General features: G+C 37.5%; 66 protein-coding genes and 1 riboswitch (2 of these 67 running past the window's edge). Of the genes, 57 read left to right on the top strand and 9 right to left on the bottom strand.

Annotation, left to right across the window (positions count from 1 at the left end):
• Positions 1-198: the 5' portion of a hydroxymethylglutaryl-CoA lyase gene (locus EPL02_RS16700; protein ID WP_094910717.1), read on the bottom strand. It extends 714 nt beyond the left edge of the window; only the first 198 of its 912 coding nucleotides appear in the window; it begins with the start codon at positions 196-198; its stop codon lies beyond the left edge, outside the window.
• A 178-nt stretch (positions 199-376) separates the two neighbouring features.
• Between EPL02_RS16700 and EPL02_RS16695 the strand changes: the two genes are divergently transcribed.
• The 4 genes from EPL02_RS16695 to EPL02_RS16680 all read left to right on the top strand — a co-directional run bounded on the left by EPL02_RS16695 (position 377) and on the right by EPL02_RS16680 (position 3,488).
• A complete protein-coding gene (locus EPL02_RS16695; RefSeq protein ID WP_094910716.1) occupies positions 377-1,564 on the top strand; it encodes an acetyl-CoA C-acetyltransferase in 1,188 nt (395 codons plus the stop codon).
• A gap of 234 nt (positions 1,565-1,798) precedes the next feature.
• Complete coding sequence (locus EPL02_RS16690) at positions 1,799-2,488, top strand: CoA transferase subunit A (protein ID WP_094910715.1); 690 nt, start codon at positions 1,799-1,801, stop codon at positions 2,486-2,488.
• Positions 2,489-2,505: 17 nt separating this feature from the next.
• Positions 2,506-3,174, top strand: coding sequence for a CoA transferase subunit B (locus EPL02_RS16685; protein WP_094910714.1), 669 nt, complete (start codon positions 2,506-2,508; stop codon positions 3,172-3,174).
• Between the two features lie 68 nt (positions 3,175-3,242).
• Positions 3,243-3,488, top strand: coding sequence for a YqkE family protein (locus tag EPL02_RS16680; protein ID WP_094910713.1), 246 nt, complete (start codon positions 3,243-3,245; stop codon positions 3,486-3,488).
• Between the two features lie 31 nt (positions 3,489-3,519).
• On the opposite strand, the gene EPL02_RS16675 is transcribed toward EPL02_RS16680, so the two are convergent.
• Together EPL02_RS16675 and mciZ are read right to left on the bottom strand one after the other, a co-directional pair.
• Positions 3,520-4,428, bottom strand: coding sequence for an aldo/keto reductase (locus EPL02_RS16675; protein ID WP_094910712.1), 909 nt, complete (start codon positions 4,426-4,428; stop codon positions 3,520-3,522).
• Positions 4,429-4,543: 115 nt separating this feature from the next.
• Positions 4,544-4,696 (bottom strand): Z-ring formation inhibitor MciZ, encoded by a 153-nt coding sequence (gene mciZ, locus EPL02_RS16670; protein ID WP_094910711.1) that lies wholly within the window; start codon positions 4,694-4,696, stop codon positions 4,544-4,546.
• Positions 4,697-4,767: 71 nt separating this feature from the next.
• On the opposite strand from mciZ, the gene EPL02_RS16665 reads away from it, so the two are divergent.
• From EPL02_RS16665 to lysA, 20 genes are all read left to right on the top strand, one after another.
• Entirely contained in the window at positions 4,768-5,319 is a 552-nt protein-coding gene (locus tag EPL02_RS16665) for an NUDIX domain-containing protein (protein WP_094910710.1), read from the top strand.
• Between the two features lie 97 nt (positions 5,320-5,416).
• Positions 5,417-6,061: a stage II sporulation protein M gene (gene spoIIM, locus EPL02_RS16660; protein ID WP_094910709.1), complete on the top strand. Its 645-nt coding sequence runs from the start codon at positions 5,417-5,419 to the stop codon at positions 6,059-6,061.
• Positions 6,062-6,172: 111 nt separating this feature from the next.
• Positions 6,173-6,631: a ferric iron uptake transcriptional regulator gene (fur, locus tag EPL02_RS16655; RefSeq protein ID WP_094910708.1), complete on the top strand. Its 459-nt coding sequence runs from the start codon at positions 6,173-6,175 to the stop codon at positions 6,629-6,631.
• A 423-nt stretch (positions 6,632-7,054) separates the two neighbouring features.
• The gene (locus EPL02_RS16650) at positions 7,055-7,282 is read left to right on the top strand and encodes a YqzK family protein (RefSeq protein WP_025909098.1); all 228 of its coding nucleotides are present in this window, start codon (positions 7,055-7,057) and stop codon (positions 7,280-7,282) included.
• Between the two features lie 6 nt (positions 7,283-7,288).
• Positions 7,289-8,182, top strand: a complete 894-nt coding sequence (xerD, locus tag EPL02_RS16645; RefSeq protein WP_131888262.1) for a site-specific tyrosine recombinase XerD — start codon at positions 7,289-7,291, stop codon at positions 8,180-8,182.
• 246 nt (positions 8,183-8,428) lie between these two features.
• Positions 8,429-9,613, top strand: a complete 1,185-nt coding sequence (gene deoB / locus EPL02_RS16640; protein WP_131888261.1) for a phosphopentomutase — start codon at positions 8,429-8,431, stop codon at positions 9,611-9,613.
• A 17-nt stretch (positions 9,614-9,630) separates the two neighbouring features.
• Entirely contained in the window at positions 9,631-10,458 is an 828-nt protein-coding gene (locus EPL02_RS16635) for a purine-nucleoside phosphorylase (protein ID WP_131888260.1), read from the top strand.
• Between the two features lie 92 nt (positions 10,459-10,550).
• Positions 10,551-11,855 carry a pyrimidine-nucleoside phosphorylase gene (locus EPL02_RS16630; RefSeq protein WP_094910703.1) on the top strand — a complete coding sequence of 435 codons (1,305 nt, stop codon included), beginning with the start codon at positions 10,551-10,553 and terminating at the stop codon, positions 11,853-11,855.
• 113 nt (positions 11,856-11,968) lie between these two features.
• Positions 11,969-13,135, top strand: coding sequence for a D-alanyl-D-alanine carboxypeptidase family protein (locus EPL02_RS16625; protein ID WP_131888259.1), 1,167 nt, complete (start codon positions 11,969-11,971; stop codon positions 13,133-13,135).
• A gap of 106 nt (positions 13,136-13,241) precedes the next feature.
• Positions 13,242-13,592 carry an anti-sigma F factor antagonist gene (gene spoIIAA, locus EPL02_RS16620; protein ID WP_094910701.1) on the top strand — a complete coding sequence of 117 codons (351 nt, stop codon included), beginning with the start codon at positions 13,242-13,244 and terminating at the stop codon, positions 13,590-13,592.
• Positions 13,592-14,035: an anti-sigma F factor gene (spoIIAB, locus tag EPL02_RS16615; protein ID WP_094910700.1), complete on the top strand. Its 444-nt coding sequence runs from the start codon at positions 13,592-13,594 to the stop codon at positions 14,033-14,035. Before spoIIAA ends, spoIIAB begins: the two co-directional genes overlap by 1 nt.
• Before the next feature lie 12 nt (positions 14,036-14,047).
• Complete coding sequence (gene sigF / locus EPL02_RS16610) at positions 14,048-14,806, top strand: RNA polymerase sporulation sigma factor SigF (RefSeq protein ID WP_094910699.1); 759 nt, start codon at positions 14,048-14,050, stop codon at positions 14,804-14,806.
• A 135-nt stretch (positions 14,807-14,941) separates the two neighbouring features.
• Positions 14,942-15,562, top strand: a complete 621-nt coding sequence (locus EPL02_RS16605) for a stage V sporulation protein AA (protein WP_131888258.1) — start codon at positions 14,942-14,944, stop codon at positions 15,560-15,562.
• Positions 15,552-15,974 (top strand): stage V sporulation protein AB, encoded by a 423-nt coding sequence (locus EPL02_RS16600; RefSeq protein WP_094910698.1) that lies wholly within the window; start codon positions 15,552-15,554, stop codon positions 15,972-15,974. Before EPL02_RS16605 ends, EPL02_RS16600 begins: the two co-directional genes overlap by 11 nt.
• A gap of 17 nt (positions 15,975-15,991) precedes the next feature.
• Complete coding sequence (gene spoVAC / locus EPL02_RS16595) at positions 15,992-16,450, top strand: stage V sporulation protein AC (protein ID WP_094910697.1); 459 nt, start codon at positions 15,992-15,994, stop codon at positions 16,448-16,450.
• 18 nt (positions 16,451-16,468) lie between these two features.
• Positions 16,469-17,482, top strand: coding sequence for a stage V sporulation protein AD (gene spoVAD / locus EPL02_RS16590; RefSeq protein ID WP_131888257.1), 1,014 nt, complete (start codon positions 16,469-16,471; stop codon positions 17,480-17,482).
• A 2-nt stretch (positions 17,483-17,484) separates the two neighbouring features.
• Positions 17,485-17,835, top strand: a complete 351-nt coding sequence (gene spoVAE / locus EPL02_RS16585) for a stage V sporulation protein AE (RefSeq protein WP_025909085.1) — start codon at positions 17,485-17,487, stop codon at positions 17,833-17,835.
• A 10-nt stretch (positions 17,836-17,845) separates the two neighbouring features.
• Complete coding sequence (spoVAEA, locus tag EPL02_RS16580) at positions 17,846-18,427, top strand: stage V sporulation protein SpoVABEA (RefSeq protein ID WP_094910695.1); 582 nt, start codon at positions 17,846-17,848, stop codon at positions 18,425-18,427.
• Positions 18,405-19,886: a spore germination protein gene (locus EPL02_RS16575; RefSeq protein WP_286175477.1), complete on the top strand. Its 1,482-nt coding sequence runs from the start codon at positions 18,405-18,407 to the stop codon at positions 19,884-19,886. The genes spoVAEA and EPL02_RS16575 overlap by 23 nt, the downstream gene beginning before the upstream one ends.
• A 165-nt stretch (positions 19,887-20,051) precedes the next feature.
• Positions 20,052-21,371, top strand: a complete 1,320-nt coding sequence (gene lysA, locus EPL02_RS16570) for a diaminopimelate decarboxylase (RefSeq protein WP_131888256.1) — start codon at positions 20,052-20,054, stop codon at positions 21,369-21,371.
• 31 nt (positions 21,372-21,402) lie between these two features.
• Here the strand turns inward: lysA and EPL02_RS16565 are convergent, their stop codons facing one another.
• Positions 21,403-22,278: a DUF1002 domain-containing protein gene (locus tag EPL02_RS16565; protein ID WP_094910693.1), complete on the bottom strand. Its 876-nt coding sequence runs from the start codon at positions 22,276-22,278 to the stop codon at positions 21,403-21,405.
• Positions 22,279-22,536: 258 nt separating this feature from the next.
• Between EPL02_RS16565 and EPL02_RS16560 the strand changes: the two genes are divergently transcribed.
• Positions 22,537-22,971 (top strand): peptidylprolyl isomerase, encoded by a 435-nt coding sequence (locus EPL02_RS16560; RefSeq protein ID WP_131888255.1) that lies wholly within the window; start codon positions 22,537-22,539, stop codon positions 22,969-22,971.
• A gap of 201 nt (positions 22,972-23,172) precedes the next feature.
• A complete protein-coding gene (locus tag EPL02_RS16555; protein WP_025908338.1) occupies positions 23,173-23,526 on the top strand; it encodes a GNAT family N-acetyltransferase in 354 nt (117 codons plus the stop codon).
• Positions 23,527-23,546: 20 nt separating this feature from the next.
• Here EPL02_RS16555 and EPL02_RS16550 read toward each other — a convergent pair whose 3' ends face one another.
• The gene (locus EPL02_RS16550) at positions 23,547-24,071 is read right to left on the bottom strand and encodes a DUF309 domain-containing protein (protein ID WP_131888254.1); all 525 of its coding nucleotides are present in this window, start codon (positions 24,069-24,071) and stop codon (positions 23,547-23,549) included.
• Between the two features lie 74 nt (positions 24,072-24,145).
• Positions 24,146-24,241: a YjcZ family sporulation protein gene (locus tag EPL02_RS16545; RefSeq protein ID WP_076512182.1), complete on the bottom strand. Its 96-nt coding sequence runs from the start codon at positions 24,239-24,241 to the stop codon at positions 24,146-24,148.
• Positions 24,242-24,419: 178 nt separating this feature from the next.
• On the opposite strand from EPL02_RS16545, the gene EPL02_RS16540 reads away from it, so the two are divergent.
• From EPL02_RS16540 to EPL02_RS16485, 12 genes are all read left to right on the top strand, one after another.
• Entirely contained in the window at positions 24,420-25,181 is a 762-nt protein-coding gene (locus tag EPL02_RS16540) for a segregation/condensation protein A (RefSeq protein ID WP_131888253.1), read from the top strand.
• On the top strand, positions 25,178-25,750 hold the full coding sequence (scpB, locus tag EPL02_RS16535; RefSeq protein WP_131888252.1) for an SMC-Scp complex subunit ScpB: 573 nt from the start codon (positions 25,178-25,180) through the stop codon (positions 25,748-25,750). Before EPL02_RS16540 ends, scpB begins: the two co-directional genes overlap by 4 nt.
• A 166-nt stretch (positions 25,751-25,916) precedes the next feature.
• The gene (locus tag EPL02_RS16530) at positions 25,917-27,053 is read left to right on the top strand and encodes a D-alanyl-D-alanine carboxypeptidase family protein (protein ID WP_094910688.1); all 1,137 of its coding nucleotides are present in this window, start codon (positions 25,917-25,919) and stop codon (positions 27,051-27,053) included.
• Between the two features lies 1 nt (position 27,054).
• Positions 27,055-27,654, top strand: coding sequence for a nucleoside recognition domain-containing protein (locus tag EPL02_RS16525; protein WP_094910687.1), 600 nt, complete (start codon positions 27,055-27,057; stop codon positions 27,652-27,654).
• Entirely contained in the window at positions 27,651-28,184 is a 534-nt protein-coding gene (locus tag EPL02_RS16520; RefSeq protein ID WP_094910686.1) for a spore maturation protein, read from the top strand. Before EPL02_RS16525 ends, EPL02_RS16520 begins: the two co-directional genes overlap by 4 nt.
• 126 nt (positions 28,185-28,310) lie before the next feature.
• On the top strand, positions 28,311-29,036 hold the full coding sequence (locus EPL02_RS16515) for a pseudouridine synthase (RefSeq protein WP_094910685.1): 726 nt from the start codon (positions 28,311-28,313) through the stop codon (positions 29,034-29,036).
• Positions 29,037-29,261: 225 nt separating this feature from the next.
• Positions 29,262-29,783: a thiol-disulfide oxidoreductase ResA gene (resA, locus tag EPL02_RS16510; RefSeq protein ID WP_131888251.1), complete on the top strand. Its 522-nt coding sequence runs from the start codon at positions 29,262-29,264 to the stop codon at positions 29,781-29,783.
• A gap of 12 nt (positions 29,784-29,795) precedes the next feature.
• Positions 29,796-31,418, top strand: a complete 1,623-nt coding sequence (gene resB, locus EPL02_RS16505) for a cytochrome c biogenesis protein ResB (protein WP_131888250.1) — start codon at positions 29,796-29,798, stop codon at positions 31,416-31,418.
• 11 nt (positions 31,419-31,429) lie between these two features.
• Positions 31,430-32,608: a c-type cytochrome biogenesis protein CcsB gene (ccsB, locus tag EPL02_RS16500; RefSeq protein ID WP_131888249.1), complete on the top strand. Its 1,179-nt coding sequence runs from the start codon at positions 31,430-31,432 to the stop codon at positions 32,606-32,608.
• A gap of 221 nt (positions 32,609-32,829) precedes the next feature.
• Positions 32,830-33,546, top strand: a complete 717-nt coding sequence (locus EPL02_RS16495) for a response regulator transcription factor (protein WP_094910682.1) — start codon at positions 32,830-32,832, stop codon at positions 33,544-33,546.
• Positions 33,546-35,327: an ATP-binding protein gene (locus EPL02_RS16490; protein WP_094910681.1), complete on the top strand. Its 1,782-nt coding sequence runs from the start codon at positions 33,546-33,548 to the stop codon at positions 35,325-35,327. Before EPL02_RS16495 ends, EPL02_RS16490 begins: the two co-directional genes overlap by 1 nt.
• A 157-nt stretch (positions 35,328-35,484) precedes the next feature.
• Positions 35,485-36,168 (top strand): peptidoglycan DD-metalloendopeptidase family protein, encoded by a 684-nt coding sequence (locus EPL02_RS16485; RefSeq protein WP_131888248.1) that lies wholly within the window; start codon positions 35,485-35,487, stop codon positions 36,166-36,168.
• A gap of 34 nt (positions 36,169-36,202) precedes the next feature.
• Here the strand turns inward: EPL02_RS16485 and serA are convergent, their stop codons facing one another.
• Positions 36,203-37,777 (bottom strand): phosphoglycerate dehydrogenase, encoded by a 1,575-nt coding sequence (gene serA / locus EPL02_RS16480; RefSeq protein ID WP_094910679.1) that lies wholly within the window; start codon positions 37,775-37,777, stop codon positions 36,203-36,205.
• A gap of 375 nt (positions 37,778-38,152) precedes the next feature.
• Positions 38,153-38,291: riboswitch (FMN riboswitch) on the top strand.
• A 147-nt stretch (positions 38,292-38,438) separates the two neighbouring features.
• On the opposite strand from serA, the gene EPL02_RS16475 reads away from it, so the two are divergent.
• Complete coding sequence (locus EPL02_RS16475; RefSeq protein WP_094910909.1) at positions 38,439-39,014, top strand: ECF transporter S component; 576 nt, start codon at positions 38,439-38,441, stop codon at positions 39,012-39,014.
• Positions 39,015-39,063: 49 nt separating this feature from the next.
• Here EPL02_RS16475 and EPL02_RS16470 read toward each other — a convergent pair whose 3' ends face one another.
• On the bottom strand, positions 39,064-39,312 hold the full coding sequence (locus EPL02_RS16470; RefSeq protein WP_061784720.1) for a ferredoxin: 249 nt from the start codon (positions 39,310-39,312) through the stop codon (positions 39,064-39,066).
• Positions 39,313-39,570: 258 nt separating this feature from the next.
• Here EPL02_RS16470 and EPL02_RS16465 point away from each other — a divergent pair, with 258 nt between their 5' ends.
• The 9 genes from EPL02_RS16465 to EPL02_RS16425 all read left to right on the top strand — a co-directional run bounded on the left by EPL02_RS16465 (position 39,571) and on the right by EPL02_RS16425 (position 48,369).
• Positions 39,571-40,623, top strand: coding sequence for a YpbB family protein (locus EPL02_RS16465; protein WP_131888247.1), 1,053 nt, complete (start codon positions 39,571-39,573; stop codon positions 40,621-40,623).
• Between the two features lie 15 nt (positions 40,624-40,638).
• On the top strand, positions 40,639-42,156 hold the full coding sequence (locus EPL02_RS16460; protein ID WP_131888246.1) for a RecQ family ATP-dependent DNA helicase: 1,518 nt from the start codon (positions 40,639-40,641) through the stop codon (positions 42,154-42,156).
• 84 nt (positions 42,157-42,240) lie between these two features.
• On the top strand, positions 42,241-42,690 hold the full coding sequence (locus EPL02_RS16455) for a DUF2663 family protein (RefSeq protein ID WP_165932591.1): 450 nt from the start codon (positions 42,241-42,243) through the stop codon (positions 42,688-42,690).
• A gap of 62 nt (positions 42,691-42,752) precedes the next feature.
• Positions 42,753-43,121 (top strand): hypothetical protein, encoded by a 369-nt coding sequence (locus EPL02_RS16450; RefSeq protein ID WP_131888245.1) that lies wholly within the window; start codon positions 42,753-42,755, stop codon positions 43,119-43,121.
• A gap of 18 nt (positions 43,122-43,139) precedes the next feature.
• Positions 43,140-43,907, top strand: coding sequence for a metallophosphoesterase (locus EPL02_RS16445; RefSeq protein ID WP_286175476.1), 768 nt, complete (start codon positions 43,140-43,142; stop codon positions 43,905-43,907).
• A 108-nt stretch (positions 43,908-44,015) separates the two neighbouring features.
• Positions 44,016-44,936, top strand: a complete 921-nt coding sequence (locus tag EPL02_RS16440) for a MerR family transcriptional regulator (protein ID WP_131888244.1) — start codon at positions 44,016-44,018, stop codon at positions 44,934-44,936.
• A 122-nt stretch (positions 44,937-45,058) separates the two neighbouring features.
• Positions 45,059-45,664, top strand: a complete 606-nt coding sequence (locus EPL02_RS16435; protein ID WP_094910674.1) for a genetic competence negative regulator — start codon at positions 45,059-45,061, stop codon at positions 45,662-45,664.
• 313 nt (positions 45,665-45,977) lie between these two features.
• Positions 45,978-47,246: a Glu/Leu/Phe/Val family dehydrogenase gene (locus tag EPL02_RS16430; protein WP_179289222.1), complete on the top strand. Its 1,269-nt coding sequence runs from the start codon at positions 45,978-45,980 to the stop codon at positions 47,244-47,246.
• 154 nt (positions 47,247-47,400) lie between these two features.
• The gene (locus tag EPL02_RS16425) at positions 47,401-48,369 is read left to right on the top strand and encodes a YpdA family putative bacillithiol disulfide reductase (protein ID WP_131888498.1); all 969 of its coding nucleotides are present in this window, start codon (positions 47,401-47,403) and stop codon (positions 48,367-48,369) included.
• A gap of 32 nt (positions 48,370-48,401) precedes the next feature.
• Here EPL02_RS16425 and EPL02_RS16420 read toward each other — a convergent pair whose 3' ends face one another.
• Positions 48,402-49,373, bottom strand: a complete 972-nt coding sequence (locus tag EPL02_RS16420; RefSeq protein WP_094910672.1) for an asparaginase — start codon at positions 49,371-49,373, stop codon at positions 48,402-48,404.
• 129 nt (positions 49,374-49,502) lie between these two features.
• Between EPL02_RS16420 and prsW the strand changes: the two genes are divergently transcribed.
• From prsW to fni, 9 genes are all read left to right on the top strand, one after another.
• Positions 49,503-50,153: a glutamic-type intramembrane protease PrsW gene (prsW, locus tag EPL02_RS16415; RefSeq protein ID WP_094910671.1), complete on the top strand. Its 651-nt coding sequence runs from the start codon at positions 49,503-49,505 to the stop codon at positions 50,151-50,153.
• Between the two features lie 143 nt (positions 50,154-50,296).
• Complete coding sequence (gene sleB, locus EPL02_RS16410) at positions 50,297-51,346, top strand: spore cortex-lytic enzyme (RefSeq protein ID WP_131888243.1); 1,050 nt, start codon at positions 50,297-50,299, stop codon at positions 51,344-51,346.
• Positions 51,347-51,360: 14 nt separating this feature from the next.
• Positions 51,361-52,710, top strand: coding sequence for a germination protein YpeB (gene ypeB / locus EPL02_RS16405; protein WP_094910669.1), 1,350 nt, complete (start codon positions 51,361-51,363; stop codon positions 52,708-52,710).
• A 169-nt stretch (positions 52,711-52,879) separates the two neighbouring features.
• Positions 52,880-53,530: a flagellar brake protein gene (locus tag EPL02_RS16400; RefSeq protein WP_094910668.1), complete on the top strand. Its 651-nt coding sequence runs from the start codon at positions 52,880-52,882 to the stop codon at positions 53,528-53,530.
• A gap of 69 nt (positions 53,531-53,599) precedes the next feature.
• Positions 53,600-53,776 carry a YpfB family protein gene (locus EPL02_RS20985; RefSeq protein WP_165932590.1) on the top strand — a complete coding sequence of 59 codons (177 nt, stop codon included), beginning with the start codon at positions 53,600-53,602 and terminating at the stop codon, positions 53,774-53,776.
• 120 nt (positions 53,777-53,896) lie between these two features.
• Positions 53,897-54,577 (top strand): (d)CMP kinase, encoded by a 681-nt coding sequence (gene cmk, locus EPL02_RS16395; protein ID WP_094910667.1) that lies wholly within the window; start codon positions 53,897-53,899, stop codon positions 54,575-54,577.
• Positions 54,574-55,155, top strand: a complete 582-nt coding sequence (locus tag EPL02_RS16390; protein ID WP_094910666.1) for a lysophospholipid acyltransferase family protein — start codon at positions 54,574-54,576, stop codon at positions 55,153-55,155. Before cmk ends, EPL02_RS16390 begins: the two co-directional genes overlap by 4 nt.
• Positions 55,156-55,317: 162 nt before the next feature.
• Positions 55,318-56,454 (top strand): 30S ribosomal protein S1, encoded by a 1,137-nt coding sequence (gene rpsA, locus EPL02_RS16385; protein WP_094910665.1) that lies wholly within the window; start codon positions 55,318-55,320, stop codon positions 56,452-56,454.
• A gap of 12 nt (positions 56,455-56,466) precedes the next feature.
• On the top strand, positions 56,467-57,207 hold the 5' portion of the coding sequence (gene fni / locus EPL02_RS16380; protein ID WP_131888241.1) for a type 2 isopentenyl-diphosphate Delta-isomerase. Its footprint extends 309 nt past the window's final position; only the first 741 of its 1,050 coding nucleotides appear in the window; the start codon lies at positions 56,467-56,469; the stop codon falls past the right edge of the window.

The following is a 57,207-nucleotide window of genomic DNA, read 5'->3' as shown; positions in this document are numbered from 1 at the left end:
CATAATTCGATTTGCATCTTTCATTTGAGGTACCCATTTTGGCGACACAAAAGAAGTTAATTCAATCTCCGATAGGCCAGCTTCTTTTAGTAAAGAAATAAACTGAATTTTTACAGGAGTTGGTACAAACGCTTTTTCATTTTGGAGCCCATCTCGCGGCCCCACTTCAATGATGGTTGCTTTAGAAGGTAATGACATAATTCTCCTCCTTTTTTTTGATAACGCTTTCAATTACTTATTTTAAAGGATGGAAGTTTAAATTCAATAAAAATTATAAATCTTTACAAAATAATCGAAATTACAACAGGAAAATTAAGTTGGTTGTCGAATAAGCATATATGTGACAGTAATCAAACAGTAAGGAGAGGTTAACGACATGAGTCAAACAGAAGTGGTCATTGTAAGCGCTGTTAGAACGGCAATCGGCAGCTTTGGGGGAAGCTTACAAAATGTTTCTGCGCCAACTTTAGGTGGAGTAGTCATTAAAGAAGCACTAAATAAAGCAGGAATCGCAGCAAATGATGTAGATGAAGTAATTATGGGGAACGTCTTGCAAGCTGGATTAGGTCAAAACCCGGCTAGACAAGCAGCTCTTGCAGCTGGATTACCAGAAACAGTTTCTTCATTAACAATCAACAAAGTGTGTGGATCAGGACTAAAAGCAGTTCATCTTGCAACTCAAGCGATCCTTGCTGGTGATGCTGAAGTTATCGTAGCGGGTGGAATGGAAAATATGAGCCAAGCGCCATATTTGTTAAAGAATGCTCGCAATGGATTTAAAATGGGAGATCAAAAAGTCGTTGATAGCATGATTCAAGATGGATTATGGTGTGCTTTTAATGATTATCATATGGGAATTACAGCTGAAAATTTATGTGATAAATATAGCATTACGCGTGAAGAACAGGACTCTTTTGCAGCTGCTAGCCAGCAAAAAGCAGAGGCTGCTATTGAATCAGGACGATTCCAAGATGAGATTGTGCCTGTAGAAGTACCAGGACGCAAAGGTCAAGTAACCATTTTTGATCGTGATGAGTTTCCACGTGCTGGTACAACAGCAGAAAGCTTAGGCAAGTTACGTCCTGCATTTAAAAAGGATGGTTCTGTAACTGCTGGAAATGCTTCTGGTATTAATGATGGTGCTGCAGCTGTTGTTGTAATGAGCCGTCAAAAAGCAGATGAGCTAGGTTTAACACCTTTAGTAACAATTAAATCTAATGCAAGTGCTGGTGTTGACCCAAGTATTATGGGAATCGGCCCAGTAAGCGCTGTAAAAAAAGCATTGGAAAAAGCAGCAGTATCTTTAGAGGATGTTGAGCTAGTAGAAGCAAACGAAGCGTTTGCAGCACAGTCAATTGCTGTTGATCGTGAGCTTAAATTTAACCAAGAAACATTAAACGTTAACGGTGGAGCAATTGCACTAGGACATCCAATAGGAGCTAGTGGAACTCGCGTGTTGGTTTCTCTTATTCATGAAATGCAAAAACGTGAAGCGAAGCTAGGCCTTGCAACGCTATGTATTGGTGGCGGACAAGGTGTGGCTACATTAGTAGAACGTCCATAATAAAACAAAAAGCCATGAAGCTATTTTAGCCATTCATGGCTTTTTTTTATGATATATATTCTTAAACGAAGTGAACGTTCTTAAATAGTGGGCATATAGTATAGAAAATACCTATAACTTTTTCGAACGAAAAAATAATTACTTATAATTGCTAGTTATATATTTAAAAAAAGTTCTAAATATTCTATAATAAAAAAGTAAGCGTTTTCAAAAAATCAAAGGGGTGGGTTATGTATGAAACCGGTACATACATCATTTATTGAAGCAGTTAAGCCAGTAAAAGATGGTTCGACAATTATGGTTGGAGGATTTGGTCTTTGTGGCATTCCGGAAAATCTCATTTTAGCGTTAGTCGAAAAAGGGGTGAAAGACTTAACGGTTATCTCCAATAACTGTGGAGTTGATGAGTGGGGACTAGGGTTATTATTAAAAAACAAGCAAATTAAAAAGATGATAGGTTCCTATGTTGGTGAAAATAAAGAATTTGAGCGTCAAGTTCTATCAGGAGAGATTGAAGTAGAGCTCTTACCACAAGGGACGCTTGCAGAAAAGATTCGTGCTGGAGGAGCAGGGATTCCAGCTTTTTATACACCAGCAGGAGTTGGCACGCCAATTGCGATGGGAAAAGAAACGAGAATATTTGATGGCAAAGAATATTTATTAGAAGAAGCATTAGTGGCAGATGTCAGCTTGGTAAGAGCTTGGAAAGCTGATTACATGGGAAATCTTATATACAATAAAACAGCTCGCAACTTTAGTCCAATGATTGCAGCTGCAGGTAAAGTGACAATCGCTGAAGTAGAAGAACTTCACGAAACCGGTACATTAAATCCAAATATGATTCATACACCGAGTGTTTATGTTCAGTCTTTAATTGTTGGTGAACAGCAAAAACGTATTGAACGCTTAACGGTTCAAAAATAACGAGAGGAGCGGTTATGATGATTGAAAATGGTGTAAATGTAAGAGAGCGAATTGCAAAGCGAGCAGAAAAAGAAATTCAGGATGGATTTTATGTAAACTTAGGTATTGGTATTCCAACACTTGTTGCCAATTATATTTCAGACAATAAAACGGTGGTACTGCAGTCAGAAAATGGATTATTAGGTATTGGACCGTATCCAAAAGAAGAAGACGTAGACCCAGATTTAATTAATGCCGGTAAAGAAACCGTAACAGCCATTGATGGAGCAGCATATTTCGATAGCGCTGAGTCGTTTGGAATGATTCGTGGTGGTCATATTAACATTGCGATTTTAGGCGGTATGGAAGTTTCTGAAACTGGTGATTTAGCAAACTGGATGATTCCAGGAAAGATGATTAAAGGCATGGGTGGGGCCATGGATCTTGTCCACGGAGCTCAGCGCATTATTGTTATTATGGAACATGTGACTAGAAAAGGCGAGCCTAAGATTTTAAAAGAATGCACGCTTCCTTTAACAGGTCAAGGCGTTGTGAACCGCATTATTACGGATCGTGCTGTGATTGATGTAACCGATAGCGGACTAAAGCTTATAGAAGTAGCATCAGGCTATACGGTCGATGATATTATTCAATCAACCGCTCCAGATTTAGCAGTAGACGAAAATGTAAAGCTAGATGCATTTTAATTAATTGTTGTAGGTATTTGCTTATGGTAAAATGTCTATCATAATTTAATTGCAGTGGGTGAATAATGATGGCAAAACAAAAGCAAAAGAACAGCCAAAAGAAGAAAGATGATCAAATTAGCTTAAAAGATCAACTGAATAGCGATTTAGTAAAGCAGCTTCAGGCAAAAAAACATGCGCTTGCGAAGCGTGAAGAGCAGAGAATTGAGGAAGAGCAAAAAGAGAAAGAGCGCGCTCGAAAAGAAAGAGAAAAAAATAAATCATTTGAAGAATTATTTAATGAAAGTAATTTGAAATGGAATGAATTTAAATAAAAGCTCTTGCCTTATTGGCAAGAGCTTTTATTTAGCGGTGCGCTTCGTACTTATTTGCTTGAGTTAATGATTGAAGCTTTTCATAGTGCAGTTCACTTAATGGAAGCTTTTCAACAGCTTGTACATTTTCACGAAGCTGAGCTGGACTACTTGCTCCAGCTACTACTGACGCAACAGCAGGATGATAAAGGCAGTAACTTAACGCTGCGTGATTTAAGTCTGGTTCCACTGTCTGTAGAGCAGGTATAAGCTGTTCTAAATCTTTTTTCGTATAAGTTAAATAACCTGAGTTATTTAAAGAAAGCTTTTGGTAAGCTTGATTGGTTAGCAATCCTTTTGCAACGGGACCTCTTGCTACCACGCTGATAGTATGTTCGTTTAAAAGGGGAAGCACGCTTTCTTCAGGTCGACGGTCTAATAGGCTATACTGCATCATTACGCTCACAATTGAAGATTTTTTTACGAATTCGCGAATAACGTTTGGGCGTATAGACGAAATTCCGTATTCACGAATGAGTCCTTCTTTTTTTAGCTCTTCGAACGTTTCAATTGTTTCGTCAATGTTGTCTTCAATTGTGCCTCCATGCAGCTGATATAAATCAATATAATCAGTTTTTAGTCGGTGTAAACTCTCTTTTACAGCATCTTTTATGTATGCTTTTGATGGATCCCAGCGCCAACCATCCTCAACATCATTCCAGCGGTTTCCTACTTTTGTAGCCAAAATAATATCTTGTCGTTTATGTTGTAACGCTTGACCAACAATCTCTTCATTAATACCAAAATCATATAAATCAGCCGTGTCAAAATAATTGATACCAAGATCAACGGCTTCATCTATAATGCGCTCAGCATTTTTCATATCTGTTCCTAGAGACATACATCCCAAGCTAACTTCACTAACCAATAGATTGGAAGAACCTAGCTGCCTTTTTTTCATCCTATCCACTCCTTTAAATCCGTTTTATCTATTATATTGTAGCCTGGATATTTTTATAAACTCAACTAATTCACTCAACGATGCATAAAAAAAAGCAGCGCTTAGCTAGCACTGCTTAACTGTTTATTACCTTTTTTGATTCATTTGAAATAGAAGAGACCCATTCGTGAACGTATTGAAAATGTGCACCATATTCTTTTAGCTTTTGACGGATTTCCCATGCTTTGCCTACTAGAATTACTTGCTTACCTTCTACATAAACTTTCATTTCTTCTACCTCCTAAAAGTCATATGATAGAATATATGTAAAGGATTTAAATTTAGAACGAGGTGGATAAAATGGATCATTTAATTGAAAAAACGCTTGCGAAAAAAGAGATTTTTAAAGGAAGAGTGATTGATTTACAGGTAGAAGAGGTAGAGCTCCCGAACGGGAAAACGAGCACAAGAGAAGTTGTTAAGCATCCTGGAGCAGTTGCTGTTATTGCATTAACGGCTGACCATAAGCTAGTAATGGTCAAGCAATATCGTAAAGCGATGGATCGAGTTTTAGTGGAGATTCCAGCAGGTAAACTTGAAAAAGGAGAAGAACCTATCGCCACAGCAAAACGTGAGCTAGAAGAGGAAACGGGTTATACATGTAAAGAACTGAAACATATTATTTCTTTCTATACGTCCCCTGGCTTTGCCGATGAACTTGTACATCTCTATACAGCTGAGAAGTTAGAAGTTATGGAAACAAAAGCAAGCCTAGATGAGGATGAATTTGTTGAAGTGGTGGAAGTAAGCATCGAAGAAGCGCTTCACATGATTCAAGTAAATGAAATTTACGATGCCAAAACAGCGTATGCCGTTCAATATTTACAGCTTCGAAGTGCCCTAGGAGAGTAACTAACATTCAATTCTACTATAAAAAGCAGAGTAATCTCTGTCATAGTTGCGCTGAATCTATCATATACTCTATCAAGTGATTGATAGGGGGAAGACGATGAGAAAAATGTGGGTGAAGCGTGCTTATACACAGCACTTACGTGATAATAGTTCAATTTATTTATTTGTAACAGTGTTGTTTTTAATGGGGATTATCTTTGGAGCTATCGTAGTCAATAGCTTAACTGTCGATCAAAAAGAAGATCTTTATTTTTATCTAAACCGTTTCTTTGGCCTAGTGAAAACTGGAGAAGTCGCCACAAGTACTGAAATGTTTCAACAAAGCTTTTTTCATAACGTAAAATATCTAGGACTTATTTGGATTTTGGGTATAGCCATCATCGGCCTACCAGTCGTGTTAATCTTACTTTTTATTAAAGGAATGGTTATTGGGTTTACGGTTGGATTTTTAGTGAATCGTATGGGGCTTTCCGGCTTTGCGCTATCTTTTGTTTCGGTAATGCCACAAAACATTTTCTTAATACCTGCATTTTTAATCTTAACAACAGCTTCCGTAGCATTTTCTCTAAAGCTTATTCGTCAGCAGTTCTTTAAGGGAGCAAAGGAACAGGTGGCTGCTTCTTTCTTTCGTTACAGTGGTATCCTAGTAGGAGTATTTGTTCTAATTGCGTGTGCATCCTTAATTGAAGGTTATGTTTCTCCTACATTAATGAAAACGATGATGAGCTTAGTAAATAAATAATAGTTATTCTTATTTTAAAAACATTCTTTTATTTACGTTATAATAATTTTATTTTGACACCCCTTCCACATTTGATATAATAAATGAGTGAATGGCGAGGGAGGGAATGTTATGGAAAATCGAGTTGAGCGAATAAAGCAACAGTTGCACTCAGCAAGCTACAAATTGACACCTCAACGTGAGGCGACTGTAAGAGTACTCCTTGAACACGAAGAGGATCATTTGAGTGCCGAAGATGTGTATCTCCTCGTCAAGGAAAAGTCTCCGGAAATTGGTTTAGCAACTGTTTATCGAACTTTAGAATTACTAACAGAATTAAAAATTGTTGATAAGATAAACTTTGGTGATGGCGTGTCTCGCTACGACCTTCGTCAAGAAGGGGCTGCACACTTTCATCATCACTTAGTTTGTATCGAATGTGGATCAGTGGACGAAATTCAAGAGGACTTGCTTGAAGATGTAGAAGAGATTGTTGAAAAGCAGTGGCGTTTTAAAATTAAAGATCACCGCTTGACGTTTCATGGCATTTGTCATCGTTGTCAAGACGAAGATGAAAACAAAGACGAGTGAAATAAGCCTTTTCCTTTTGGGAGAAGGTTTTTGTTTTTTTTTGAAAACAACTAAGCTCAGTGCTGTATTTATAAGCGCTTAGCTTAGTCGTAGAAAGTTAATAGAATGGAAGGTTTTGAAAAAGTGAAACCGTTAATGGTACGGCTAGTAGAGTACCCGCAGATAGTAGCGTAATAAGCTTGTAGTTATTTATTTCTTTAGATGGTTTCATTGTTTCTCGAGAGACTTCATACCATATTGCGGTTGATACTAAAGCAATTAAAAATAAGTAGTGGTCATTGTTTTACCTCCTTTAAATGTATTTTAACATATTTGTAATTTATTTACATTAATTAATCCTGAATTAGGTAGGGTAAAGTAGGTATAAAACATGTCCAGATTGGCATATCTTTTAATAGTGTTGAAAATTGGAGGATATGTCTAATGAAATCATGGGTTGAGCTAGTATATAATAGTTGTAAAGTATTTATTTTATTTACAGGCTGCACGCTACTATTCTATTTCGGCATGGTATGGGTGTCAGGAGAATACCAAGACTATAAGCGCTATGATGAGCCGAGCGGATCAGCAGTGAAAGTAATGCAAATGAATGTATATGAAGATCAAACGTGGATTGAAAGATTATTTATGTTTTATCAAAACGGGGAGTAGAGGCAATTGAAGGATCAAGTTCAAGATTTTATTCACTATTTAATAGTAGAAAGAGGTTTAGCTAAAAATACAATCGATTCGTATGAGCGGGATTTAAAGAAATATAGTCAGTATTTAGAACATGTCGAGCAGTTGAATCACCTGAATGCTGTAACGAGAGCACATATTGTGAGTTTTCTTAAGCATTTAACAGATCAGCAAAAATCATCAAAAACAATTGCCAGGCATATCGCATCGATTCGTTCGTTTCACCAATTTTTACTTCGAGAGAAAGTGACTGAACAAGATCCATCCGTTCATATTGAAACGCCGCAGCTTGAACGAAAACTACCGAAAGTATTAAATGCAGAGGAAGTAGAAGCACTTCTGTCAGTCTTTGATACGTCTACGCCGTTTGGATTGCGAGATAAAGCGATGCTGGAGCTTCTCTACGCAACGGGCATGCGTGTGTCAGAGCTTGTGAACTTAAACATAGAAGATGCACATTTAACAATGGGCTTTGTTCGTTGTTTTGGAAAAGGTAGCAAAGAGCGAATTGTGCCACTTGGACGAATGGCAACGGAAGCAATTGAAGCGTACCTAGCACAGGCTCGTCCTGTTTTAACGAAAAAGCAGCAGGGAGAACATGCTTTGTTTGTGAATCATCACGGCAAACGACTAACAAGGCAAGGGTTCTGGAAGATTTTAAAAGGATTAGCGAAAGATGCGCGTATTGAAAAAGAATTAACGCCTCATACCTTGCGACATTCTTTTGCTACACATTTGCTTGAAAATGGAGCGGATCTTCGAGCAGTTCAAGAAATGTTGGGGCATGCAGATATTTCGACGACTCAAATTTATACGCACGTAACAAAAACAAGGTTGAAAGATGTCTATAATCAGTTTCATCCGCGTGCTTAAAGGTAGAGGGTTAACGGCATTGTTTCTAGCAATGTCGTTCTTTAATTGAAAACACTTTCATTTTCTGTGTACAAATTAGAAAAAACCTTTTATACTATAGAGGTCAGACTTCTGACCAATAAAGATTATGGTTAAACTTTTCTTTAAAGGGAATTTTATAATATATTGGAAACTATACGATTACAGTATGGTTTATTATAGCTTCATGAGTGAAGTGAAATTTACAACAAATATGGAGGAATGAAGATGTCATCATCTACATACAAGCGCGTATTCCTAGTTGTTATGGACTCTGTAGGAATTGGCGAATCACCAGACGCAGAAAAATACAATGACTTGGGAGCAGATACACTTGGGCATATTGCAGAGCATCGCAACGGCTTAAAGATGCCGAACATGAGCAAGCTCGGTTTAAGTAACATCCGTCCAATTAAAGGAATTGAACCAGCAGAACAGCCGTTAGCGGTTTACACAAAGATGCAAGAAGCTTCAGCAGGGAAAGATACGATGACGGGGCATTGGGAGATCATGGGACTTAATATTGATACACCATTTAACGTATTTCCTGATGGATTCCCAGATGAGCTTATTAAAAAGCTAGAGGAGAAAACAGGACGTAAAATTATTGGTAACAAGCCTGCGTCAGGAACAGAAATTTTAGATGAGCTTGGCGAAGAACATGTTAAAACAGGTGCGTTAATTGTATATACTTCAGCAGATTCTGTGCTACAGATTGCAGCTCATGAAGAAGTAGTGCCGCTTGAAGAACTATATGAGATTTGTGAGTATGCTCGCAAGATTACACTAGACGATCCATATATGATTGGGCGTATTATCGCTCGTCCATTCCTTGGAGAGGCAGGCAATTTTACACGTACAGCAAATCGACATGACTACGCACTAAAGCCGTTTGGTCGCACAGTCATGAATGAATTAAAAGATAGCAATCTTGATGTCATTGCCATTGGGAAAATTTCTGATATCTATGATGGGGAAGGCGTGACAAAGTCACTTCGTACAAAGTCCAACATGGATGGAATGGATAAGCTAATTGACACATTAAAAATGGACTTTAACGGATTAAGTTTCTTAAACTTAGTTGATTTTGATGCGTTGTTTGGTCATCGTCGTGACCCAGAAGGATATGGAAAAGCTCTTGAAGAATTCGATGATCGTTTAGCAGAGGTATTTCCATTATTAAACGATGATGATTTATTAATTATTACAGCTGATCATGGAAATGACCCGGTTCATCATGGTACAGATCATACACGTGAATATGTTCCAATGCTAGCTTATAGCCCGAGTATGAAAACTGGTAAAGAGATTGACGTGCGCTCAACGTTTGCTGATATTGGCGCGACTGTAGCTGAGAACTTCGGTGTGAAGATGCCACAGTTTGGAAAAAGTTTTTTACGTGAATTAAATTAAGAGAGCGGGGAAAAAAGATGAAGCGAGACGTAATTCATACAGCAGCAACATACATTCAAGGTAAAACGACAATTCAACCAACAATTGGATTAATTTTAGGATCAGGTTTAGGCGTATTAGCGGATGAAATTCAGGACGCTGTAAAGATTCCGTACAATGATATTCCAGAGTTTCCGGTATCTACAGTTGAAGGACATGCAGGTCAACTTGTAATTGGTACTATTCATGATGTACCGGTTATTGCAATGCAAGGACGCTTTCACTTTTATGAAGGGTACTCTTTAGAAAAAGTAACATTTCCGGTCCGTGTTATGAAAGAGCTTGGAATTGAAACAATTATTGTTACGAACGCAGCGGGAGGCATTAACGAATCTTACAATCCTGGAGATTTAATGCTTATCTCAGATCATATTAACAATTTTGGAACGAACCCTTTAATTGGCCCAAATGATAGTGAACTAGGCGTTCGTTTTCCGGATATGTCAACTGCTTATTGTCCAAAGCTACGTGCATTAGCAAAAGACGTAGCTGGTGAGTTAAATATTACTGTTCAAGAGGGTGTATATGTAGGAAATACTGGTCCTACTTACGAAACGCCAGCTGAAGTTCGTATGCTACGCGTTGTAGGAGGAGACGCAGTAGGAATGTCAACTGTGCCTGAAGTAATTGTTGCTCGTCATGCGAGTTTACGCGTCCTAGGAATTTCATGTATTTCAAATATGGCTGCAGGAATTTTAGATCAGCCTCTTCATCATGATGAAGTAATTGAAACAACAGAAAAAGTAAAAAAACAATTTCTAGCACTAGTAAAGGAAATTGTAAAACAAATTCCACAACACTCATAAGAAGAGAGGAGCTGTTACACACCGTGTAACAGCTGCTTTTCACCTAATAATGAATCCGTTTTCAAATACTATTTTAAAGGGGAGTTACGAATATGAGGATGGTAGATTTAATTGAAAAAAAGCGTGATTGCAAAGAACTTACAACAGAAGAGATTCAATTCATTGTAAAAGGTTTTACAGATGGAGATATTCCAGACTACCAAATGAGCGCTCTTTCTATGGCTATTTTCTTCAATGGTATGACAGAGCAAGAGCGTGCAGATTTAACAATGTCAATGGTGAACTCAGGTGATGTCATTGATTTATCAGCAATTGAAGGTATTAAAGTTGATAAACATAGCACAGGAGGAGTGGGAGATACAACAACTCTAGTGCTTGCGCCTTTAGTGGCAGCTGTAGGTGTACCGGTAGCGAAAATGTCAGGACGTGGTTTAGGACATACAGGTGGGACAATTGATAAACTAGAAGCTATTTCAGGCTTTGACGTAGAAATTAGTAAGCAAGAATTTATTGATTTAGTTAATAAAAATAAGGTTGCTGTTGTAGGACAAACTGGAAACTTAACGCCTGCTGACAAGAAGCTATACGCGCTTCGCGATGTAACGGCGACCGTTAACAGCATTCCTCTTATTGCAAGTTCAATTATGAGTAAGAAAATTGCTGCGGGGGCAGATGCAATCGTATTGGATGTAAAAACAGGTGCCGGTGCTTTTATGAAGAGCTTGGATGAAGCAAAAGAATTGGCTCAAGCGATGGTGAACATTGGTAATAACGTGGGGCGTAATACAATGGCTGTGATTTCAGATATGAGCCAACCACTTGGCTATGCAATTGGAAATGCGCTTGAAGTAAAAGAAGCAATCGATACTCTACAGGGAAAAGGGCCAAAGGATTTAGAAGAGCTATGCTTAACGCTAGGAAGTTACATGGTACTATTAGCTGAAAAAGCAGAATCATTAACAGAAGCACGTCAAAAGCTAGAAGAGGTAATCAATAATGGCAAAGCACTTGAAGCATTCAAAGTCTTTTTAGAATCACAAGGTGGAGATGGCTCTCTTGTAGATGACCCGACAAAATTACCACAAGCGAAGCATATCGTGGAAGTTGAAGCAAAAACAGATGGTTATGTATCTGAAATTATTGCTGATTCTATTGGGACAGCGGCGATGTGGTTAGGTGCTGGTCGAGCAACAAAAGAATCGGAAATTGACCTTGCGGTAGGGTTGGTTCTTCAAAAGAAAATCGGAGACTACGTGAAGGCTGGAGAATCACTTGTAACCATTCATAGTAATACAGAAGATGTTGTCAAAGTAAAAGAAAGAATTTATGAAAGCATCAAGCTAAGTGAAGAAGCGGTGGAAGCACCACCACTTGTATACGATACAATTCCTAAATAAATCATTAAAAAAGCATTGAGGTTAACCTCAATGCTTTTTTATTTGGCAGCGTAGTATAAAGTCTTACAACGGTGGAAAAAATAGGTTTGTATAAAGAATGGAGGTTTGTGTAGATGAAGCGTAATATTATGAAACTACTCGTTGTCATCTTTTTATTCTCACTTATGACACAGCCTGTTTTAGCTAGTGAAAAAAAATCTACAGAGCTAGCGGCACAAGCTAAATCGGCAATTTTAATTGAACGAGATACGGGAAAAATTTTATACGAAAAAAATAGTAATCAACCACTCCCACCTGCAAGTATGACTAAAATTATGACAATGATTTTAATTATGGAAGCGCTTGATGAAGGTAAAATTACGTTCAAAGACAAAGTTAGAGCAAGTGAATATGCAGCTTCTATGGGAGGTTCACAAATCTTCTTAGAGCCTGGTGAAGAGATGACGGTCAATGAGTTATTAAAAGGGATTGCAATTGGATCTGGAAATGATGCTTCAATGGCAATGGCTGAGCATTTAGCCGGTTCAGAGGATAAGTTCGTTGAAATGATGAACAAAAAAGCCAAAGAAATTGGCTTAAAACATACAAAGTTTCAAAATCCAACGGGACTGCCTGTGGATGACCATTATAGTACTGCCCATGATATGGCTATGATGGGAAAAGAGCTGCTGAAATATGAAGACATTATTAATTATACAAGTAAATATGAAGACTATTTAAGAGAAGACACAGATAAGAAATTTTGGCTCGTAAACACAAATCGTCTGGTGAAATTCTATCCGGGTGTGGACGGTTTAAAAACAGGGTTCACAGGACAAGCCAAATACTGCTTAACAGCTACTGCTAAAAAGGGAAATATGCGCGTCATTGCAGTTGTATTTGGAGCAAATACGCCTAAAGAGCGAAATAATGAAGTAACAAAAATGCTAGATTATGCATTTAGTCAGTATACAACCACTCCTTTATATAAAAAAGACGCACCAATTAAGAAGGTAGAAGTTAATAAAGGAGAGCAAAAATATGTAAATGCTGTAACGTCAGAGCCATTATCTGCTCTTACGAAAAAAGGAACAACAGCTAAGGACATGAAGACAGAAGTGAAGCTTGATAAAAATTTGAATGCTCCTGTAAAAAAGGGTGATGAGATTGGTACCATTACTATCAAGAAAGATGGCAAAGTTATGAGTACATCTCCACTTGTTGCGGAAGACGACGTTGAAATTGCTTCATATTGGCAGCTGTTTAAGCGTACGTTTTCACTATTTTCACAAACATCTTGAGAAAAACGACTAACATTGACGAAATGCTACTAGTTTTGTCACTTAGAAGGAATCCGTCTTTGCTATAGCGAAAGATTGACTATACGACTGATAGGAGGTTTGTATAGTGAGTCTTTCTATAGAACTTGAATTAAAACAGGATGTGCTGTTAGTTCGATTGGGTGGAGAATTAGATCATCATGCTGCAGAGCATTTAAGAGCACGCATTACAGAAGAGTTAGAACAAAATGCGATTCAGCACTTAATTTTAAACCTTGAGAACTTAACGTTTATGGATAGCTCAGGTCTTGGGGTTATCTTAGGAAGGTACAAGCAGGTTCGAAACAATGGAGGAGAAATGGTTGTATGTGCAATCTCTCCGCCGGTCGAACGCCTCTTCAATATGTCTGGTTTATTTAAGATTATTCGCTTTGAGCCAAGTGAACAAAATGCGCTACAGAAGCTGGGGGTGGCATGATGAAAAATGAAATGCACCTTCAATTCTCAGCTCTTAGTCAAAATGAATCATTTGCACGGGTGACGGTGGCAGCTTTTATTACGCAGCTTGATCCTACAATGGATGAATTAACGGAAATTAAAACGGTTGTTTCAGAAGCCGTAACGAATGCCATTATTCATGGTTATAACAATAACGCAGAAGGTATCGTACACATTGACGTTACGCTTCATGATAATGGAATGGTTGAACTTACTATTAAGGATGACGGTGTGGGAATTGATGATGTTGATGAAGCTACGCAGCCTCTTTACACAACAAAACCTGAACTTGAGCGTTCTGGAATGGGTTTTACAATCATGGAGAATTTCATGGATGAAATTAACGTCGTATCTGCGCCTTTAGCGGGAACAACTGTCTACTTAAAAAAACAATTAACAAATAGTAAAGCGCTATGTAATTAAGGAGACTTGCCGATGGATGTGGAGGTCAAAAAGGAAAAAAATGAGCCGTATTTAAAAGATCATGAAGTGAAAGACCTCATCAAGCGCAGTCAAAAAGGTGATCAGAATGCTAGGGATACAATTGTTCAGAAAAATATGAGGTTGGTTTGGTCAGTGGTACAGCGATTTATTAATCGAGGGTATGAACCTGATGATTTATTTCAAATTGGCTGTATTGGCTTACTTAAATCAGTCGATAAGTTCGATTTATCCTATGATGTAAAATTTTCAACCTATGCAGTTCCAATGATTATTGGTGAAATACAACGTTTTATTCGAGACGATGGAACAGTGAAAGTAAGCCGTTCATTAAAAGAAATGAGTAATAAAATTCGAAAAGCAAAAGATGAATTATCCAAAATGCTTGGGCGCGTTCCCACTGTGGCAGAAGTTGCTGAACATTTGGATTTTACACCTGAAGAAGTTGTTATGGCACAAGAAGCAAATCGAGCACCTTCTTCTATACACGAAACTGTTTATGAAAACGATGGTGATCCAATTACGCTTCTTGATCAAATTGCTGACCATAGTGAAGCAAAATGGTTTGATAAAATTGCGTTAAAAGAAGCTATTGAAGAGCTAGAAGAACGTGAAAAGCTCATTGTATACTTGCGTTATTATAAAGATCAAACGCAATCAGAAGTTGCGTCTCGTCTGGGAATTTCGCAGGTGCAGGTATCAAGGCTCGAAAAGAAAATTTTAAAACAAATGAAAAGTCAAATGAACGAATAAAGAGTGGTAGGTTATCTATAACCTGCCGCTCTTTTTTTGGTAATTAATGGTCTGTTGTGAAACTCTGAATTAGAAAATTTAAGTAAATACATACTACACGTACAAGGAGGATAACGAATTGTAGGTGTGATGTAAATGGATAATACTTTATATATCAAAATGAGGCATCGCGTGCAGGTCGAACCAAATGCAATGGTTAAACTTGGACAGCTAGCTCTCTTGATAGGTGAAGAATCAATCGAGAAAGAATTTGCTCAGCTCAGCGTGTATAAGGTGAAAAAGAGTGATCGTAACATTATCATCATTGATTTAATGAAAGTAATTGCATTATTGAAGAAGACTTATCCTCACCTTGATGTTCAGACAATTGGTCCTGCTCAAACGATTGTTGAAGTAGTTTATAAAAAAAAGCAATCGTCTTTTATCGCGTTTATAGCTGTTTGGTTTCTATTGTTTATCGGTGCGGCCATGGCCGTCATGAACTTTCATGAAGATGTTAGCATGCAGCAAGTGCATCAAAAATTGTTTTATATGCTGACTGGAATAAAGGATAAGCAGCCTTTAGTCATTCAGATCCCCTATTCATTTGGCCTTGGTTTAGGCATGATTCTCTTTTTTAACCATGTGTTTCGTAAGCGAATTAATGAAGAGCCTAGTCCTCTAGAAGTTGAAATGTTCAATTATCAGCAGGATTTAGATCAGTATGTCATTATGCATGAGAATAAAGAAAGTATGAAGAATTTAGATGATCGCTAACATTGTATTTACCATAATTGTAGGATTTGCTAGTGGGCTAGCTGTAGGTGGAGGATTCGTTGCTTTTTTAACAGTACTAGGTATCATTCCAAGGTTGATGCAGCTTACAAAAACAATGAAATATATTCAGTTTTATGAGTGGGCTGTTGTTGGAGGAGCAGTAGCTGGGGGTTGGTGTAGTTTACATCAATATACATGGAGCATTCCTTCACTATTTATTGGCGTTATTGGGTTAGCGAGTGGTATTTTCTTTGGCATGCTCGCAGCTGCCCTAACGGAAATGCTAAATGTATTACCCATCTTAACAAAGAGAATAGGAATGGATGGAAAGCTTATTCTATTATTAATGGCCATTGTAATGGGGAAAGTTTTTGGATCGCTTTTTCACTGGGTTTATTTTGTTAATCAATAAAAAGGAGTGGATACTAAGTGGCAGATAATCAAAAGCTAAAAGATAACTATCAAGAGAATATAAAATCGTTTCAACCAAAGCCTCCTTATGCGTTGAATTGTCTAAAAGCTTTTATCGTTGGAGGGTTGATATGTGGGTTTGGGCAAGCTGTCCAAAACTTTTATATCACGTTTTTTGATTTTACGACAAAAACAGCAGGGAATCCAACAGCAGCAACGCTCGTGTTAATTTCAGCCATCTTAACAGGTATTGGTGTTTACGATCGAATTGGTCAGTTTGCGGGTGCTGGATCTGCTGTACCAATTACTGGGTTTGCAAATTCAATGACGAGTGCAGCCTTAGAACATAGAAGTGAAGGAATTGTTTTGGGAGTTGCCACCAATATGTTTAAGTTAGCTGGGAACGTTATCGTTTTTGGAGTTGTAGGTGCTTATATCGTCGGAATGATTCGATATGCGTTTAAAACATTTCTATAAAAGGAGAGGGGAAAGCACATGAGAAAGGCTGGAAAACAAACATGGGTATATGAAAATCCTGTTTATATTAATGCAGCTGGTACAGCTGTTGGGCCTAAAGAAGCGGATGGTCCATTAGGGAGTACCTTTGATATTACGCATAAAGATTTACATTGTGAAGAATCGAATTGGGAGTTAGCTGAGCGTAAGCTTATGCGTGAATCCATTGACTCATGTTTGGGAAAGGTGAATTTATCGTATGAGGACGTAGATTTGTTTTTAGCTGGGGATCTTTTAAATCAGAACGTAACGGCTAATTTTGTAGCAAGAGATCATCAAATTCCATTTCTTTGTATGTTCGGAGCCTGTTCTACTTCGATGGAAACGTTAGCAACCGGAGCAGCACTTGTTGATGCAGGGTTCGCTAACCGTATTATAGCCTCTGCTAGTAGTCATAACGCCACGGCAGAAAGACAGTTTCGATATCCGACTGAATATGGAGGACAAAAGCCTGATACTGCGACCGCAACGATTACAGGAGCAGGAAGCGCGCTCGTTTCTAAACAAAAGAGTTCTGTTCGCTTAACATCCGCTACTATAGGGCGAGTAATGGATTATGGAATTAAAAATCCTTTTGATATGGGTTCAGCTATGGCTCCAGCAGCTGCAGATACGATTCAAAAACATTTTGAAGATTTACAGGTGTCTCCCGATCACTACGATTTAATCGTTACGGGAGATTTATCAGGCGTTGGTAGTCCAATTTTAAAACAGTTATTAAAAGATGAAGGATATGATGTTTCAGAGAACCATAATGATTGTGGGTTAATGGTTTATCGTCCAAATCAAAACGTGTTTGCTGGAGGAAGTGGATGTGGTTGTTCGGCTGTTGTCACATATGGACATCTGCTTAATGAATTAAAGTCCGGAAACTTAAAACGAATCTTTGTTGTTGCAACGGGAGCATTACTTAGCCCAACGATGACGCAGCAAAAAGAATCAATACCAACCATTGCACACGGTGTCGTAATGGAACATGTTGAGGAGGGATAATTGTGGATTATGTTATTGCTTTTGTGGTAGGAGGAGCAATCTGTGTAATCGGTCAGCTGTTGCTGGATTTTGCCAAGCTTACCCCTGCTCACGTTATGAGTTCCTTTGTAGTAATTGGGGCTATTTTAGATGGATTTGGGATTTATGATAAATTTATTGAATTTGCTGGAGCAGGCGCCACGGTTCCAATTACAAGCTTTGGTCACTCGCTATTACACGGAGCTATGCACCAAGCAGATGAACACGGCTTTATTGGAATTGGAATTGGTATGTTTGAGCTAACATCCGCAGGTATTTCAGCAGCTATTTTATTTGCTTTTATCATCGCGCTAATCTTTAAACCAAAAGGATAAGAGGTGTGACATGAAAAAAAGGCAAGTTATTTTAGTTACCGATGGAGATGAATACGCACGGAAAAATATTGAGTACATTGCGAAAAAGGTGGGCGGGAGATGTATCTCAAAGTCCTATGGGAATCCAACCACTCTAACCGGTAAAGAAATTGTTGGCATGATTTTAGAAGCACCGTATGATCCTGTATTTGTAATGTTCGATGACAGTGGCTTTGTTGGTGAAGGTGCTGGAGAACAAGCGCTCAGGTATGTAGCGACGAATAAGCAAATTGATGTATTAGGGGTTATTGCGGTAGCTTCTAGAACCCATCAAAGTGAATGGTCCAAAGTAGATGTTACCATCGACCGTTTTGGTGAACTAACGCATTATGGTGTAGATAAAAGTGGTATTCAAGAGTTGGAAGTTGGGCGAATAAATGGTGACACGGTTTACTGTTTAGATGAGCTTGATGTTCCGCTTATTGTCGGAATCGGAGACATTGGCAAAATGGCACGTATGGATGATGTAAAAGCCGGGTGCCCAATTACAGAACAAGCTGTACAGCTGATTTTAGAAAGGAGTGGGTTCAGTGAGCGAAAAAGTGGAAAATAAAACAAAAATTTTTCCAAAGATTCAACAAAACGATGAATGGTATAAAAAGAACGCTAGTATGATTACAAGCTTCGACGTAGGTGTTCGTAAACTGCTTATACTAGGTCGAGAAGTGCATGTATACTACGTAACAGGCCTTTGTGATAGTGCATTTATTATTGAGATTACCAAAGTGCTTGTTCAAATTAATGATAATGAAGTTGAGCAGGCAAAGTTAAAAGATATTATTGAAAATCGTTTAATTCATCAACAGGTTAAGCCTTTAAGAACACTAGACGAAGGAATGGATACAATTTTATCAGGCCTCATCTTTGTTCTTATTGATGGAGAAGAAGTAGGTTTTGAAGTTGATGTAAGGATGTATCCAGGGCGTTCGCCAGAAGAACCAGATACGGAAAAGGTTATTCGCGGTGCACGCGATGGATATACAGAGAATATTATCGTCAATACAGCATTAACTCGCCGTCGAATCCGAGATGGAAGACTACGCTTTGAAATCTTTAAAGTAGGTGAACGTTCCAAACTGGACGTAGCAATTGGTTACATAGATGAAATTGCAGATCCTGGACTTGTGGAAACTATAAAAAAAGAGCTTACTTCTATTAAAGTAGATGGTCTACCTATGGCAGATAAATCGCTAGAAGAGTATTTGGTCAAACAAGGTTTTAATCCATTTCCTATGGTACGTTACACGGAAAGGCCAGACACGGCTGCTACGCATTTATTAGAAGGACATGTTATCTTAATTACAGATACATCGCCGAGTGTCATTATTACGCCAACGACGTTTTTTCATCATATACAACATGCAGAAGAATATAGACAAGCTCCTGCCGTTGGCACATTTATTAGATGGGTAAGGTTGTTGGGGATTTTAGCATCTTTATTTTTATTACCATTATGGTTATTGTTTGTTTTAGAACCACAGCTTTTACCACCGGACCTTCAGTTTATAGGGCCAAATGAGGAAACAAATATTCCAACTGTTGTTCAGATTTTCTTAGCTGACTTAGGGGTCGAATTCTTAAGGATGGCCGCCATTCATACACCAACTGCTCTAGCCACCGCCATGGGCTTGATTGCAGCTGCTCTCATTGGACAGATTGCCATCGATGTAGGGCTTTTTGTACCTGAGGTAATCTTATATGTAGCCGTAGCAGCAATCGGTACATTTGCTACTCCAAGTTATGAATTGGCCATTGCAAATAAAATGATTCGTTTAATGCTCTTGATAGGTGTAGCAGCTTTTCACACGCCTGGATTTGTCATTGTATCCACGCTGTATTTAATTCACCTTGTGAGCTTAAAGTCGCTTAATACACCTTATCTATGGCCATTTATGCCGTTTAACCCTAAAGCATTGCTTCAGGTTATTATTCGACCATCAGTACCATCTGCTAAATCAAGACCGAGTATTGTGCATCCACAAGATAAAGATCGTCAGCCAGCAGAGTCGTAAATCTAGTATCTGTCTCTTGTTTATTTAGCAATATGTAGTTGAAACCTGTAAAAAAATGTGATAAGTTTGTTTTAATTATGTAAAATAATAAATCTTTAGACAGTTAGCAGCTCTTTATGCTGTCAGCTGTCTTTTTTACAATATATAAAGGAACGGGGTAGAAGGATGTTTTTACATGGTACAAGTCGCATTAATGAACAAGGTCATCTAGAAATCGGTGGTGTAGACGCGATTAAGCTAGGAAAAGAGTTTGGAACGCCTCTTTACGTATATGATGTCGCTTTAATTCGTCAACGCGCTAGAGGGTTTAAAGAAACTTTTGAAAAACACAATATCAAAGCGCAGGTAGCATATGCAAGTAAAGCCTTCTCAACCGTTGCAATGGTACAAGTAGTAGACCAAGAAGGCCTGTCCTTAGATGTTGTATCTGGAGGAGAGCTATATACGGCGCTGGCAGCTAATTTTCCTAAAGAACGCATTCACTTTCATGGCAACAATAAAAGCAGAGCTGAGTTAGAAATGGCTATTAAAGAAGATATTGGGTGTATTGTTGTAGATAATTTCTATGAAATTGCTCTTTTACAAGAGCTTACAGAGCAGCATGATAAAAAAATGCCCGTACTATTGCGCTTAACACCTGGTATCGAAGCTCATACGCATGATTATATCTTAACTGGGCAAGAAGACTCTAAATTTGGTTTTGATCTTCAAAATGGTCAGGCTGATGAGGCAATTAAAGCCGTGATGGAAAGCAGTGGACTTAATCTTTTAGGAATTCACTGCCATATTGGTTCACAAATCTTTGAAACAACAGGATTTGTTATGGCGACTCAGAAACTCTTTTCAAAAATGAAAGAGTGGAAAGAAACAATTGGCTATGTGCCGGAGGTACTTAATCTTGGCGGAGGGTTCGGCATTCGTTATACAGAGGAAGATCAGCCAATTCCTGTTTCCGAGTATGTAGAAGTGATTATCGAAGAAGTTAAAAAGCAATCAGCACAGCTAGATGTTCCAATTCCAGAAATTTGGATTGAACCTGGACGTTCACTCGTAGGAGATGCAGGGACAACACTTTATTCTGTTGGTTCACGCAAACATGTCCCAAATATTCGTGAATATGTAGCGATTGATGGAGGGATGAACGATAATATTCGACCAGCATTGTATCAAGCAAAGTACGAAGCTGCTCTTGCGAATCGAATGAATGATGTGAAAGATGAACTTGTATCAATCGCTGGGAAATGCTGTGAATCTGGAGACATGTTAATGTGGGACTTGTCGTTGCCAACAGCGCGTCCAGGTGATGTTTTAGCCATGTTCTGTACCGGTGCATATGGTTATTCAATGGCGAGTCAGTATAATCGTTTACCTAAACCAGCAGTTGTATTTGTTGAAGATGGAGATGCTCAGTTAGTTGTGCAGCGTGAAACGTATGAAGATATTATTAAAAATGATCTAAAATATAACGTTGCGTTAAAAAAATAAAAAAACGGTTGCCGTAGAGGCAGCCGTTTTTTTATGAGAATAAGGCTTTAATAGCATCAATGATACTAACAAAGAAGTTCTTTAGTTTATCAAGAAACGATTGTCCTTCTTCAGACTGTAAAAATGTTGTTACTTTCTCTTTAGTAGCTGACAATTGATCTTTAACTTGATTCCAATCAATATCTAAGTCTTTTAAACGATTGAAAAAATCAACGAGTGCGTTGAGCTCAGAGTCTGTTAAGCTAATGCCTAAATCATTGGCTACACGCTCGATTAAAGCACGCAAATCATCTTTTGTTTGTGGGTTTTCCTTGGCAATTTCTTCTTTTATTGTGGCCATAAATTCAGCTGCTTTTTCTTTTCCTACTTTTTCACCAAGTTCAGCTGTTTGGACCATCTCTTCGTTAGCAGCTTTTTTAACCTCTTCAGGTATTTTTTTATTTGTTTGTACTTCATAGGCTTTCATAATGCCTGTTAATGCAGCAGTACCTGACACTTCAAAAGGTGCCGTGATTTTAATGTCAGCATCTTTTACACCTGCAGTCATTAAAGCATTTAGATACATATCATCGGTAATGGATGTAATGTTTTGAGTTGCTACACTTAAGCCTGAATCTTTTGCAGTAAGCGTAATGCTTGAAGATGAAATCGCTCTAGAGCCAATGGTTGCTTTTGGAATAAAGTCACCTAAGTACTCATGCTCTTCGGCATTTGATACAGTAATGGTTTGCGCATTTTCAGGCGCTTCAAGATCTTTTAATACTTTTTCTTTTTGCGCAATTGTTAAGTCTTCTCCTAACGTAACAATAACGTCACCTACGGCTGCGTCTGCCAAGCTTTTTATTGGTGCAGTTAAAAATAAAACCAAGCTCATAGTAAGCAAAATTACTTTTATATAAGGCTTCATAATTTTTTCCTCCTTTAACCATATCCTATTATAATACGATTTTAGATAATGCGATAGTTTCATCCCACGCTATTTATTAAACGAAGAGAAAACAAGAAAGTTTCAAAAAAAGAAAAATTCGCTGATGGGTTGAAGAAAAGTGATTCGTTGAATTTAGATATTCACTTATAGTACAATAAGATGAAACATTGTAAGAGCGTGCATAGTTACTTATGTACAACCATAAGTGTTGAAATACATAATTTGGAGGTTTTACACATGAAAAAAGCAAGTATTTTAATGGAAAATGGAGAAAAAATCCTAATCGATTTATTTGAAAACGAAGCGCCTGGAACAGTTGCAAACTTTGAAAAATTAGCAGCTGAAGGTTTTTACGATGGCGTAACGTTTCACCGTGTAATTCCTGGATTTGTATCACAAGGTGGAGATCCAACAGGAACAGGTGCTGGTGGCCCTGGTTATACAATTAAGTGTGAAACAGAAGGAAATCCTCACAAGCATGAAGCGGGTTCATTATCAATGGCTCATGCAGGAAAAGATACAGGAGGAAGCCAATTCTTTATCGTACATGAGCCACAACCACACTTAAATGGCGTGCATACTGTATTTGGTAAAGTAACAGAAGGTTTAGACACAGTATTGAAGATGCGTAACGGTGATGTAATGAAAGAAGTTAAGGTGTGGGAAGAGTAATATTCTGATTCTGTAGTAACTCAAGATTAGCTTGAAAAGAGCGATAATAGAGCGCCTTGTAAGTTGTGAAATCGACTTTACATGTCGCTCTTTTTATGTGAATTTACGGTGATGTTGCTATTATTTCATAAATTTTGTATGATAAAAGCATTAGAATTAACGAACACATCGTAGGAAAGTTTGAGAACGAGGGAGAATTTTATGCTTATTCGCTATAAAAGAAGTCATGAAAAAATTGCTATGGGTCTTCTGTCGTTTGTGCCAACTGAAAAGGATTTAAAAAAACTTCAGCAAACGATGAAAGATTATGAGCAAAACGAAAATCGCCAGCTATATTTATGGAAACAGGGAGAAGACTTTATCGGTATTGTTGGAGTCTCAATTATTGATCAAGATCTAGTTGAGGTTCAACATGTGAGTGTCAATCCATCTCATCGCCAGCAGGGGATTGGAAAAGAAATGATTAAAGCACTTCAGCAGATGTATTCTAATGCTCAAATTAAGCCTAGTGAGTTAATTGCACCGTTTTATGAAAAATGTCAAAGTGAACAATAAAAAGCAGAGCTGTAGTAGTTTTAACTACGAGAAGCTCTGCTTTTTCGTAATTTCTTTGCGCGCTCTGCGATAATAGCTGTTCGATCACGCAGCTTATGACGGTGAATAAGGTGTTCATCCTGCAAATTAGATGGTGTAAGCCATCCGAATGTTTGAGCTAAAGGGTGTGCTTTGCATTGCTGAACAAGATGCTCATCGATAATTGGCATATTTAAACTTTGGTAAGGCTTTGAAGCCTGTATCAAACGCAAATGTTTAGTGAGCATGCTAATTAAATCGATTGGTTGTAGACCAATCTGAAGTAGTTCTTCATGGTGCGCATCAAGAATTGAGATTGCTTTTTTTATCGTACGTTCAGCACCTGCGTAGTTACTTCTTCGATGATGATACAACGAAACAGCAACTTGAATGAGCCCAACCCATAAAATATTGCGATGTCCAGAATCAGCAGCTTTCCAATGTTCTTCTAGTACTTCATGGCATTCGAAATAATCTCTGTTTGTATGAAAATAAACAAGATAATCTATATATGGTTTTGGATACATAGCTGATAACCTCCTAATGCCAGTGTAACACAAAAAAAGTGTCCAGCTAAACTGAACACATTTGGGTCATTTTATTAAAAGTGTAAGCAAGCGCATCCGATGATCACTAATAAAATAAACAATACAATAATTAAAGAAAATCCTCCGTTATAATCATGCTTGTGAGTCATGAGAATTCCTCCTTCGAGTTATCAAAATGCTATTACCCTGACATCATATGTTCATTTTTACGTTTGGTATGGGCGAATGACCTATCTTTCCTAGAAATTATATTGGACATGTGTCTAGAATCCTCTATACTAATGATAGTGCAACTTATGACTAAATGATAATTTTGGTGGGATAGAATTGGAATATAGTGTGAAGGTAGATGCTTTTGAAGGACCGCTAGATCTCTTATTGCATCTTATTAACCGATTTGAAATTGATATTTATGATATACCAGTAGCAACGATTACCGAACAATACATGATGTATATACATACGATGAACGAGCTTCAGCTAGACGTGGCAAGCGAATATTTAGTAATGGCTGCGACGCTTATTCAAATTAAAAGCAAAATGTTATTGCCAACATACGACGAAGACGACATAGATGATAGTATGGATGATGTAGAAGAAGATCCTCGCGAGCAGTTAATGCAACAATTAATCGAATATCGAAAATTTAAAGAAGCTGCTGTTGAACTTCAAAAGCTTGAAGAGACACAAACGCATATTTACGCGAAGGCACCTAGTAACTTACAGCAGATAAGTGATGAAAAACCGGCGCAGCAAGGTAGTGGAGATTTAGATGTGTCGCTTTATGATATGCTCAGTGCTTTGCAGAAACTGATGAAGCGAAAGCAGCTACAAAAGCCAGTTCAAGCAAGGGTAGCTCGACAAGACGTCCCAATTGAAAAAAGAATGACGGAAATTGTATCCGTACTTCGGAAAACAAAAGGAAAACAAAGTTTTTATACGCTGTTTCCTTATCCTGAACGCAATCATATTGTGGTAACGTTCTTAGCCATCTTAGAACTAATGAAAAAGAATGAAGTCATCGTAGAACAGTCAAATAACTTAGATGAACTATACGTTGCATATCAAGAAAGGAATGATGAAAGATGAGTAAACAGCATATCTCTGCAGCTATCGAAAGTTTACTATTCGTTGTAGGAGATGAAGGGCTATCTATTAAGCAACTGCAAGAACTTCTTGATGTGTCGAAAGACGAAGTGAGTATAGAACTAGATAAATTAATGAAAGAGTACGAGAATGATAAGCGAGGTCTTCAACTAGTAGAGATTGCTGGACAATTTCAATTTGCAACGAAGCAGGAATATGCTTCTTATGTGGAGAAATTAATTGAAACGCCACCTGCTCAATCCCTATCTCAAGCTGCACTCGAAACGCTTGCAATTGTGGCATATCGCCAACCCATTACGCGAGCTGAAATTGAAGAAATTCGAGGTGTGAAAACTGAAAGGCCGCTTCAAACGCTAATAGGAAAAGCACTTTTAAAGGAAACGGGACGCGCAGAAGGAGCAGGCCGAGCGATTTTATATGGAACAACAAAAGAATTTTTAGCTTATTTCGGCTTAAAAGATTTGAGTGAATTGCCACCGCTTCCAGAAGAAGAATCAGGTGCTGAACAGGAAGCAGACTTGTTTTTTAGAACGTTTCAAGAAGCTGAATAACTTACTTGATGAAGAACACGATGAGCAAACATCGTGTTCTTTTTATGAATAAATAAGAAGAATATTACAAATAAGATAAAACTTGAAAAATACCTTCGCGTAAATAAATCATAACATGAAAACAAATGCATAAACTTGTACAAACAGATAAAGGGACGGGGATGACATGCGAAAAATAAAGCAAAGCATTATTTGTTTCATGATTTTATTTTTAGGTCTAAGCAGTTTGCCTCCTACTACATATGCAGCAGGTGTAAGCGCCCATAGTGCAGTTTTAATTGAGCAAAAGTCTGGAAGAGTTTTATACGAGAAAAATGCTGATGCCATTAGTCGTATAGCAAGTATTACGAAAATTATGACGGCTATATTAGCAATCGAATCTGGCAAAATTGATCAAACAACAACCGTTAGCCCTCGAGCAGTAGGAGTAGAAGGGTCATCCATTTATTTAGTTGAGGGTGAAAAAATTAAGCTCAAAGACTTGGTATACGGGCTCATGATGAGGTCCGGCAACGATGCGGCTGTAGCGATTGCTGAAACAGTGGGTGGAAGCGAAGAGGGATTTGTGTATTTAATGAATCAAAAAGCAAAAGAAATTGGAATGACTAATACAACATTTCAAAATCCTCATGGCTTAGATGATCATGAAAATCATCGTTCAACGGCTTACGACATGGCAATCTTAATGCGCTACGCGATGAATAATAAGACGTTTAGAGAAATTTCAGGAACGAAAGTTTACAGAACACCTCATCCCGAAGAAAAATGGGATCGAGTGTGGAAAAATAAAAATAAATTATTGACGAGCTTATATGCATACTGCACAGGTGGTAAAACTGGATATACCAAGCTAGCAAAGCGAACGCTGGTAACAACGGCCACAAAAAATGGAATGGATTTAATAGCTGTTACGATTAATGCACCTAGCGATTGGAATGACCATATCTCGATGTACGAAGGGGCTTTTGACACTTATAAAATGACAAGCTTAGCTCCAAAAGGAGAATTAAAAGGTATTGAAGATTCATTTTACAAAAAGAAGCTTGAAATAAAAAGAGATGTTGTATATCCACTAACAAAAGATGAGCAAGAAACCGTTAAGTTGAAAACAATTCTAATTAAACCTCAAAAAGAATGGAAAGAAGGAAAGCCTGTTCCAAGCGTTGTAGGAGAATTACAGGTGACGCGAGATGGTGATTCGATAGGCAATATCCCAATTTATTTTCACAGTGAGCCAAAGAAAGAAGAGGGGTTCTTCAATAAGGTAAAGAATTTATTTTTAGTTTATCCAGGAGCACGATAAGATGGTCAATATCATTTGGATGTTGCTGACGATTATTGGAATTGTATTTGCAATCATTAATGGAAAGATGGAGGCAGTTAACAAAGCAATTTTTCAAGGGGCAGGAGAAGCCGTTACCATCAGTATTGGTTTAATAAGCGTATTAGTGTTTTGGCTAGGTATTATGAACATTGCACAGCACGCTGGATTATTAGAAAAATTAGCAAAGTTGTTTCGCCCCATTATTGGAAGGCTGTTTCCTGATATTCCAAAAGACCATCCTGCTTTAGGGTATATACTGTCTAATATGATGGCTAATATGTTTGGTCTGGGTAATGCCGCTACCCCGCTTGGGATTAAAGCAATGGAGCAGTTAAAACAGCTAAATGGTAATAAGGATGAAGCGAGCAGGTCAATGATTACGTTACTAGCGCTCAACACAACCAGTCTAACACTAATTCCAACAACTGTTATTGCTATTCGAATTACGTATAATTCCGCCAATCCAACAGAAATTGTAGGAACGACACTTCTTGCAACGGTTGTCGCTACAATGGGAGCCATTGTCATTGATCGTTATTTCTACCATCGCCGCATGAAAAAAGGAGGCGGACGTAGATGACCTTATTAAATCAGATTTCCATTATGTTTATCCCTCTTATTGTAGGGTGTATCCTTTTATATGGAACATATAAAAAAATTCCAACTTATGAACGGTTTGTAGAAGGCGGGAAGGATGGTTTACAAATTGCGTTTTCTATTATTCCTTATCTTGTCGGGATGCTCGTCAGTATTTCAATCTTTCGAGCGTCTGGAGCATTAGATTTCTTTTTAAACTTTATGAAGCCATTTTTGAATGCGGTTGGCGTGCCTGCTGATATAGTCCCACTTGCTTTAATCAAACCAATTTCAGGAACTGCTGCTTTGGGTATTACCACCGATTTAATTTCAACGTATGGACCGGATTCTTTTATTGGGAGATTAGCTTCTACTATGCAAGGAAGTACTGATACCACTTTTTATATTTTAACCGTTTATTTTGGAGCCGTAGGGATAAAGAAAATGGGCGATGCTCTAAAGGTTGGTTTGTTAGCGGATTTAGTAGGTATTATCGCATCAGTTGTAATTGTTATTCTTGTTTTTGGGTCATAATAAAGGTAAAAGAAAGCAAGCTTGGCATGCTTTCTTTTTTTGTATGAGAAAATTAATAGGTATTTGTTGTACAGGCTTGTATATTAGAGAGTAAACAAGTAAGATGTTACAAGAGGTGAGATATAAATGGAACGATTACAAAAAGTAATTGCTCATGCGGGTGTTGCTTCAAGGCGTAAAGCTGAAGAGCTTATTACGCAAGGACGAGTAACGGTGAACGGAAAAGCAGTAAAAGAGCTAGGAACAAAGGTAGGACCTAACGATAAAATTGAAGTGGACGGTGTACCATTAGAGCGTGAGGAACCGGTCTATTTTATGTTATATAAGCCAAGAGGCGTTATTTCAGCAGCGAAGGACGACAAAGATCGAAAAACAGTTGTAGACTTTTTCCCCCACGTTGAAGAACGTATTTATCCAATTGGGCGCTTAGATTATGATACGTCAGGTCTAATTCTTTTAACAAACGATGGTGAATTCGCCAACCTGCTAACGCATCCAAAGTACGAAATTGATAAGGTGTACGTAGCAAAAGTTAAAGGTATTCCACCACGTGAAAAAATTAGACAGCTACAAAGAGGTATTATGCTTGAAGATGGAAAAACATCGCCTGCGCGTGCAAAAGTTCTGTCGATTGATAAAGGAAAACAAACAGCTATCGTAGAGCTATCGATTCATGAAGGTAAAAACCGCCAAGTTCGTCGCATGTTTGAAGCGATTGGTCACCCTGTTTTAAAGCTAAAGCGTGAGCGCTATGCGAATTTAGATTTAAGAGGTTTAAATGCAGGAGAAGCAAGAGAATTAACGGCTCATGAGGTAAAGCAACTGTATACGAAAGCACAAACAGGTAAATAAGTATAAAGAGGCACGTTTAGCTAATGGTATAATCCGTCAGCTAAACGTGTCTTTTTTTATGAAGACGTATACCTAGAGATGGCAAGTGAGCTTTCTGTCGATGGCTGATTAAACAAATAAGTGTGTCACATAACCTTCATAATATTTTTCCCTTTACGAATGCGAAAAAATGCTATAATTGTAAGAAAACGCATAATGAAAACGATTTAGAGGAGTTCGATTGGGATGAAAAAACGTCGCTTATTTATTCGTACTACGATTCTAACTATTTTATTAGTTGCCGTCGGCTACACTCTATATACGCAATTTATAGCTGACAAGCAAGCCTTTTCAGTAGGTGATCAGGCTCCTAACTTTGCGCTCCAAGATTTAGAAGGCAATGAGCATAAGCTTTCTGATTACAAAGGTAAAGGCGTCTTTTTAAATTTTTGGGGCACGTGGTGTAAACCTTGCGAAAAGGAAATGCCTGTAATGGAAGCGCAATACGCCAAGTATAAAGGTCAGGGTGTTGAAATTTTAGCTGCAAATGTTGGTGAAACAGATGTTGCTGTTAAGCAGTTTGCAAACCGCTATGGATTATCCTTTCCGATCCTAATGGACAAGGATTCACAGGTTCTCCATGCATACGGTGTAGACCCGTTACCAACTACGTTTTTAATTGATAAAGATGGAAAGATTGTCGATGTGTTTATTGGAGGGTTAGATGAAAAACGAATTCAAGAGTACATGGAATTAATTAAGCCGTAGGGAGTTTTTGCTATGAAACAAATACGATGTGAATGCGGTCATCAAAATAAAGAAGGAACCGTGTTATGTGAAGCGTGTGGGAAGCCATTAAATGAAGAGGCCTCAAAGCAACTGGTTGATATGCGATACGAAGGAAGTGCAAGGCGGTCACAAACATATAATAAAACAATCATTGATAAGATATGGAACTTTTTCTCCTCAGTAAAGGTAGGTGTTTGGATTATTATCCTTACACTTACAGCATCAGCTCTAGGAACGATTTATCCACAAGAAATGTACATACCACCAGGAACAACAGCAGTTCAATATTATGAACAAGAGTACGGATGGACGGGAAAACTCTACTATGAACTAGGATTTCACAATTTATACGGTTCATGGTGGTACATGCTTTTAATCGCATCACTTGGTATATCATTAGTCATTGCCAGCTTAGATCGAGTTGTTCCACTTTATAAATCACTAAAATATCAAAGGGTAAAAAAACACGCAAATTTCTTGAAAAAGCAGCGTTTATTTAGCGTCACGAAGTCATGGACAGATGAAGACTATGAAACTTTGAAAGAACAGCTGAAAAAGCGTCGATATACGGTTCGAGAAGAAAGCGGAAACATATTGGCTGAAAAAGGAAGGTTTTCAAGATGGGGACCTTATGTCAATCATGTTGGGCTTATTATTTTCTTAATCGGCGCCATGCTTCGGTTTGTACCTGGCATGTACGTTGATGAAGTGCTGTGGGTACGAGAAGGTGAAACAAAGGTAGTGCCCGGTACTGATGGGGAATACTATTTAAAAAACAATGCGTTTAAAGTTGAAATGTACGATAAAGACACGGAAAAAGAAGTTTTTCAACAAGCGATTGACCGAGTCGGTAATCAAACGATTGTAAAGAATTATCAAGCTGATGTGACACTATACGAGCGTGAAGGGGACAGTATTCCTGGACAAACGCCAGAATTAAAAGAATTAAAGGATAAAAGCATTCGTGTAAATGAACCTTTAAAGCACGAGGGTTATGCCATTTACCAGGTGGATTATAAGCTTAATGAGTTTAACGCCATGTCATTTCATTTAACAAATAAAGAAACGGAAGAAAATATTGGCCAATTAACAGTTGATTTATATAATCCGCAGGAAACATATAAGCTTAAGGATGGTTATAAAGTAGATTTAATTAGTTATTTCCCAGACTTTTACTTAAATGATGACGGAAATCCTGATACCAAAACGCGCGTACCGAATAATCCAGCCTTTGTGTTTAAAATGTTTTCACCTGAGCATCCCAAAGGTGAGGTAGCACTTGTCGCTATTCAACAAAACCTAGAGCCACTTGGTGAAAATGACTATAAAATGTCCTTTGCAGGTGTGGATACAAAAAATGTAACAGGTTTAACAGTGAGGAAGGATTATACACTTTGGGTTTTAGGCCTTGGAGGTGCCATCTTTATGATTGGTGTCATTCAAGGAATGTATTGGAATCATCGTCGACTATGGATTCAAAGAGTGGACAATGAGCTCTGGTTAGCTGCTCATACAAATAAAAACTGGTACGGTTTAAAAAAAGAGCTAAATCAAGCAATTCAACAGACCAAGGTTATGCCGTTGCATGATCAAATGGATAAAGACAAGGGGTAGGAGGAGACAAAATGGATTTTGCTAGCGTTAGTAGTAACTTGCTTTATGTAGCTTTTATTGCTTATTTAGTCGCTACGTTTTTCTTTGGTGGAGCCATTAGAGAAAAGAATTCAAAGCATAAGACAAACAAGTGGCCGGTATTTGGAATTAGCGTAACGATTGTTGGATTCATTGCGCAAGTTGGTTATTTTATTACGAGGTGGATTGCTTCAGGTCATGCACCAGTTAGTAATCTATTTGAGTTTACAACCTTCTTTGGCATGATGGTTGTCGGAGCATTTATTATTATTTACTTTATTTATAAGTTGAGTATTCTAGGCTTATTTGCTCTTCCTGTGGCGCTGTTAATTATTGCGTATGCAAGTATGTTCCCAACAGAAATTTCGCCTTTAATACCGGCTCTTCAAACAAATTGGTTACATATTCACGTTACAACAGCTGCTGCAGGCGAAGCAATTTTAGCCATTAGCTTTGTAGCGGGACTGATTTACCTTATTAAATGTATTGATCAAACAAAAGCAACAAAAAAAACATTTTGGCTAGAGTTTATCTTGTATTCTTTACTTAGTACGGTTGGATTTATTATTATGACAACAGCTTTTAGCTTATCAAACTATGACGCTACCTTTACATGGGTTGATAAAAATGAAAAACGGGCTGAAATGGTATATCATCTGCCAGCCCTAGTTGGTCCGCATGACGGGGAGCTAATCACGGGTAATCGATTAGAGCCAACGGTTTCGGTACCTGCAATTATAAATGCACAAAAATTAAATACAGTTTTATGGTCACTGATGAGTGGTTTAGTCCTATATTGGTTACTTCGCCTTGTTCTTCGCAAGCGAATTGGTGCTGCTTTAAAACCGTTAGTCAAGCAAGTCAATAGTGAATTACTAGATGAAGTAGGCTATCGCTCTGTTGCTATTGGGTTTCCCGTTTTTACTTTAGGTGCTTTAATTTTTGCAATGATATGGGCGCAAATTGCCTGGACGCGCTTCTGGGGATGGGATCCGAAAGAAGTATGGGCTTTAATTACGTGGCTTTTCTATGCAGCCTTTTTACATCTGCGTCTAGCAAAAGGGTGGCAAGGTGAACGTTCAGCGTGGTTAGCAGTTGGTGGCTTTGCTATTATTATGTTTAATCTCGTTGCGGTTAACTTAGTCATTGCAGGTCTACATTCGTATGCATAACCAAAACTCGCTGTCATTGCGACAGCGAGTTTTTTTTGTCATAATGAATCCAACCAGGTCTGGGAATTAGATATGAATGAAAAATGATTTCAAAAGAGTACAAATAAAAGAGAAATCTATTAAGCCTCATTCATTTGTTACATAGATTGTCACAATGTTGGTTAGACATTGGTAGCAGTTCATCTGTTTTTTTTGTAAACTAAACGTAGGAGGTTGAGAACATGCAAACTGAACAAAGGTTATTACTTGTGGACGATGAAGATCGTATTCGTCGTTTATTAAAGATGTATTTAGAAAAAGAAGGATATACGATTGAGGAAGCTGCTGATGGCCATGAGGCTATAGAGAAAGCGTTACATATAAATTATGATCTTATTATTTTAGATTTAATGATGCCTGGAATTGATGGAATTGAAGTGTGTAAACAAATCAGGGAGAAAAAAACAACACCAATTATTATGCTAACGGCAAAAGGGGAAGAAGTAAACCGTGTTCAAGGCTTTGAAGTTGGAACCGATGACTATATTGTTAAACCCTTCAGCCCTAGAGAAGTTGTACTGCGCGTGAAGGCCTTATTACGACGCTCATCGTCTATACCTGTTATGGAACCAACACCTTCAGTTAAAAACATGATTGTATTTGATCATTTAACAATTGACAATGATGCACATCGTGTGACTGCTGATGATAAAGAAGTAAACTTAACACCAAAAGAGTACGAACTGCTGTGTTTTTTAGCAAAAACGCCAGATAAAGTGTACGACCGAGAGCAGTTGCTGAGAGAAGTTTGGCACTACGACTTCTTTGGAGATTTAAGGACGGTAGATACCCATGTCAAACGTTTGCGAGAAAAATTAAACCGCGTATCTCCAGACGCTGCTAAAATGATTGTAACCGTTTGGGGTGTAGGATATAAATTTGAGGTTGGGAACAGCTGATGTTTTGGCGCAGTGTTGTTGGTAAACTTTGGTTTACTATTTTATTACTCGTTACGTTTGTTTTATTTATTTTAACGGTTTTATTGCTGCAGTTCTTTGAAAATTATCATGTAGATGACGCAGAAAAGCGATTAACGAAAACAGCAGCTAAAATCTCCACCATCGTACAAGAAACCAAAGACCAGGAGCTTGGACTTTCAATTGCACGAGAATTAGCTGATCAAGCCAGTATCTTAATTGTGCAAGGAGATAAAAAGTATTGGAATTCTACACATCCAGAAGAAGAGAGCCGCGACACTGTCATCTCGCTTATTTCTGAAGACAAAAATCTTCAGAGAGTAACTACACATGGTGAAGTTGTACACGAAGAGATGTACATGAACGAAGATAGAGGTACTTCAGAAAGTCCACTGATGTTTATTGTAGGCGTTCCGTTATCTGTGGATGGTCAAGGTAATGGAGGAGTTTACTTGTACCAATCATTAGCTGAGATTGAAGAGCCTGCGCGCTATACAACAAAGTTTATTATCTTAGCTGCGGGTATTGCCATCGTGTTGACTACAATCTTTGCCTTTTTCTTATCAACGCGAATTACCGCTCCGCTTCGAAAAATGAAGCAGGCAGCTTTTGAGGTTACGAAAGGAAATTTCGAGACGAAAGTACCGATTTTGACACATGATGAAATTGGTGAGCTAGCCATTGCTTTCAATCAGATGGGAAGACAGTTAAAGTTCAATCTTAACGCTTTAAATCAAGAAAAAGAGCAGCTATCAAGTATTTTAAGTAGTATGGCGGATGGTGTTATTACATTTAGCCAAAATGGTTCAATTTTAATTACGAATCCACCTGCAGATCAGTTTTTACAAGCATGGTACTATGAGCAAAATATGAACAATCAGTCCATTCCAGAACTTCCTTTAAAAGTTGTTCGTTTGTTCGAGAGCGTTGTTAAAAGTGAAAAAGAGCAGAGCGCAGAACTAACAATACAAGGGAAGACATGGGTTATTCTCATGTCACCACTTTATAACCAAACAAAGATTCGAGGAGCCGTTGCGGTTTTACGCGATATGTCAGAAGAGCGTAAATTAGATAAACTTCGAAAAGATTTTATCGCCAATGTTTCACATGAATTACGAACACCGATTTCAATGCTACAAGGTTATAGTGAAGCGATTATTGATGACATTGCGAGTACTGAAGAAGAGAAAAAAGAAATTACCCAAGTTATTTATGATGAATCCTTAAGGATGGGGAGGCTTGTTAACGAACTATTAGATTTAGCTCGAATGGAAGCGGGGCATGTTCAACTCCACGTAGCTGAAATTGAGATGGTTGAACTTGCTGAGCGAGTAGTTCGTAAATTCCAGGGCATTGCTAAAGAGCAAGACATTAGGTTGGAACTTCAAACCAATGCACAAATAAAACTCCCGGCAACCATTGATGCAGATCGGATAGAACAAGTATTAACCAATTTGATTGATAATGCAATTCGTCATACTCCTAAAGGAGGCAAAGTGACGCTTGGTATTAACAGTAACCAAACGGAAGTTCATCTTTCAGTTGAGGATACAGGTGTAGGAATACCAGAAGAAGATTTACCGTTTGTTTTTGAAAGATTTTATAAAGCAGATAAGGCAAGAACAAGAGGAAAGTCGGGTACGGGACTCGGGCTCGCAATTGCAAAAAATATTGTAGAAGCACATCATGGAGTCATTGTGGTAAATAGTATTTTAAATCAGGGCACAACATTCTTTATTAAGCTTCCTAAACACTACTCATAGTGATAAATGTTACTTTGGGGTCACAGGTTGAATAGTAAAAGGTTAGAAAATATTTCACTATTTTCTAACCTTTTTTTATTGGAAATGTCTAGAATTTTTGAAAATGCATATAGTATATTTATGTGTCAAGAAACGCTTAGTACATAGGAGGATATGTATGCTTGATATTGTAAGGCGAATATTAGTAGTAGTTATTATGGGGATGTGTATAGGTCTATTGTTTGTTGGCGGAACAATGGCTAAAGCACAAGCTTCAACACAGTGGAACTGGCCTACTGAAGAAGGAACGCTTACAGATGTGTTTGGTTCTCGTAACGCAAAACATTTTGGTATTGATATTGCAGCGCCTGTGGGAACACAGGTGTATGCAGTATATAGTGGGAGAGTCACAAAATCTTATTACTCTGATACATATGGACAAGTTGTGTTTATCAAGCAGGATAATGGATATGAAACGGTGTATGCACATTTGAATAATCGAGGTGTTGCGGAGGGAGAAAGAATTTCTGCTCGTCAGACAATTGGACAAGTAGGTAATACAGGTCGATCGTCTGGTGCCCATTTGCATTTTGAAGTTCATAAAGGAACGTGGAATATTGATAAAACGAATGCTATTAACCCAATCGCAAAGCTTGATCAAGAAAAATTATCAGCCTACGTAACGGAACAGTTAGAAGCTGCTGTATTTAGACAGTTAAATGAAGGATACGTTGTTGAAAGAGGGGACACGTTATCTGAAATCGCAAAAAAATACAAAATAGATGTAGACGATTTAAAAGGAAGAAATCATATGACAACCAGTGATATTTATCCTGGTCAACACCTAAAGATAACAAAATAAAAACAAGAAAGGCATTTGCCTTCCTTGTTTTGTTTTATAGTTCAATACGTTGAATTGTAACAATTTCACTTGCTTGCTTCAGAGACTCAATTGTTGCATCTTCAATAAGACGATCGAACGTAAGCATCATAATCGCTTCTCCGCCTTTTTGTTTACGTCCTACCTGCATTGTTGCAATGTTGATATTTAAATCACCAAGCGCTTTACCAACATTTCCAATAACGCCAGGTTGGTCTGTGTGTCGGATATATAATAAATGTCCTTCTGGATAAAAATCAATGTCAAAGGAATCAATATTAATAACGCGAGGACCGTAATCTTTGATATACGTACCGGTAATAGAGAATGTACGAGATTCTCCTTTTACAACAACTTCAATAATATTAGCATAGCCTTGAGTGTTATCAGAAATTTTCTCACCAAACGTAATGCCTCTCTCTTTGGCAATCATTGACGCGTTTACTTCGTTAACTGAGCGGTCGATACGATGAGTTAAAAATCCAGACAACAAGCTTCGGGTAATATACGTTGTTTCTAAATCCGCTACTGTTCCTGCGTACGTAACAGAAATGTCTTGAACAGGTTCTTTCATGCATTGTGATAAAACGGCACCAAGCTGTTTTGTTAAGCTAGTAAACGGCTGGATTTTTTCGAATACGTCTTTTGAAAGTGTCGGTAAGTTAATTGAAGAACTTACTGGGTTACCTTCTAAGAAGCGTAGCACATCATAAGCAACATCTTCAGCTACATTTAACTGCGCTTCTTTTGTTGAAGCACCTAAATGTGGCGTTGTAATAACCTGATCAAAGTTTAAAAGTGGATTATCAGTAGGTGGCTCTACTTCAAACACGTCAATTGCAGCACCTTGAACGTGACCAATTTCTAAATAGTGTGCAAGTGCTTCTTCATCAATAATGCCGCCTCGTGCACAGTTTAGTAAATAAACGCCTTTTTTTGTTTTCGCTAACGTATCACGATTTAATAAACCTTTTGTATCTTTCGTTAATGGCGTATGAACAGTAATAATATCAGCTACTGCTAGTAAATCATCTAACGATAAGAGGTCAACTCCTAGTTTTTCTGCGCGAGATGTTGTTAAAAATGGATCATATACATGTACCGTCATGTTAAAGGCTTTCGCACGTTTGGCAAGTTCAGAGCCGATACGGCCAAAACCAACAATTCCTAAGTGCTTGCGGTTGAGTTCTGTACCAACAAATGCTGATCGGTTCCATTCGCGAGATTTGACAGAAATATTTCCTTGAGGGATATGGCGAACTAAACTAGCCATCATGGCAAAAGTATGCTCAGCCGTAGAAATAGTGTTTCCATTTGGAGCATTGATAACAACAACCCCTCGCTTAGTTGATGCTTCAATGTCAATATTATCGACACCTACACCTGCACGAGCAACAATCTTTAAATTCTTCATCTTGTCTAACAAGTCTTCCGTCACAGTCGTTGCGCTTCGAACAAGCAGTGCATCGTATGTATGCAATAAATCTTCAACTTCCGTTACTTTTTTTCTCGTTAAATTAACATTTGATGCTTCTAATAATGGAGCAAGACCTTCATTGCTAATTGAATCGGCTACTAACACTTCATACATGTATTAACATCTCCCTTTCACAACTCAAATATCTGATAATTTATCACGTTAAAAAAATTCTGTCAATTAGATTGTAAAAAAGTTCACAATTGGTAACGTTTTCATTTTTATTTTTTTGATTAATATTCGGATTTTTTATAAAAAAAGGAGGATTTAGAAGATTTATTTCTAGTTAAATATTTTTAAAACGTACTTTTTTGAGGTTTTTATATATGAAAGTACGTTGAAAGGATGCCTGACAATCTTTCAATATTCCGCTGCTTTTACCGCCGTGCAAAAATAATGACTAAAAGAATGAGAATTGTAGGATTTTTTATATTAAATGATTTACTTTTAATTCAAGGTATCATATAATGTGAACATCATTAAATATTGATCTATCTTCGGGGCAGGGTGTAATTCCCGACCGGCGGTGATAAACAAGTTGTTTTAAGCCCGCGAGCTCTTTAAGTTTGGAGCAGGATTTGGTGTGATTCCAAAGCCGACAGTAAAGTCTGGATGGGAGAAGGTGGAGGTTCAAACGTTCAAAAGCAAATGTGCTGAACGTTTATTGAATGTGCCTGCATTTTCCCTCAACAAATTTGTTGAGGTTTTTTTATGGAGCGCATATGCAATGAACCTTTCTTCTTGGAAGAGTGGATCGCAAGAAGGAGAGAGGAAAATGGAACAAAGCAAGAAAACACAAAAGCTTGTTATTTTAGGGATGCTAAGCGGTTTGTCTTACGTATTAATGATGCTTAACTTCCCAATACCAGGTATACCACCATTTTTAAAAATTGATTTTAGTGAGGTGCCGGCACTGCTTGCTGCATTAATCTTTGGTCCTGTAGCAGGTATTATTGTCGAAGGAATTAAAAATCTTCTCCACTACCTCATTCAAGGAAGCGCAACAGGCGTCCCTGTAGGCCAATTCGCAAATTTTGTAGCAGGGCTATTATTTATTTTACCGGTTTCTCTTATGTTTCATAAATTTAAAACTACAAAAGGTATTACAACAGGTTTAGTAGTTGGAACAGTAGTAATGTCCGTTGGCATGGCGTTTTTAAATTACTATGTGTTCTTACCGGCATATACGCTTTTCTTGCAGTCACCGGCACTGTCAAGTGAGGAAACACGTCAGTTAGTCGTAACGGGGATTCTGCCATTTAATATGATTAAAGGGATTATTACAGGCTTAATTTTCGTTGTTTTATTTAATAAAATGAAGTATTGGATTACAAAGCGAGTCGCAGTTTAAATAGAAAAAAAGACCTGTACATCTCTATGTACAGGTCTTTTTTTACTTCTTATTCAAATTTGTTAGAGTCACCGTCAAACTTCTCATCTGCTACGCGGATTGAATCTGTTGGACAGCCTTCAAATGCATCCATCATATCATCTTCTAATTCATCAGGAACTTCCACAATCCCTTGGTTATCATCTAATGTTACGAATGCAATTCCTTCATCATCGTAATCATAAATGTCTGGTGCTGCTGCTCCACATGCTCCACATGCAATACATGTATCTTTGTCAACAATTGTATATTTTGGCATAACAAGACCTCCTGTAAAGTGTTCGAAAATTTCGTGTTATATAATCTCTTTTCAACATAAGCGTGAAATTTCTCTTTACCCATTGTAAGACGATTTTTAAAACTTTTCAATAGAAAAGTCATTGATAATGCTTATCAGACAAGGGTTTGTCATGACTTATAGCACTGCTTTTTTGATTCATCTCGATTCGCTCAATGACAAAAGGATGCGTTCTGTTAAAGTTTTGGTAAAATGAAAAGAGAAAGGAAGTTGACGATTGTGAACTATATTCAAACCGTTATGCTATATAGTATGCAACAACTAAAAGGTGAACGAACAGTTTACGGAATTTATCATATAGTAGCTGGTAAAAAATCAGCGCAAACAATTCAAGACGGTAAAATCTTTGGCTTGTCTTTTTTATTTCAATCATTTAGTTACTTGAAAAAAGAAACATTTTCTCGATACGTAAAAGAGCTTAATTCTCAACAATTTATTAAAGAAGTAGATCATCAAAAATATGTGCTAACAGCCAAGGGCGAACAAGTACTTCGCACACAGTTACGTGAATGGCCTCTGCCAGCTAAGCTTAGCGGTTGGCAATTTGCAAGTAGCACACAATTATTTTTATCGAGACTGACCTTGTTCATTCAAACAATCTCTAACCTACAGTATTTTCAAAAGGGATTTTTACCAATAACGCAAGATGCTGAGCCCATTCAATGGGTGAAAGCTTATCTATTTTCTCAGTCGTATTCACGAGAAGAGTTGGCAAAGCATTTATTTGATGAGTTACAATGCATATTAAAGAGGGGTTCTTCCCGAGATGCTGATATATTTGTCCAACACTTGAGTGGATATAAACGAATTGGCTTAACGAAAAACCAGCTTGCTGAGTATTACAATATGGACGAAAACTACGTTCACTTATTGATAATCAGCGTTGTTCATCAAATTATTGAGCAAATTAGCGAATGTCCAAGTGAATTTCCTGTTCTCCAGAAATTTGTACAAGATGTACATATGACTGTACCATTAACAGCTTCAACAGTTAAAACGTATGAGTGGTTACAAAAAGGAAAATCGTTAAAAGAAGTAGCGAGAATTAGGCGGTTAAAAGAGAGCACAATTGAAGATCATATTGCTGAACTGGCATTGTTTCTTCCTAACTTTACGATTGATGCTTATGTGAAAGTAGAGGATCAAGAGGAAATTATCAACGCTTTCAAAGCGTTAAATACCAATCAGCTCAAAGAAATAAAAAAAGAGGTTAGTGATCACCTTACTTATTTTCAAATTCGTCTTGTATTAGCTAAGTGCGTAACGGATTAAGAAAGGAGTAAGACGATGCAGTTAGAACAGGTACTTCAAAGAGAATTTGGCTTTTCAACTTTTCGAAACGGTCAAAAAGAAATTATAACGGACTTATTAAATCACAATCATGTTCTGGCCGTTTTGCCTACTGGAACAGGAAAGTCACTTTGCTATCAGCTCCCTGGCTATTTTTTAAAGCGGCCAATCCTTATTGTGTCCCCACTACTTTCCCTGATGGAAGATCAGGTTCAGCAGCTTAAAGCCAAAGGAGAGAAGAGGGTTATTGCTCTTAACAGCTTTTTACGTGAAGATGAAAAGCAGCAGGCACTACGCTCTTTAAATAGCTATCGTTTCATTTATGCTTCCCCCGAAATCTTACAGAATCCCCATGTAGTTCATGCTTTAAAACAAACGAATATCGGTATGTTCGTTGTAGATGAAGCACACTGTATTTCACAATGGGGACATGACTTTCGATTAGACTACTTAAACTTAGGTATTGTATGGGAAAAGCTAGGGAAGCCAACTTGCTTAGCGCTAACCGGTACAGCAACGAGTGAAGTACTCAGTGATATTAAAAAGTATTTACACCTTGATCAAGTTAATGAGCACTTATATTCAATGAATCGTTCAAATATTGCTATCAGCGTAGAGCATGTGCATGGTCTTGAAGAAAAAAAGAAAAAGCTATTGGAATACGTAACGAAAATTCAAAAACCAGGTATTATTTATTGTTCTAGCCGGGCTTTAACAGAGTCGCTAACGCACTACTTAAAAGAAAACGGTGTTGAGAAAGTTCAATATTACCACGGAGGAATGGAAGCTAACGATCGTACGCTTATCCAGCGACAATTTCTTGAAAATCAGCTCGACTTTATTTGTTGTACAAGTGCTTTTGGAATGGGAGTTAACAAATCAAACGTTCGGTTTGTACTGCATTTTCAAACGCCTACCCAGCTTGAATCCTACGTTCAAGAAATTGGCAGGGGAGGTCGTGATGGGTTACCGAGTTTGGCGATTTTATTATATAGTGAAGAAGATGATGGTTCTGCGCAGGCTTTGTTAGACTTAGAGCTTCCTTCTTCGGATACGCTTTTATATTGTTTGTCACAAATTCGTTCAAGTTCCAGCCCGGTTGGAGTTCGAGAAGTAGAAGCGCACTTCTTATTTACAATTGGTATTTACGAAACCCATTGGCGTTTTATCCGTCACTACTTAGAAAATATCGGTGCTGTTCATGATGGATTAATTTATCCAGAGAAGGTCACGGAATCTCTATATGAAGAGCTGATGGAAATTGTAAATAAACGCTTAAATGCTAAACAGAAAAAATACCACGCAATGAAAGAGTTTATCCATACAAAGGGTTGTAGAAGAAAAGCTTTAATGAGCTATTTCGAAGAAGAGGGTATTTCAGAGAAGCACAATTGCTGTGACCTTTGCAATATTGATTTGGATGAATATAGTCAACCTGAACATGAGTGTACGGAGTCTACATTTTTAGGATGGCAAGGCGAACTAGCAAGGTTGCTCAAACAAGCTGTCCATTAAAAGATTCATTGTTGAAATTTTAAACATAAACAGTCATCTTTCTTCATACTGTGGTACTAGCCTTATAAAGGGGAGTTGAAGAAAGTGAAAGAGCTATCTCATTATCATGTTGATGAACCAACTCAATATATATTAGAAAGTGTTATAACTAAAAAAGAAAAGCTATCAGCTACTCAAAAATCGATGAATAAATGGAAGTGGGCATTCTTTGGGTGTTTGCTTCTTGGGATGAGTTATTTATTTGTATTTACTTCGCAGCTGAATTTACGAGCTTTTAGTGATTTTATTCAATTCTTTCTCGATGATAGTAAGCATCTTTTTTTGCTTATTATTATTGTTTCTACCTATTTCAAAATGATACAGATGCAAAAGCAGTGCGATAAGTTGGAAAAAGAATTTAATGATTTGCGGTGTGAAATCATTCAAAAAAGCAAGGATATTTGGTCAACGCCAGCACAGTGGGAAAACCGAAAAGATTTGTATGCGGCAATGAAACAAACCTACGATATTAATTTGTATCATGAAAATAAATAAGGATTAAATACATGCAATAGCCTCTTCTCACATACAAGTTGTAGTGAGGGGAGGCTTGTATTATGAGAAAGTGGTTATTATTTGTAATAGGTTGGGTATGTAGTTATTATTTCATTACAACCTCTGTATTTGAACAAAAAGGAGTTTCACTAGATACCATTGTGTACTTTCTGAAAAATCCAGAGAATCTCTTTGCAACGATTTTGCTCTTTTTGATTAGCTGTACGTGTCAGGCTATTTGGGTAAAAATGCTATTTGAAAATATGTACCGTTGGATACAAGGGACAAGGGTGCAGAAGATGGACTTTTTCGTAGCATGGATTTCTTTAGTAGGATGCGTAGCGTTTATTTCATATGAGTGTTACTTACTATTACCAGTTATAGTGGCTTCATTTATTTACGGTATAGGTGCTGCTTCACAAAGCAAATAAAAAGGAGTGAGCATAATTATGATTATAGGAATTATCGGTGTATTAATAGTAATTGCTATTGTTTTACTTACTTACATGGCAAAAGAAGCACAGCGTACAGTCGTCGAACAAGAAAATATTGAAGTGAAGGGTGTTCCAAAGGAGTGGCAGTCATTACGCATTTTCTTTATTTCAGATATACATAAACGTACGGTTACACAATCCTTAATTGAACAAGTAAATGGAAAGATTGACTTTGTTGTTATTGGAGGAGACCTAGCTGAAAAAGGTGTCCCGATCCAACAGATTGAAACAAATATTAAGCAATTAAGCCAGTTAGGTTCTATTTACTTTGTATGGGGAAATAACGATTATGAAATTGATCAAGAAAGTTTAATGAATATCTTTAAAAAGCATGAGGTAATAGCTTTAAAAAACGAAGCAATTTGCATAGAGAAAGAAGGGGTTTCCTACAATATTGTAGGAGTTGATGACTTGTCAGAAGGACAATTAAACATGAACCAAGCCTTTAAAGGCATAGATCAACGGTATTTTACATTGTTGTTTAGCCATAATCCGGATGCAGTCTTTGAAGTAGAAAACCATCGTGTTGACTTAATGCTTAGTGGTCACACCCATGGTGGACAGATTCGTTTTCTTGGATTCGGTCCTTATGAATTAGGTGGACTAAAAGCACATAAAGATACAGTTTATTTTGTAAGCAATGGTTATGGAACTACTTCTGTGCCCCTTCGTTTGGAAGCAAAAGCTAAGGCGCATGTTCTCACAATCACTAGAGCAAACTAACTACAAGAGTCTCTGAAACCCAGCATATATAAATTTTACACAACGTGTAACTTATCCTATAATGCAAGTAATACGTTATAGTTCATGAAGAGTCGTTGGAGGTTACATATGGCTTCACAAGAAGGAAAGTATAATATTAAAGCCATCTCAAACATGGTCGGAATCCAACCCGGAACGTTGCGTGCATGGGAGCGTCGCTATAAAATATTTAACCCTGTGCGAAACGAGTCGGGTCATCGTTTGTATACAGAGGCAGATTTTAAAAAGTTAAAGTGGTTAACAGATAAAGTAAGCAATGGCTTTACGATTAGTCAAGCCGTCTCGTTGTTAGAAACAGAGAGCGCAAATGTTCACCAAACTGATGACCAAAGTGAAGTGGAAACACCTCAACGTTTAAAGGATCAAATTTTACATCATTTATTATCTTTTGAAGAAAGTAAAGCACAAGAGCTAATTAATCATGCTTTTAGCTTATATTCGGTGGAGCAAGTAGTCATTGATATACTGGGTTCTTTATTAGTTACAGTAGGAGACATGTGGGAGAAAGGAAAGATTACAAGTGCCCATGAACACTATGCTACACAGCTTTTAAAAACAAGAATTAGTATGTTATTTTATTCTCTTCCTTCAAGTGGCTTATTGCCAAAAGCCATTGCGGTATGCGGTCCGAATGAAACACATGAAGTGGGGCTGCTTGTTTTTACATTATTCTTAAGAAGAAAAGGGTTCGAAGTTATTTACTTAGGGAGCAGCATTGAAGAAAGGGATATTTATCTCATTTTAAAAGAAGTGGATCCAACCTTCTTCTTTATGTCCTGTACAATGATGGAAAATGCTAAGAAAACCGTTGATTTAGCGTGTGATGTACAGGGAGAGTTTCCTCATTTGAAAATTGGCCTTGGTGGTTTTGTTTTTGAAATGTTAGAAGGAAAAGATAAAGAGCGAGCTTCTTCATTTTTATTAGGGAATTCTAAAAACGAATGGAATGAATGGCTAACTGAAAAATTAGCTGAGCATCATAATCAATAGGCTTGTTTTTAACCGTGTAAACCTGTAAACTCGTAAGTAAACATCACGAACCGTTTTCTAGAAGGTACATATACTGCATTATCAAACCATGTGGTTATGAGTGCAAGCGGGGAGGGACGCAAATGAGACTTGAGCGTTTAAATTATAATAAGTTAAAAGTCTTTGTCACGTACGATGATTTAAAAGAGCGAGGACTCACAAAAGAAGATTTGTGGACTGATACATTTAAGGTTAAACAGCTGTTTCGTGAGATGATTGAGCAGGCGTCCAAAGAATTGAATTTTGAACCGACAAGCTCGCTTTCAGTAGAGATTTTTTCCCTTCAAGCTCAGGGGATGGTCGTGTTTGTGACGAAACAAGATAGTCAAGATGAAATGGAAATTATGGATGACCATGAAGATATGTATGAAGAATTTATCGAGATGCAAGTGATGTTGGATGAGAGTCACGATTTATTCTTTGAGTTTCAAACGTTTGAAGACGTTATTCAACTAGCAAAACGGATTAATGAGCATTACGATATTGAAACCATTCTCTATTCGTTTGAAAATCGGTTTTATGTGTTAGTAGGAGAAGAAAAACTGACGATGAAAGAGATTGGAAATATTATAGCGTTATTAGCAGAGTACGGAAACCCTTCTACGATTACGAAACATCGTGTACAGGAGTATGGAAAGCAGCTAATTCATAATCAAGCTCTTTCGTATATTGCAGATACTTTTTCATAAACTTAGAGCAAAGGTACATTCAAATGTAACAGCTCCTTTTATTGCTATAGGTGTTACGTAAACCTGCGGCAATAAAAGGAGTTTTTTTAGGGATTTACCTCACATGGTCTTGCGAAAAATAGTAAAAATTATGATGATTACACAATTAATTGGAAGCGTTTTCGTTTTGTCCTACAAAATATCATAAAACTTTCATATTTCCCTTTGCATTGTAAAAGTAAGGGTGTATACTATGTCATGAAAGATGCACCAAATTAATGAATTACTAATTTTTTGATCCACTTTAGGAGGTTTACAGATGGTAGCCGACAAAATGCAAGAAAGCAAGAGCAATCGACAAGAAGAGAAAAATGATGTGTTAAAATCTACTCAAACGGTCATACATAAGGCGTTGGAGAAATTGGGCTATCCTGAGGAAGTATATGAATTGTTAAGGGAACCACTTCGCATGATGACGGTGAAAATTCCTGTCAAAATGGATGATGGTTCGGTTAAAATCTTTACAGGTTACCGCGCTCAGCATAACGATGCTGTTGGTCCCACAAAAGGTGGAATTCGCTTTCACCCAAATGTAACAGAAAAAGAAGTGAAAGCTCTTTCTATTTGGATGAGTTTAAAATGTGGGATTGTAGATTTACCTTATGGCGGGGGAAAAGGTGGAATTGTATGTGACCCTCGTAACATGTCGTTTGGAGAATTAGAAAAGTTAAGTCGTGGATATGTAAGAGCAATTAGTCAGATTGTAGGTCCAACAAAAGATATTCCAGCACCAGACGTGTTTACGAATTCGCAAATTATGGCCTGGATGATGGATGAATACAGTCGAATTGATGAATTTAATTCACCAGGTTTTATCACAGGTAAACCGCTTGTCTTAGGAGGTTCTCACGGACGTGAAACAGCAACAGCTAAAGGGGTTACAATCTGTATAAGAGAAGCGGCTAAAAAACGTGGAATTGATTTAAAAGGTGCAAGAGTCGTGGTGCAAGGTTTTGGAAATGCCGGAAGCTTTTTAGCGAAATTTATGCATGATGCAGGAGCTAAAATTATCGGTATTTCGGATGCATATGGTGCTTTGCATGACGAGAACGGTTTAGACATTGACTATCTATTAGATCGCCGAGATAGTTTTGGTACGGTAACAAAGTTATTTAATACAACAATTAGTAACAAAGAATTATTAGAACTGGATTGTGATATTCTTGTTCCGGCAGCAATTGAAAACCAAATTACAGAAGAAAATGCTGATAAAATCCGAGCAAGTATTGTTGTAGAAGCAGCAAATGGACCAACTACATTAGAAGCAACTCGTATTCTGTCTGAGCGTGGCATCTTGCTTGTGCCTGATGTATTAGCTAGCGCTGGAGGCGTTACGGTTTCTTACTTTGAATGGGTTCAAAATAATCAGGGTTATTATTGGACAGAAGAAGAAGTAGAAGAAAAACTAGAAAAAGTAATGGTTAAATCCTTTAATACTATTTACGAAACGTCGACAACACGTAAGGTTGATATGCGCTTGGCTGCTTACATGGTAGGCGTACGTAAAATGGCTGAAGCATCGCGTTTTAGAGGCTGGATTTAATAAGTAGAAAGATTTGCGTATTTATAAAAAATCTCCTATCATAAGATAGGAGATTTTTTTGTGCGTAAAGATAATTTACTTAGTAGGAACCAATGGAGTTGAAAGAGAGCTTGGTGCAACGCTAAAGTTCGTTGGAAGTAAAGGAGTGAGTAGTTTGGAAAAAGAAACAGCAATCATTATCGGAGGGGGACCTTGTGGACTTTCTGCAGCACTGGAACTGCAGGCTATCGGCATCAATGCCCTTGTCATTGAGAAAGGGAACATTGTAAATGCCATCTACAATTACCCTACCCATCAGACTTTTTTTAGTTCAAGTGAGAAGTTAGAGATTGGAAATGTTCCATTTATTACAGAAAACAGAAAACCAGTTCGAAACCAAGCTCTTGCTTACTATCGTGAAGTAGTTAAACGCAAAAAATTACGAATTCACTCGTTTGAACTTGTAAAACATGTACAAAAGAACAATGGAGGACAATTTGTTGTTACCACTTCAAAAGGTGAGTACGAAGCAGAGTATGTTATTGTTGCAACTGGCTATTATGATTCACCTAACTATATGAGCGTGCCTGGTGAAAATTCATCGAAAGTCCATCACTATTTTAAAGAAGGGCACCCATACTTTAATCAAGATGTAGTTGTAATTGGTGGTAAAAATTCCAGTGTGGATGCAGCATTGGAACTAGTAAAAGCAGACGCTCGTGTGACAGTTATTTATCGAGGGACAGAATATTCAAAAAGTGTGAAACCTTGGATATTACCAGAATTTGAAGCCTTGGTACGAAACGGCATCATCGAAATGATTTTTGATGCAGTTGTCACTCGTATCGATGAACACACGGTAACGTATTCGAATGGAAAAGATGAAATTACAATTCCAAATGATTTTGTCTTTGCGATGACCGGTTATCATCCAGATCATTCATTCTTAGAGAAAATGGGTATTGAGATTGATTTTGAATCAGGTCGTCCGCTGTTTGATCCTGATACAATGGAAACAAATGTGCAGGGTATTTTTATTGCAGGGGTAATTGCAGCAGGAAATAATGCAAATGAAATCTTCATCGAAAATGGGCGTTTTCATGGAAGGCAAATTGCTGAATATCTAGCAAGCAGACAACCATAATGGTGTAACACCATTATGGTTGTCTTTTTCTATTAATGATGAAAGATTTCTTGAATTTCTTCTTGATTTGAAGAGCTTTGAAGAGCAACTAACAATTTAATTCTTGCTTTTTGACCGTTGAGCCCATTTGAGAAAATCATACCTAGTTCCTTTAAATGCTTTCCTCCACCTTCATATCCATATACATCCTGTGCAATACCATTAAAGCAACGAGATACCAGTACAATTGGAATGTTTTTATCCAATAGTTGTTGTAAACCTTGTAAGGTGCGGGGAGGTAAATTTCCTTGCCCAAGTGCTTCAATGATTAAGCCATCAATATGTAAGGATGCTAATGATTGAAAAATCTGTTCATCCATACCTGCATAAGCTTTCAGTAAAACGACCTGCTTGTCAATATTATCTACAGGATAAAATTCATGCTCTGTAGGCATATGATGAAATGAGATGCCTTGCTTTGTTACAATTCCAATTGGTCCATATTGAGGGCTTTGGAATGTAGCTACATTGCTTGTATGTGTTTTAGTCACGTTTTTAGCCGTATGGATTTCATCGTTCATGACCACGAGAACGCCTTTTCCTTTAGCAGCATCACTTGAAGCTACGCGCACTGCAGAAATAAAGTTATAAGGGCCATCAGATCCAATTTCATTGCTGGAGCGCATTGCACCCGTTAATACAATTGGAATATCCGTTTTAGTTGTTAAGTCTAAGAAGTAAGCGGTTTCTTCAAGCGTATCAGTACCATGTGTAATTACGACGCCATCAATTTGGTCAGTCTCAATTTTTTGCTCAATTTTTTTCGCTAACGTAAGCATTTCTTTTGGTGTAACGTGAGGTGAAGGTAAATGAAATACTTCCTCGACAATTATGTTTGCTAAGCTAGCTATTGACGGTGTGGAGTGTTGTAAAGGATTATGATCATCAGGTTTTACTGCGCCAGTTTGAGCATCCTCTTTCATTGAAATAGTTCCACCGGTGTGAATAATATAAAGAGTTTTCATAATGACATCCTTTCGTTATTGAATTGTTAAAAGTCTTTGCTACTTTCAATTAGGTAGTAGATAAATGATTTTCTTTCTAACAATAACATGATACGATGGAAAAAAACAGATGAAAAGAGGCGCTGCTTTATGTTAGCGATTTTATCTGCAGGTATTGCGCCTGGATTAGCATTACTCAGCTTTTTTTATTTAAAAGATGAGTACGAAACCGAACCAATTTCAATGGTCTTCAAAACTTTCATTTTTGGCGCGATGCTTGTGTTGCCGATTATGTTTATCCAATATGTGCTTCAAGAAGAAAACTTGTTTCATTCTCCTTTTTTAGAAGCATTCGTTTCCACCAGTTTCTTAGAGGAATTTTTTAAATGGTTTATTTTGTTTTTTACGGTATATCAACACGTTGAGTTTGATGAGCATTATGATGGCATTGTATATGGTGTTTCTGTTTCATTGGGATTTGCTACTGTTGAAAATATCTTTTACTTGTTTGCTAACGGTTTAGAATCAGCGATTGGTCGAGCGATTCTACCGGTTTCTAGTCATGCCTTATTTGGAGTTATTATGGGTTATTACTTAGGAAAAGCAAAATTTTCAAAAGGAAATGAAAAAATAAAATGGACCTTATATTCAATCGTTACACCATTTTTATTACATGGCGTTTATGATTATATTATCATCACAATGGATAATTGGATTTTTATTATTATTCCATTCATGATTTATTTATGGTGGTTGGGATTACGTAAAGTAAAGCAAGCAAAAAAGGTATTTATTGCTTAATAAAAGGACGTAGCTTTCTGATTAAGAAAGCTACGTTTTTTGTTTTATTTGGGTAAATTTCTCCTAGCCTGTATAAAAAAACATCCTTTACAAAAAATACTCCTATCATCTTATCACTTACATACGATGTAGGAGGTTATGGAATGTTTTTAATGGGACGAATTACAAAGTATATTTGTTCAGCTTGCGTATGTTCTTTATTAGCAATAACAATGATTAATCCGCAGTCTTCATCAGCTTTTACCAATCAAGTCATTCAACAGGGTGCAGTAGGGGAAGACGTTATTGAATTACAGTCTCGTTTACAGTACATCGGCTTTTATAATGGGAAAATCGACGGTGTTTTTGGATGGAGTACGTACTGGGCACTTCGAAATTTTCAGTATGAGTTTGGTATAAAAAAGATTGATGGATTAGCCGGAGCGCAAACCAAACAAAAGTTAGCAGACGTAACAAAATATTATGAGTATCATGTAAAGACTGAGTTGAAAAAAGGAAACAAGTTTACGCATTACGGTGGAGTTCCAATTGATAAACAAAAGGGTTCTTCATCAAAGTCGAATCAGAACAATGTACAAAGAAACGCAAAATCACAATCAGAAAGTCAACGTCAGCAGTCGGCAGGCCAACAATCAGGAAATCAGCGTCAGCAGTCAGCAGGCCAACAATCAGGAAATCAGCAACAACAGTCACGAGGACAGCAGCAATCAGCAGGCAGAAATAACAATCAAGCTACTCCTCAACAAAGTCAAAATAATAACGCTGCTACCAATGGAGGCAGTGAACAACAGCAAGAAACAGCACAAAAACCTACGGCTTTAAATGTTCCAAATGGATTCTCACAAAATGATATACAGCTAATGGCCAATGCTGTATATGGAGAGTCAAGGGGTGAGCCGTATAATGGGCAGGTGGCTGTAGCAGCGGTTATTTTAAATCGAGTTAACAGCCCTACATTTCCAAATACGGTGGCAGGAGTTATTTTTGAACCAAGAGCTTTTACAGCCGTAGCAGATGGCCAAATTTGGCTTGAACCAAATGAAACAGCAAAAAGAGCTGTATTGGACGCCATTAATGGCTGGGATCCAACAGGTAACGCAATGTACTATTTTAATCCGGATACAGCAACGAGTGCATGGATTTGGTCAAGACCGCAAATTAAACAAATCGGTAAACACATTTTCTGTAATTAAGAGAGGTGATAATAATGATTCGAACAATTTTAATTACAATTTTAGCAGTTGGTGTGGTAGGAGTCGGATACTGGGGGTATACAGAGCATCAAGAAAAAGATGCAGTTTTGTTACAAGCCGAAAATACGTATCAGCGAGCGTTTCATGATTTATCGTACGAGCTTGATTTATTAAATGATAAAATTGGTGGGACGTTAGCGATGAGTTCGCGAGATCAGTTATCGCCGGCGCTTGCAGAAGTATGGCGTTTAACTTCAGAAGCACATAGCAATGTAGGACAACTGCCACTTGCGCTATTACCTTTTAATAAAACGGAAGAGTTTTTATCCGATATTGGCGATTTTGCGTACGAGGTAGCGGTTCGAGATCTCAGTAAATCTCCACTCACAGATAAAGAGTATAAAACATTAAACTCTCTTTATGAAAAGTCATCTGAAATTCAGAACGAAATGCGTACAGTTCAGCATTTGGTTATTGATAATAATTTAAGGTGGATGGATGTGGAACTAGCTTTAGCAACAAAGGAAAAGCAGGGTGACAATACCATTATTGATGGATTGAAAACGGTTGAAAAGAGCATGGATTCCTATGCTGAGTCAGACTTGGGTATTACCAATACATCAAATGAAGAAGAGAAGAAAGCTTTTAACCAGCTTAAAGGTCGTGAAGTGGATGAAAGAGTTGCAAAAGAAGTAGCACGATCATTTTTAGACTTAAAAGGAAAAGAAGAAATGCGCATTGTTGAAAGTGGTAAAGGAGCTAATTATCCTTTTTACAGCTTAACAATTAAAGACCCTTCAACAAAGCAAGAGATTTATATGGATATTACGAAAAAAGGTGGATATCCGATTTGGGTGCTAGAAAACAGAGATGTTAAAAAGCAAAATATTAGCTTAAACGAGGCAATGGAAAAAGCTAATAAATTTTTAAAAGATCATCGTTTTGAGAGCCTTGTAATGTCGGAGAGCGCTCAGTACGATAACCTTGGTGTCTTTACATTCGTTGAAGAAACTGAAAGTGGAGTGCGTATCTATCCGGATGCTGTAAAAATGAAAATGGCGCTAGATGATGGAACAGTAGCGGGGTTCTCAGCAAAAGAGTTTTTATTGAGACACCGCACACGAGATATTCCTGAACCAACGATTACAAAAGAAGAAGCAAGGTCAAAGTTAAATCCAAATCTTAAAGTTATGGAAGATCGCCTAGCCATTATTGAAAATGATTTACAGGAAGAGGTATTGTGTTATGAGTTTCTTGGCACAATTAATGACGATACGTATCGAATCTTTGTAAATGCAAAAACAGGTTATGAAGAGAAGGTAGACAAATTACAAAACGCTGAACCAATCTATGATGAGGTTTAATCAAAAAGCCTTCAAGTATGAAAAATACTTGAAGGCTTTTCTAATTTTGTATAAATGATGTGTAATTTATTGGATGTTAAATAAGTATATAAGACTAAATGTATTTACAAAGTAAGTACATTTTACTATTTTTAATAGTAGGTCTACTAATGATATGGGGGGCTTTTATATGATTAAAGTTGGAATGCCGCTTAAACTGGAAAATGAAGAAGGTGAAATCACCTATCGATGTAAAGTGGTTGATTGCACAGAGCATAAGTTAATAATCGATTATCCACTTAATGAAAAGACCAAAAAAACCGCTTTTTTAATGAAAGGGACAAAATTAAATGCAATGTTTATAGGGGAAGATAAAAGTGTTTATGGATTCTCAACAGAAGTGAAAAATCGAGCGATTAAAGATATACCTATTATCGAATTAGATTATCCAGGGGACAAGTATTTAGAAGCTGTACAGAGAAGAAATTTCTTTCGTGTTCCTGTAACGCTAACAGTAGTTATGAAGAAAGATGGTGAAAAGGAGGGTTCATTGCAAAGCTTTACCAAAGATTTAAGTGCCGGGGGAGTTTGTATTCATTTGTTTGAAAGAAGTGATTTTAAAGTGAATGAAGAAGTTAAGATAGGTTTACTATTGAAGTATGAAGAAAAAGAGGTAACTCTTGAGTTGCAAGGTAAGCTTGTACGCATTGAACAGCCAATTAACGAACAGCATGGACAGTTATCCGTAGAGTTTTTGAGCGCAAGTATAAAAGCAAAACAACTACTAATGCGCTATACGTTAAAACGGCAGCTTGAATTAAGAAGAAAGGGATTGTTATAAAATAAGTATAAATTAAGTCTGTTCGTTCCAAACTAGTATGTAAATACAATAGTGGAATGAGAGATTAACATGAAGCGTATTGAAAATTTACTGATAAAATTTGTTATTGTACAGTTCTTTTTTTTGTTTACTGCTCAAGCTCTTTTATTTTATAGCGAACACACAACTTATTTTTCGAAAGTTATACAGTATGAAGGAGTAGCGAAAAATAATTTCAACAAAATTATTGAAACGTTCGACCAGTAAAGCGGCGATATGATAAAATAAAAATAATGATTAAAAAAGCAGGGGACAACCTGCTCTTTTTTTTCGTGTAAAAAGAAATGAATGAAAAATATGTTCTTGTTAGCACGTCAAGGAGGATTTATGGAAAAGCAAATTTCAATTGCTATTGATGGACCTGCTGCGGCTGGTAAAAGTACAGTAGCAAAGATTATAGCAGAAAATTTATCATATATTTATGTAGACACAGGTGCGATGTATCGTGCACTTACGTATCAAGCCCAGCAGCAAGGGATTGAATTAGAAAGCGAAGAAGCGTTACTTCGTTTATTAAATAAAACAGAAATTGAACTGAAGCCTTCGGAAAATGGACAAGTTGTTAGTGTAAATGGTAAAGAAGTTACAAACGACATCCGTTCAGCAGAGGTAACAAATTCAGTATCAATCGTTGCTAAACACCGATTGGTACGTGAAGAAATGGTCGTTCGCCAGCAGAAGTTAGCTCAAAACGGAGGCGTCGTAATGGATGGACGTGATATTGGCACGCATGTGCTTCCTCATGCAGAAGTGAAAATCTTTTTACTTGCATCAGTGGAAGAGCGAGCTCAGCGTCGTCATGAAGAGAATGTGAGAAAAGGCTTTCCATCTAATCTAGAACAGCATAAGATTGACATTGCCCGACGAGACAAAATTGATTCAGAGCGTGAAGTCGCACCTTTGAAAAAAGCGGATGATGCAATTGAAATCGATACAACAGCATTGTCAATTGAAGGTGTCGTTGAAAAAATACTTTCTATTACGCATGAAAGGGTTGGAATGCTGTGAGCTTTTATACATTTGCACGTTCAGTAGTACGCGGTATATTAAAGCCTGTCTATCGTTATGAAGTAATTGGCACAGAGAATATCCCATCAGAAGGTGGGGTATTACTGTGCTCAAATCATATTGATAACCTAGATCCGCCTACCGTAGGAATTACGTGTCCTCGCCCAATTTCATTCATGGCCAAAGCAGAATTATTTGACGCACCCATCTTAAAAACCATTTTACCTAAATTAGAAACATTTCCAGTAAAGCGTGGCATGGGAGATCGTGAAGCTCTGAGAAAAGGGTTGGGGATTCTAAAAGAAGGGAAAGTGCTTGGACTTTTTCCTGAAGGAACAAGAAGCAAAGACGGTAAGCTAAAAAAAGGATTAGCAGGGGTAGGTTTTTTTGCATTGCGTTCTACAGCTGATGTTGTACCTTGTGCAATTATTGGTCCATATAAAGCATTTTCCAAAGTGAAAGTAGTATATGGAAAACCATTGGATATGTCAGAATTTAGAGAACGTCGTGCATCTGCTGATGAAGTGACGGAAGCAATTATGAGTGAAATTGCTAAATTGATTGAAAAATACCAATAGTTCATAAGCTTTTCGCTTGACAAAAGATTCTATTTATTAGAAGTTAGTAACAAAGAGAGTTTTTTCTATACAAAAATAGATACAAGGATATATAGTGATAAGAGCTTCGCTGCTTTTTATCTGAAAATATATTGCTGCTAGATATTGAAGGAGGAAAAGACGATGGTAGAAGATATGAATCAAGTAGAAGTAAAAGCATTAGAAGTTGGCGAAATTGTAACTGGAACTGTAACGAAAGTTGAAGATAAGCAAGTTTTGGTTGAAGTTTCCAATAGTAAGTTAGATGGTGTTATTCCAATTAGTGAATTATCAAGTTTACATATTGAAAAAGCAAGTGATGTAATTAAAGAAGGTACAGAGATTCAAGCAAAAGTAATTAAAGTTGAAGAAGAGCTGTTAGTTTTGTCTAAGAAGGCAGTCGATGCCGAGAAAGCTTGGGATGATTTAGAAAAAAAACTAAGCACAGGCGAAGTGTTTGAAGCTGTTGTAAAGGAAGTTGTTAAAGGTGGGTTAGTAGCAGACATTGGTGTGCGAGGATTTATTCCTGCATCTTTAGTTGAAGCGCATTTTGTTGATGATTTTGCTGGTTACCAAGACCAAAGGTTAACAGTTAAAGTAGTAGAACTCGATCGTGAAAAAAATCGTATTATCCTATCACACCGTGCTGTTGTTGAAGAAGAAAACGCACAAAAGAAACAAACAGCTCTTAGTTCTTTAGCAGAAGGTCAGGTACTTGAAGGAACCGTGCAGCGCTTAACAGATTTTGGAGCTTTTGTTGATGTTGGAGGCGTTGATGGCCTTGTTCACATCTCTCAACTTTCACACGAACGAGTAGAAAAGCCCTCTGATGTAGTAAAAGAAGGGGATAGTGTGAAGGTAAAAGTACTATCAGTTGATAAAGGAAACGGACGTATTTCTTTATCAATTAAAGATACGCTTGAGGGACCATGGGACAATATTTCTTCAAAGCTCAAACAAGGTGATGTAGTCGACGGAACTGTTCGTCGCTTAGTATCGTTCGGAGCTTTTGTAGAGATATTACCTGGTGTAGAAGGGCTTGTACACATTTCTCACATTTCCCACAAACATATTGGTACTCCTCATGAAGTATTAACTGAAGGAGAAAAGGTTAAAGTAAAGGTATTAGATGTGAGCGAAGGCGAACGTCGAATTTCATTAAGCATTCGTGATCTTGAGGAAGAAGAACCACTGGATTACGGTGACTACAATCTTCAAGAAGAATCAAAAGGTTTTCAATTAGGCGACATGATTGGAGATCAATTAAAAAAATTAAAATAATGGTGATGTTTGGTGAGTAGAGCGAAACGAAAAATCGATCACATTCATCATGCGATCCACACCGGACAACATCGCTTACACGGACTCGACGACATTCAGTTTGTGCATAACACCTTGCCAGATAAAAGCGTAAAAGATGTCCAGTTAAATACAAAAATTGGCGAACTTTCACTGAGTTCGCCAATTTTTATCAATGCAATGACTGGCGGCGGTGGATTAGAGACGGAAGACATTAACCGCTCTCTAGCAAGGGTTTCTAACGCTTGTGGTTTAGCGATGGCTGTAGGTTCGCAGATGGCTGCAATTAAAAACGAAGAAGAAGAAAAAACATATCGAGTAGTAAGACAAGAAAATCCAAATGGGGTTATTCTTGCTAATCTTGGAAGCGAAGCGACAGTGGACCAAGCAAAGCGAGCTGTTGATATGCTTGAAGCAAATGGAATGCAAATTCACTTAAACGTAATTCAAGAGCTAGTCATGCCGGAAGGAGATCGTGACTTTACTGGAGCTTTAAAGCGCATTGAACAAATTGTGTCTGCTTTAGATGTACCTGTCATAGCAAAAGAAGTCGGTTTCGGTATGAGCGGCGCAGCGGCAGCTAAACTAAAAGAAGTTGGCGTAAGTATTATTGATGTTGGTGGCTACGGTGGTACCAATTTTTCGAAAATCGAAAATGAGAGACGTGAGAAGCATTTTCATTTTTTTAACGATTGGGGGATTTCAACCGCAGCATCTTTAGCAGAGGTATCACAG

The sequence above is a fragment of the Bacillus sp. CBEL-1 genome, from assembly GCF_004348885.1.
Taxonomy (GTDB): domain Bacteria; phylum Bacillota; class Bacilli; order Bacillales; family Bacillaceae_H; genus Priestia; species Priestia aryabhattai_A.
This window is presented reverse-complemented; position numbering and strand designations above follow the sequence as displayed.

Bases quoted from the DNA above. Each gene is read 5' to 3' on its own strand.
- spoIIAB (WP_094910700.1), top strand. From the start codon at position 13,592: ATGAAAAATGAAATGCACCTTCAATTCTCAGCTCTTAGTCAAAATGAA.
- fur (WP_094910708.1), top strand. From the start codon at position 6,173: ATGGAAAATCGAGTTGAGCGAATAAAGCAACAGTTGCACTCAGCAAGC.
- resB (WP_131888250.1), top strand. From the start codon at position 29,796: ATGAAACAAATACGATGTGAATGCGGTCATCAAAATAAAGAAGGAACC.
- EPL02_RS16665 (WP_094910710.1), top strand. From the start codon at position 4,768: ATGGATCATTTAATTGAAAAAACGCTTGCGAAAAAAGAGATTTTTAAA.
- EPL02_RS16470 (WP_061784720.1), bottom strand. From the start codon at position 39,312: ATGCCAAAATATACAATTGTTGACAAAGATACATGTATTGCATGTGGA.
- EPL02_RS16565 (WP_094910693.1), bottom strand. From the start codon at position 22,278: ATGAAGCCTTATATAAAAGTAATTTTGCTTACTATGAGCTTGGTTTTA.
- mciZ (WP_094910711.1), bottom strand. From the start codon at position 4,696: ATGAAAGTTTATGTAGAAGGTAAGCAAGTAATTCTAGTAGGCAAAGCA.
- rpsA (WP_094910665.1), top strand. From the start codon at position 55,318: ATGGTAGAAGATATGAATCAAGTAGAAGTAAAAGCATTAGAAGTTGGC.
- EPL02_RS16630 (WP_094910703.1), top strand. From the start codon at position 10,551: ATGAGGATGGTAGATTTAATTGAAAAAAAGCGTGATTGCAAAGAACTT.
- EPL02_RS16420 (WP_094910672.1), bottom strand. From the start codon at position 49,373: ATGAAAACTCTTTATATTATTCACACCGGTGGAACTATTTCAATGAAA.
- EPL02_RS16685 (WP_094910714.1), top strand. From the start codon at position 2,506: ATGATTGAAAATGGTGTAAATGTAAGAGAGCGAATTGCAAAGCGAGCA.
- EPL02_RS16475 (WP_094910909.1), top strand. From the start codon at position 38,439: ATGGAACAAAGCAAGAAAACACAAAAGCTTGTTATTTTAGGGATGCTA.
- ypeB (WP_094910669.1), top strand. From the start codon at position 51,361: ATGATTCGAACAATTTTAATTACAATTTTAGCAGTTGGTGTGGTAGGA.
- lysA (WP_131888256.1), top strand. From the start codon at position 20,052: ATGTTTTTACATGGTACAAGTCGCATTAATGAACAAGGTCATCTAGAA.
- EPL02_RS16555 (WP_025908338.1), top strand. From the start codon at position 23,173: ATGCTTATTCGCTATAAAAGAAGTCATGAAAAAATTGCTATGGGTCTT.
- EPL02_RS16440 (WP_131888244.1), top strand. From the start codon at position 44,016: ATGGCTTCACAAGAAGGAAAGTATAATATTAAAGCCATCTCAAACATG.
- EPL02_RS16600 (WP_094910698.1), top strand. From the start codon at position 15,552: ATGATCGCTAACATTGTATTTACCATAATTGTAGGATTTGCTAGTGGG.
- EPL02_RS16530 (WP_094910688.1), top strand. From the start codon at position 25,917: ATGCGAAAAATAAAGCAAAGCATTATTTGTTTCATGATTTTATTTTTA.
- EPL02_RS16520 (WP_094910686.1), top strand. From the start codon at position 27,651: ATGACCTTATTAAATCAGATTTCCATTATGTTTATCCCTCTTATTGTA.
- EPL02_RS16460 (WP_131888246.1), top strand. From the start codon at position 40,639: ATGCAGTTAGAACAGGTACTTCAAAGAGAATTTGGCTTTTCAACTTTT.
- EPL02_RS16445 (WP_286175476.1), top strand. From the start codon at position 43,140: ATGATTATAGGAATTATCGGTGTATTAATAGTAATTGCTATTGTTTTA.
- EPL02_RS16690 (WP_094910715.1), top strand. From the start codon at position 1,799: ATGAAACCGGTACATACATCATTTATTGAAGCAGTTAAGCCAGTAAAA.
- resA (WP_131888251.1), top strand. From the start codon at position 29,262: ATGAAAAAACGTCGCTTATTTATTCGTACTACGATTCTAACTATTTTA.
- deoB (WP_131888261.1), top strand. From the start codon at position 8,429: ATGTCATCATCTACATACAAGCGCGTATTCCTAGTTGTTATGGACTCT.
- EPL02_RS16625 (WP_131888259.1), top strand. From the start codon at position 11,969: ATGAAGCGTAATATTATGAAACTACTCGTTGTCATCTTTTTATTCTCA.
- EPL02_RS16430 (WP_179289222.1), top strand. From the start codon at position 45,978: ATGCAAGAAAGCAAGAGCAATCGACAAGAAGAGAAAAATGATGTGTTA.
- EPL02_RS16605 (WP_131888258.1), top strand. From the start codon at position 14,942: ATGGATAATACTTTATATATCAAAATGAGGCATCGCGTGCAGGTCGAA.
- EPL02_RS16525 (WP_094910687.1), top strand. From the start codon at position 27,055: ATGGTCAATATCATTTGGATGTTGCTGACGATTATTGGAATTGTATTT.
- EPL02_RS16450 (WP_131888245.1), top strand. From the start codon at position 42,753: ATGAGAAAGTGGTTATTATTTGTAATAGGTTGGGTATGTAGTTATTAT.
- cmk (WP_094910667.1), top strand. From the start codon at position 53,897: ATGGAAAAGCAAATTTCAATTGCTATTGATGGACCTGCTGCGGCTGGT.
- spoVAEA (WP_094910695.1), top strand. From the start codon at position 17,846: ATGAAAAAAAGGCAAGTTATTTTAGTTACCGATGGAGATGAATACGCA.
- EPL02_RS16435 (WP_094910674.1), top strand. From the start codon at position 45,059: ATGAGACTTGAGCGTTTAAATTATAATAAGTTAAAAGTCTTTGTCACG.
- EPL02_RS16560 (WP_131888255.1), top strand. From the start codon at position 22,537: ATGAAAAAAGCAAGTATTTTAATGGAAAATGGAGAAAAAATCCTAATC.
- sigF (WP_094910699.1), top strand. From the start codon at position 14,048: ATGGATGTGGAGGTCAAAAAGGAAAAAAATGAGCCGTATTTAAAAGAT.
- EPL02_RS16695 (WP_094910716.1), top strand. From the start codon at position 377: ATGAGTCAAACAGAAGTGGTCATTGTAAGCGCTGTTAGAACGGCAATC.
- EPL02_RS16515 (WP_094910685.1), top strand. From the start codon at position 28,311: ATGGAACGATTACAAAAAGTAATTGCTCATGCGGGTGTTGCTTCAAGG.
- EPL02_RS16495 (WP_094910682.1), top strand. From the start codon at position 32,830: ATGCAAACTGAACAAAGGTTATTACTTGTGGACGATGAAGATCGTATT.
- EPL02_RS16545 (WP_076512182.1), bottom strand. From the start codon at position 24,241: ATGACTCACAAGCATGATTATAACGGAGGATTTTCTTTAATTATTGTA.
- EPL02_RS16400 (WP_094910668.1), top strand. From the start codon at position 52,880: ATGATTAAAGTTGGAATGCCGCTTAAACTGGAAAATGAAGAAGGTGAA.
- ccsB (WP_131888249.1), top strand. From the start codon at position 31,430: ATGGATTTTGCTAGCGTTAGTAGTAACTTGCTTTATGTAGCTTTTATT.
- EPL02_RS16675 (WP_094910712.1), bottom strand. From the start codon at position 4,428: ATGAAAAAAAGGCAGCTAGGTTCTTCCAATCTATTGGTTAGTGAAGTT.
- spoIIM (WP_094910709.1), top strand. From the start codon at position 5,417: ATGAGAAAAATGTGGGTGAAGCGTGCTTATACACAGCACTTACGTGAT.
- EPL02_RS16550 (WP_131888254.1), bottom strand. From the start codon at position 24,071: ATGTATCCAAAACCATATATAGATTATCTTGTTTATTTTCATACAAAC.
- scpB (WP_131888252.1), top strand. From the start codon at position 25,178: ATGAGTAAACAGCATATCTCTGCAGCTATCGAAAGTTTACTATTCGTT.
- serA (WP_094910679.1), bottom strand. From the start codon at position 37,777: ATGTATGAAGTGTTAGTAGCCGATTCAATTAGCAATGAAGGTCTTGCT.
- EPL02_RS16490 (WP_094910681.1), top strand. From the start codon at position 33,546: ATGTTTTGGCGCAGTGTTGTTGGTAAACTTTGGTTTACTATTTTATTA.
- sleB (WP_131888243.1), top strand. From the start codon at position 50,297: ATGTTTTTAATGGGACGAATTACAAAGTATATTTGTTCAGCTTGCGTA.
- EPL02_RS16485 (WP_131888248.1), top strand. From the start codon at position 35,485: ATGCTTGATATTGTAAGGCGAATATTAGTAGTAGTTATTATGGGGATG.
- EPL02_RS16680 (WP_094910713.1), top strand. From the start codon at position 3,243: ATGGCAAAACAAAAGCAAAAGAACAGCCAAAAGAAGAAAGATGATCAA.
- spoVAD (WP_131888257.1), top strand. From the start codon at position 16,469: ATGAGAAAGGCTGGAAAACAAACATGGGTATATGAAAATCCTGTTTAT.
- prsW (WP_094910671.1), top strand. From the start codon at position 49,503: ATGTTAGCGATTTTATCTGCAGGTATTGCGCCTGGATTAGCATTACTC.
- EPL02_RS16650 (WP_025909098.1), top strand. From the start codon at position 7,055: ATGAAATCATGGGTTGAGCTAGTATATAATAGTTGTAAAGTATTTATT.
- EPL02_RS16635 (WP_131888260.1), top strand. From the start codon at position 9,631: ATGAAGCGAGACGTAATTCATACAGCAGCAACATACATTCAAGGTAAA.
- EPL02_RS20985 (WP_165932590.1), top strand. From the start codon at position 53,600: ATGAAGCGTATTGAAAATTTACTGATAAAATTTGTTATTGTACAGTTC.